The organism is Actinospineispora eucalypti (assembly GCF_039543365.1).
Lineage (GTDB): Bacteria > Actinomycetota > Actinomycetes > Mycobacteriales > Pseudonocardiaceae > Pseudonocardia > Pseudonocardia eucalypti.
This window is the reverse complement of sequence record NZ_BAABJP010000007.1, coordinates 539,008-594,825: the sequence shown is the minus strand read 5'-3', so window position 1 is coordinate 594,825 and position 55,818 is coordinate 539,008. Positions and strand designations below refer to the sequence as shown.

The window sequence follows — 55,818 nt, the reverse complement described above, 5'->3', positions numbered from 1 at the left end:
CCAGTGCTCCACCAGGCTGGCCAGCGAGCCGCCATAGTCGCTGTGCCCGTCGAAGGTCACCAGCTCGGCCTCGCGCAGCACCCTGGTCATCACGCTGGCCAGGTCGTTGCCCGGGGCGAACAGGTGGGTCACCTCGTCGGCGCGCTCCACGAAGGCGAACACCCGCACCTTGGAGAACTGCTCGCGCAGCGCCTGCACCAGCAACAACGTGAAGTGGCTGAACCCGGCCACCGACCCGGAGACGTCGCAGAACACCACCAGCTCGGGGCGGCCGGGCCGGCGGGTGCGGAAGGCCGGGCGCATGGGGACGCCGCCGGTGGACATGGACCGGCGCAGCGTGCGCCGCAGGTCCATCTGCCCGCGCTTGGCGTGCTTGCGGCGCACCGCCAGCCGGGACGCCAGCCGCCGCGCCAGCGGGTGCACGGTCCGGCGCAGCTGGGCCAGCTGGTCGGCGTAGGCGGACAGGAACTCCACCTGTTCGGCCTGCTTGGGCACGGCGGTCTTGGCCACCTGGTCCCGGCCCCGGGTCTCCGCGGTGCGCCGGCGCACCTCCTCGGTGACCATCCGGCGGAACTCGGCGATCCGCTGCCGGATCTCCCGGCGGGTGATCTCCTCGACGAAGGCGTTCTCGTTGTCGCCCATCAGGTCGGCCAGGATGCCGGCCAGCAGCGTCTCCGGGCTGACCTGCCGCAACACCTGGTATGTCGACCAGTTGCGCGGCCCGTTCGGCCCCCCTTGCCCCGGGCCGGAAGCCGCGCCGAGAGCGTCCACCACGGCCCGGGCCAGCTCGCGCAGCGCCGCGTCGTCACCGTCGCGCAGCAGGTCGGCCAGGATGTCCCGCAGAGCGTCCAGGTCCACCTCGCCGTCCGGCGTCCACGGCACCTCGACGTCGCTCTGCCCCCGGCCCTGCGCGGCCGGGAAGTACAGGTCGAACAGCGTGTCGAACACCGCGCGCTGGCCCGACCGGCGCAGCACAGCGGCGGCCAGCCCCTCGCGCAGCTGTTCCCGGTGCAGCAGGTTGACGGCGCCGAGCACCGCGGCCGCGTCCACGGTCTCGCCGGGGCCGACCGGGACCTGGTGGCGGCGCAGCGCGCCGACGAAGTCGACCAGGTGTCCGGGCAGTCCGTGCGGCGGCGGCGTCATGGTTGTCCCTCCCACGCTCCCCCAATCGTGCCTGGTCGCGCGAACTCCGGCCAGCCGAACCCGCGAGGTCAGGAGGGGCGGGCCACCGCGAGGCCGAACTCAGCACATGCCACGGCCATCCGTTCGTCGTAGGTCAGCACCAAGTCGGCGTCAGCGAGCACTGCCGAGGCGAGATGAATGGCGTCGAGTGAGCGTAAACCGTCCGGGCCTACTCGACGAGCCAAGCTGACCACTTCGGGGTCGATCGGGTATTCGTCGATCTCGGACAGTGCGGCCTCCGCCTCGATGGATACCCAGGTCACTCGGCCGGGATGATGCCGGCGCAAGGCACGGGTGGTCTCGATCCACGCCAACGAGGACGAGACCAGTGCATCCCCTGGCTGAAGTGCGTGTCCAGCGCATCAGCGAGCGCCGCCGACTCCGGTTCTCGGACTACCCGCTTGATGAGGGCGCTGCTGTCCAGATAGACCCGGATCACAACCGGTCTTCGCGGTCCAGAAGAGTCAAGCTGGAGACGCCTGGCGGGAGATCGATGCTGGGCTCGACCCTGCGATACGGGATCCGCGCGGGCCGGACTCGTCCGCTGAGAGGTCGCTCACCGGTACCGATTAGTTCAGGCGCAGCTCGGCGGCGGCTTTCTGGGCGTCGGAGTGGTGTTTGAGGACGACGCCGAGGGTCGCGCGGGCGGCGTCGTCGTCCAAGGTGTCCAGGCCCAGCGCGAGCAGTGTGCGCGCCCAGTCGATGGTCTCCGCCACCGACGGCACCTTGCGCAGCTCCAACCCGCGCAGCACGCGGACCGTGCGAACCAGCGAGTCGGCCAGCGCGGCCGGCAACTCGGGCACCCGGGTGAGCACGATCCGCCGTTCCAGGTCGGCGTCCGGGAAGTCCAGGTGCAGGAACAGGCAGCGCCGCTTCAACGCCTCGGAGAGCTCACGGGTGGAGTTGGAGGTGAGCACCACGAACGGCTTGCGGGTCGCGGCGATGGTGCCCATCTCCGGCACGGTGACCTGGAAGTCGGACAGCACCTCCAGGAGCAGGCCCTCGACCTCCACATCCGCCTTGTCCATCTCGTCCACCAGGAGCACGGTGGGCTCCGCCCGGCGGATCGCGGTGAGCAGCGGGCGGGGCAGCAGGAACTCCTCGGAGAACACGTCGTCGCGGGTCTCGTCCCAGGACTCCCGCCCCTGACCCGCGGTGATGCGCAACAGCTGCTTGGCGTGGTTCCACTCGTAGAGCGCGCGGGCCTCGTCGATGCCCTCGTAGCACTGCAGCCGGACCAGACCCGAGTCGGTGGCCGCCGCCACCGCCTTGGCCAACTCGGTCTTGCCCACTCCGGCGGGCCCCTCCACCAACAGCGGCTTGCCCAGCCGATCGGCCAGGTAGACGGTGGTGGCGGCGGCCGTGGACGCCAGGTAACCGACGCCAGCCAGCCGCTCGGTTACGTCCTCCACCGAGCCGAACAGGGGCGTCTGCCGGATTGGGGCCTGCTCAGCACTCACCCGCCCATCCTGCACTGTGATGGGAGGATCGACTACTTGGCAAGCCAAATAGCGGCATCCAGGCGCCGATCGTGTGGCCAGCGTCTCACCCGTCACTCCTTATCCCGCGAGTCGGCGTTCTCAGCACACCGAGTCGGCGTTTTCAGCGCACCGGATGCCCGGGGCTATGCCGCCACCCGCCCAGCGCACCGGCGACGATCGGCAGCGCGGCCGCGACCAGCACCAGGACGCACACCGCGCCGAGCAGCCACACCACCGCCGGCCCGACGGCGAGCGCGCACCCCACCAGCGCCGCGTACGCCGCCGATGCGATGGCGAGCAACCGGGTGAGGCGCCGCTCGGTGAGATCGGAGAAGTGGCCCAGCCAGGCCAAACTGGGCAGCAGCGCGATGCCGTGCATGGCTACCGCGTGCGCCAGCTTGAACGCCCCCGCCGTGTGGTACGCGGCCTGTGGATCGCCGCCCCGGGCCAGCGTGGTGCCGATCCCGATCATCACGCCGCCGATCACCAGCGCGCCGACCAGCGCACCGAACCCCAGCCGGATCGCCGCGCGCATCGACGGGGCCAGCCCCGGCTGCCCGCGCAGCGAGGCGGCGAACAGTGCGCCCAGGGTCAGGAAGAGCGCCCCGCCGCCGGCCGCGAGTACCGTGGTGATCCGGGTGTCGGTGGCGGTCTCGAAGTTGAAGTGGGACGGCACGCCGCGCCACGCCTGCGCGCTGATCAACGTCACCTCCGCGACGCTGGCCAGCAGGAAGCCGCCGAGGGCGGCCGTTCGCAGCCGCTCGCCCATGCGCAGGAACGAGCTCACCCAGGCCACGCTGATCGCGGTCAGCCCGAAGGACAGCCCGAACGTGGTCGGCTTGCGCCAGGACACCGGCCCGAGCCACGGGCCGCCGAGCAGCGCCTGCACCCCGAGATGCACCAACCCGGACAGCAGCAGCGCGGCGCCGACCAGGTAGCTCAGCCGTTCGATCCGCCGGCCTTCGGTCCAGAATCGCCCCAGGTCACGCCCGATTTCCCGCATACGGGGAACGCTAACGACGCGACGCGTGCGCAGCGTCCGCCCCAGGGCGGCTCAACGAGGTCTCCCCACGGCGTACACGGCGGCGAAACGACTGAATCACCGTGCTAGAACGACTGAATCACCGTGCTGAAGTGACTGAACCAGGCGGGGGTTAGGCGGGGGTTAGGCGGGGCGGGTGTGGCCTTGGCCCCAGACGATCCACTTGGTGGTGGTGAGCTCGGGGAGGGCCATGGGGCCGCGCGCGTGTTGTTTCTGGGTGGAGATGCCGATCTCGGCGCCCATGCCGAACTCCTCGCCGTCGGTGAACGCGGTGGACGCGTTGACCATCACGGCGGCCGAGTCCACCCGGGTGGTGAACGCGTTCGCGGCGGCGATGTCCGAGGTGATGATCGCCTCGGTGTGCCCCGAGCCGTGCCGGGCGATGTGCTTGATCGCCTCGTCCAGCGAGTCGACCACGCCGGCGGCGATGTCCATGGACAGGTACTCCACGTCCCAGTCCTCGTCGGTGGCCGGCAGCACCCCGGGGGCGAGCGCGGCGAACCGCTCGTCGGCGTGCACGGTCACCCCGGCCAGTCGCAGTGCGGTGGCCAGCGAGGGGACGAACTTCTCCGCCACCTCGGCGTGCACCAGCACCGTCTCGGCCGAGTTGCACACCGAGGGCCGGCGGGCCTTGGAGTTGATCACCAGCCGCTCGGCCATGTCCAGGTCGGCGGACGCGTCCACGTAGACGTGGCAGTTGCCCACCCCGGTCTCCACGGTCGGCACGGTCGCCTCGTTCACCACGGACTGGATCAGCCCGGCACCGCCGCGCGGGATCACCAGGTCGACCAGGCCGCGCGCGGTGATCAGATGGCGCACGCTGGCCCGGTCCTCGCAGGGCAGCAGCTGCACCGCGTCCGCCGGCAGGCCCACGCCGGTCAGCGCGTCGCGCAGCACCTCGACCAGCGCGGCATTGGTGTGCGCCGCGCTCGAGGAACCGCGCAGCAGCGCGGCGTTGCCCGACTTCAACGCCAGCCCGGCGGCGTCCACCGTGACGTTCGGCCGCGCCTCGTAGACCATGCCGACCACGCCCATCGGCACCCGCACCTGGGTCAGCCGCAGCCCGTTGGCCAGCGTGGACCCGCGCACCGTCTCCCCCACCGGGTCGGGCAGGTTGGCCACCTTGGTCAGCCCGCCGGCGATACCGTCGATGCGCGCCTCGGTGAGGGTCAGCCGGTCCAGCAGGCCGCTGGCCATGCCGGACTCCCGGCCGGCCGCCACGTCGGCCGCGTTGGCCTCGAGCACCGGCTCGGCGTGCGCGCGCAAGGCGTCGGCCATGGCGAGCAGGGCCTTGTCCTTGTCCGCGCGGTGCAGCAGGGCGAGCGCATTGGCGGCCACCCTGGCCCGGCGGGCGGCGGCGTGCACCTGCTCGCGCAGGTCGGTGTCGGCGGTCATTGGTTCAGGATATGTCCGCGCGCCACCGGGTTGTCCGGCCAGTCCAGCACCAACAGGCTCTGCGCCTTGTGCACCACCGAGCCGTTCGCCGCGATCTCCGCGTCCCTCGGGTAGGCGCGCAGCCGCAGCTCGGCGGCCGACGGGCGCCCGGCGTCCACCCAGTCCTCCAACAGCGCGGCCAACCGCTCGGCGGCGGCCGCGCCGTCCGAGCCGTACGGCCGCACCGCGACCGGGAACCTCCGGTCCAGCTCGCTGGGCGCGTCGTCCTTCGGCACCAGCACCGCCATGCCCCGCTCGGCGATCAGCGCCACCGTCCCGCCGTCCATTCCGGCCGGGCGCAGCGACGGGGTGCGCGCCGACGCGTCCGCGCTGACCAGCAGGCGGCACACGTCCGGCTCGCGCACCGCCAGCCACAGGCCCAGCCCGTCCCACAGGTCCAGCGCGGCCAGCCGCACCCGGCTGTCCCGCTGCCGCCCCGGCTCGCCCAGCAACGCGCGGAACCCGGCGGCGTCCAGCTCGCGCCGCTCGGCGGTCTGCACGGTCACCCCGTCCACGCCGAGCGACCGGCTGCTCTCCGGCCCGGCGCCGAGCCCGCGCAGCCGCACGAACGCGCAGCTGCGCACCGAGGCGCTGGACAGGTGCGCCGGCGGGCCGGGCAGCAGGTCCAGCGCGACCGACAGCTGGCTGCCCCGCACGGTCAGCGGCAGCAGCAGCCGGCCCCCCGGGACCAGCTGGTGCCACCAGGCCGGCTGGATGTCCCAGCTGCCCACGGTGAGCACCACCCGGTCGTACGGCGCGCGCTCCGGCAGCCCCAGCGCGCCGTCCGCCGCCACCAGGGTGACCTGCCCGGCCGTGGCCGAGCGTCCGGCGGCGGCGAGGTGCTCGGCGGCGCCCTGCACCAGGTCCTCGTCGATGTCCATGGCCACCACCGAGCCGGAGGGCCCGACCATCTCGGCCATCAGCGCGGCGTTGTAGCCGGTGCCCGCGCCGATCTCCAGCACCCGGTGCCCCGGCCGCAGCGCGAGCTGTTCCAACATGATCGCCATCATGGAGGGCTGGGAGGCCGAGCTGACCGCCACGCCGTTCTCCCACTTGGTGAGCACGGCCTCGTCCTCGTACGCCCGGGCCGCCGGCTCGTCCGGCAGGAACAGGTGCCGGGGCACCGAGCGGAAGGCCCGCTCGACCGGCGCGCTGCTGATCCGGCCGGCGGCCAGCAGCCCGTCGACCATGGCCGCCCGCAGCTGATCGGCCCGCACCCGACCAGTCTCGTCCCCGGCGTGGGGCAGCGTCCAGTTTCCAGCGCGGGACGCGCTGGCCGAGCGCGCGCCCAGTTCGGCGCGCGCGGGGGACTCAAGCGCGGGACGCGCTGGCCGAGCGGGCGCCCAGTCAGGCGCGCGCGGGGACTCAAGCGCGGGCGCGGAAGAACTCCACCGCGCCGAACACCGCACGGAGCCGCCCCACCCGGGAGTGCTCGGTAAACCCCGCCCCGGCGAACAGCTCCGGGTCCGGGCCGTGGATGTCGGCCAGGTGCAGCAGGCCGCCGGGCCGCAGCACCCGACGCACCTCCCGGATCGCGCCGGCCCGGGTGTCGCCGTCCAGGTGGTGCAGCATCAGCGCGGAGAACACCAGGTCGAACGACCCGTCCGGGTAGGGCAGCCGCTGCGCGTAGCCCCGCTCGAACCGGATGCCCAGGCCCTCGGCCTTCCGGGTGGCCCGGGCCAGCGCCAGCGGGTCGGGGTCGCTGCCGGTGAACTCGGCGTCCGGCTGCGCCCGCCGGGCCAGGATGGTCAGGTTGCCGGTGCCGCAGCCGATGTCCAGCACCTGCGCCCCGGCCGGCGTCCGGGCCAGCTCGACCAGCCGGCGGTGCACCCGGCGGGCGCCCATCAACCGGGTCACCGCGTCGTAGTAGGGCAGCAGCCGGTCCGTGCCGAACGCCGGGATGTAGTCATGCTCGTGCCGCACCTTCACCATCCAGGTCCTCCCAAAATAGGATTATCTTGCTTTCCGGACTCCATCCTCGGCACAGTTGAAGTCCTCGAGTTGTCAGATCTTCCGAACTTCTAGGACTTTCCTTGGCCGCCGCCGAACACGCCAGGCTGGCCCGCTACCGGGCCGGCGTACCGGTGTACAGCTACGTCGCCGACCCGACAACGCCCCCGGTTTCGGTCATGCGCTTCGACCCGGCCACCCACCACCCGGACCGGGAGCGCCCGCACATCCACGACTTCCCCGCACTGCTCTACGTGGCCAGGGACGCCGAAACGGGGTGGCTCGCCGAGGCCCGGCCGCGCGCGGGCGATCTCTACCTGGTGTCCCCCGGCCAGGTGGTGCAGGCCGAGACGGCGCCGATGGCCGACTCCGGCGCCGTCGCCGTGTTCTTCACCCCGGAGGCCCTGGGTGGTGGCGACCGGGCCGGCTGGGCCGGCCACCCGCTGCTGTTCCCCTTCCTGCACGGCGCGCGCAACGGCGTGCTCCGGCTGCGGGTACCCGAGGAGGACCGGTCCCGCTGGCTGCGCGGCGTCGCCGCGCTGGAGGACGAGCTGGCCGGGCGGCGAGACGGCTACCGGCAGGCCGCGCTGGCCCACCTCACGCTGCTCCTGGTGGACACCGCCCGGCTGGCCAACGACGTGGTCGGCGGGCTGCGCCGCAACGACGAGCCGCTGCTCGCCGAGGTGTTCGGGGTGATCGAGCGGCGGCACCGGGAACGCCTGTCCCTGCGCGACGTGGCGCGCGCGGTGAACCTCACCCCCGGCCACCTGACCACCGTGGTCCGCCGGCGCACGGGCCGCACCGTGCAGGACTGGATCACCGAGCAGCGGATGACCAGCGCGCGCCGTCTGCTGGCGGAGACCGATCTGCCGGTTGGTGAGGTCGCCGGCCGGGTCGGCTACCCCGACCCGGCGTATTTCGCGCGCGCGTTCCGCCGGGCTCATGGGAGTACGCCCAGGGAGTGGCGGGCGGCGACTGGGTAGGTGGTTGGGTTCTAGAGACCGCTTGGACGGCGCGGCTCGGGTCGGTCTGCCGCGGCTCGGGTGGCGCCCGTTGCGTTTCGGTCTGGTCAGTCTGCCGCGGCTCGGGTGCCGCCCGTTGCGTTTCGGTCTGGTCAGTCTGCCGCGGCTCGGGTGCCGCCCCTTGCGTTTCGGTCTGGTCAGTCTGCCGCGGCTCGAGTGCCGCCCGTTGCGGTCGGTTCGGGCCGCCAGTCACGGAGCGTGACGCTCGCGGGGTGTTAGAACGGGATGGATCTGGGGGCGTTTCGTCGAGAGCAAGACCAGTCCGGTCTCTTCCATGATCGAACCGGACTCACCATGCTCTCGATGAACCGAACCGGTCGCCACCCCCGCTCAGTGGTCACAGAACGTAGTCGCAAGGCCGATCGACCCGTCCGAAACACAACGGGCGCCACCCCGGCCGCGGCAGACCAACCCAGCCGCGCCGTCCAAGCCATCCTTAGAACCCAACCACCCCTTAAACCAAGGTGTCCTCCCCCAGGAAGCCAGCCATACTCCTGGCCGTGTTCCTGACCATCACCACCACCGGCGACGCCACCAGTCCGGCGACCGACCTGGGTTTCCTGCTGCACAAACACCCGGACAAGGCGCAGGCGTTCGAGACGTCGTACGGCACCGCGCACGTGTTCTACCCCGAGGCCACGCCGGAGCGTTGCACGGCGGCAATGCTGCTCGAGGTTGACCCGGTGGCCCTGGTCAGGCGGGCCGGCAAGGGCCGGGGCGGCGCGCCCGACGCAGCGTTGGCGCGGTACGTGAACGACCGGCCGTACGCGGCGTCCTCGCTGCTCGCGGTGGCCCTGCGCGCGGTGTTCAGCACCGCGCTGCGCGGCGAGTGCCGCAGCCACCCGGAGCGCGCGGCCGCACCGCTGCCCCTGTGCCTCCAGGTGCCCGCGTTGCCCGCGCGGGGCGGCGCCGACCTGGTGAAGCGGCTGTTCGAGCCGCTCGGCTGGACGGTCGACGCGAAGAAGATCCCGCTGGACCAGCGGTTCCCGGACTGGGGCGACTCCCCGTACGTGGCGCTCACCCTGACCGGCCGGTCGCGGCTGGCCGACGCGCTGCGCCACCTCTACGTGCTGCTGCCGGTGCTGGACGGCGCCAAGCACTACTGGGTCAACCCGGACGAGGTGGACAAGCTGCTGCGCGCCGGCGAGGGCTGGCTGGCCGATCACCCGGAACACCAGCTGATCACCAACCGCTACCTGGCCCGCAGCACCGTCCTGACCCGGGACGCGCTGCACCGGCTGGAGCTGGCCCGGCTGGCCGAGGCGGACGACACCGAGGCCGAGCAGCTGGACAACGCGGTGGACGAGCAGGCGGACACCGAGGAGCGCCCCGTACCGCTGGCCCGGCAGCGCCGTGCGGCGATCCTGGACGCGCTGCGCGAGACGGGGGCCACCCGGGTGCTGGACCTAGGTTGCGGCCAGGGACAGCTGGTCGGTGAGCTGCTCAAGGACGTCCGGTTCACCGAGGTCGTCGGGGTGGACGTGTCGATGCGCGCGCTGCACGAGGCCGCCCGCCGGCTGCGCCTGGACCGGATGAGCGAGCGCCAGGCGTCCCGGGTGCGGCTGCTGCAGGGCTCGCTGGCCTACTCCGACGCACGCCTGCGCGGGTACGACGCGGCGGTGTTGTGCGAGGTCATCGAGCACGTGGACGAGCCGAGGCTGCCCGAGCTGGAGCACGCGGTGTTCGGCGCGGCGCGGCCGGCGACGGTGCTGGTGACCACGCCGAACGTGGAGCACAACGTGCGCTTCCCCGGGCTCGAGGCCGGGCAGACCCGGCACCCGGACCACCGGTTCGAGTGGTCCCGCGCGCGGTTTCGCGAGTGGGCGGACGGCGTCGGCGCGCGGCACGGCTACCGGGTCGAGTACCGGCCGGTCGGGCCGGACGACCCGGAGGTGGGTCCGCCCACCCAGATGGCGGTCTTCCGCGCCGAGGGGGTGGCTGCGTGAGCGAGCTGGGTATCACCGACCTGTCCCTGGTGGTGCTGATCGGCACCACCGGCTCCGGCAAGTCCACGTTCGCCCGCCGGCACTTCAGGCCGACCGAGGTGATCTCCTCGGACACCTGCCGGGGCCTGGTCAGCGACGACGAGAACGACCAGTCCGCCACCTCGGACGCGTTCGACGTGCTGCACTACATCGCGGGCAAGCGGCTGGCCGCCGGCCGGCTCACCGTGGTCGACGCGACCAGCGTGCAGCGCGAGGCGCGCCAACAGCTGGTCAAGCTGGCCCGGGAACACGACGTGTTCCCCATCGCCGTGGTGCTGGACGTCCCGGAAAAGGTCTGTGCCGAGCGCAATAGGGAACGCCCGGACCGCGCTGACCTGCCCTCACATGTGCTGCACCGGCAACGCGGCGAGCTGCGCCGGTCGCTGCGCGGGCTGACCCGCGAGGGGTTCCGCCGGGTGCACCACCTGCGCGGCGTGGAGGAGATCGACGCGGCGGAGATCGTCCGGGAGCGGCGGTACAACGACCTGCGCCACCTGGCCGGGCCGTTCGACGTCATCGGCGACGTGCACGGCTGCGCCGCCGAGCTGGACGCGCTGCTCACCGAGCTGGGCTACCGGCTCGACGGCGACGGGCCGGCGGCGCACCCGGGCGGCCGCACCGCCGTGTTCGTCGGCGACCTGGTGGACCGGGGCCCGGACAGCCCGGCCGTGCTGCGCCGGGTGATGGACATGGTGGCCGCCGGCACCGCGCTGTGCGTGCCGGGCAACCACGAGAACAAGCTCGGCCGGTACCTCAACGGCCGCAAGGTGCAGCCCGGCCACGGCCTGGCCCAGACCATCGAGCGACTGGACGCCGAACCGGCGGAGTTCCGGGAGCGAGTCAAGGAGTTCATCGACGGGCTGGTCAGCCACTACCTGCTGGACCAGGGAAAGCTGGTGGTCTGCCACGCCGGACTGCCCGAGCGCTACCACGGGCGCACCTCCGGCCGGGTGCGCTCGCACGCGCTGTACGGCGACACCACCGGGGAGACCGACGAGTTCGGGCTGCCGGTGCGCTACCCGTGGGCGGAGGACTACCGGGGGCGGGCCACCGTGGTCTACGGGCACACCCCGGTGCCCAAGGCGGAGTGGGTGAACAACACGCTGTGCCTGGACACCGGGTGCGTGTTCGGCGGCGAGCTGACCGCGCTGCGGTGGCCGGAGCGCGAGCTGGTAGCCGTGCCGGCCGAGCGGGTCTGGTACGAGCCGGTCCGCCCGCTGGCCGCTTCGAGCGCCCCCGAGACCCGCCCGCTGGACCTGGCCGACGTGGCCGGCCGGCGAGTGGTGGAGACCACCCACCACGGGCGGGTGTCCGTCCGCGAGGAGAACGCGGCGGCCGCGCTGGAGGTGATGAGCCGGTTCGCCGTCGATCCCCGGCTGCTGGTGTACCTGCCGCCGACCATGGCGCCGTGCGCGACGTCCAAGCTGGACGGCTACCTGGAGCACCCGGCCGAGGCGTTCGCCGCCTACCGGGAGGCCGGCGTACAGCGGGTGATCTGCGAGGAGAAGCACATGGGCTCGCGCGCGGTCGCCCTGGTGTGCCGGGACGCGTCGGTGGCCGCCGAGCGGTTCGGCGTCCCCGGAGGCCCGACCGGCGCGGTGCACACCCGCACCGGCCGGCCGTTCTTCCCCCACCCGGAGACCACCGAGCGGCTGCTCACCCGGCTGCGCGACGCGGTGACCGCCGCCGGACTGTGGACCGAGCTGGAAACCGACTGGCTGCTGCTGGACGCCGAGCTGCTGCCCTGGTCGGCCAAGGCCACCGGCCTGCTGCGCACCCAGTACGCGGCGGTGGGGGCGGCGGCCGACGCGGTGTTCCCCGGCGCGCTGGCCGCGCTGGAGCGGGCCGCCGCGCGCGGCGTGGACGTGCGCGAGCTGCTGGACCGGCAGCGGCACCGGGCCGAGGACGCGCTCGGCTTCCGGGAGGCCTACCGGCGCTACTGCTGGCCGGTCGGCGAGTCCGGCGAGGACACGGCACTGGACGGACTGCGCCTGGCCCCGTTCCAGATCCTGGCCGCGGCGGGACGCTCGCTGGCCGCGCTGCCGCACGACCGGCAGCTCACCCTGATCGACCGGCTGGTCGCCGCCGACCCCACCGGCCTACTGCACCGCACCGACCGGCTGGTGGTGGACACCACCGACGAAGCCTCGGTGGCCGCCGGCACCGATTGGTGGCTGGCTCTCACCGGCGCCGGAGGCGAGGGCATGGTGGTGAAACCGCTGGACGCGCTCGTGCTGGGCGGCTCAAACCGGCCGGTGCAGCCCGGGATCAAGTGCCGGGGCCGGGAGTACCTGCGGATCATCTACGGCCCGGAGTACGCCCGCCCGGAGAACCTGGCCCGGCTGCGCGAACGGGGGCTCGGCCACAAGCGCTCGCTGGCCCTGCGCGAGTACGCGCTCGGCCTGGAGGCGCTGGACCGGCTGGCCGCCGGTGAGCCGCCGTGGCGGGTGCACGAGGCGGTGTTCGCGGTGCTGGCCTGCGAGTCCGAGCCGGTGGACCCCCGGCTGTGATGCGCGGATCCGGTTGCCGCGGGCGGCGGAGCACCACTCGCGGCGGGCATCGGCGGCGGGGCGACCGCCGGCGGCGAGGCTCTGCACGCAGTCACGAAAATCACGAGCCGCCCGAAAGATCGACCTCCCCGACCGCGCGGAGGTCCTCGTCGGCGAACGACAGCCGCAACTGCGGCCGCACGCGGGCGAGCCGCGCCCGTAGCAACTCGACGGAAGCGACCCGGCCAGCTCCGCGCTAGTCGGGGTCGCGCGGCCGAGGTGGACCGGGAGGCTCGGTGGGAACCAACTCGGCCACGTCGGCATGCAGGCTGGCCAGCCCCCGATCGAACGTGGCCAGCCGGCCCTGGTGTGCGCGGGCGAGATGAGCCAGGTAGGTGTCGGTGACCTGCCGGTGACCGACCACGCCGGCGAACGACACGTCCCGATAGCTCAACGTGTCCGGCCAGAACTCATGCCGCTGCTGGCGCGCGATCCGAGCCAGCAACGCCGTCGCCTCGTCCGCCGGATACCCGGCTCGGATCACCTGCCGCACCAGGCTGCCCTCGGTGATCGGACAACTGGCCACCGGATCCGTACACCGCGCCAACCAGTCCTGCGCGGCGTTGTGGTGCACGTGGTCGGAGAGCGAGAGCGCGATCAGCACGTTCGCGTCGAGCAAGACAGTCACTCGTCGTCGTCCAGCGATCGGACGTCCTCGGTGGTGATGACCCTGCCCACGCTGATCACCGGCCATCCGGTCGCCGGGCTGACGGTGATCTGGCCGGCCGGTCGTTGGTTGAGGCCACGCCGCATCAGGTCCGCAATGGTCTCGCTGAGCGTGCGGGACGTGTCACGGGCGATCGACAGGGCCTGCTGATGCAGATCGTCGGGCAGGTCTACGGTGGTGCGCACCGAACTATTATAGCACTGGGCGCATCACTGCATCACGATGCGGGCTGGTCGATGCTGACTATCCGGGCCAGGGAGTAGCCGTCCTGGTCGCGGTGTGCGGGCGCGGTGAGGCCGTCCCGGACCAGCCGGCGGCCCAGTTGCAGGCAGGCGGCGATCTCCTCGTCGGTCAACGCCATCCGGTCCTCGCGCCGGCCCAGGGAGACCACCCCGTTCCACGCGCCCCAGAGGAACCGGGCGGTGGTGCGGGCGTCGTACCGGTGGTCGGCCTGGCCGGCGGCTACGGCCGCCTCGATGCGGGCCTGGAAACCCCCGATGACCTCCTCCAGCCGCTCCCCCACCCGCTGCTGGATCTCCCGCACCTCGGCCGGCAGCTCGCCCAGCACCGTGTCGAAGGCCAGGAACTGGAACAGCCCCGGGTGCTCCAGGTGGAAGCGCAGATACACGTCACCGGCCGCGATGACCTGTTCCAGCGGCGAGTACTCGGGCCGGTACGCGCGGTCCAGGTACGCGGCCATCTGCTCGAGCGCGCGCTCCACCAGCGCCAGGTACACCCCGTCCTTGCTGCCGAAGTGCACGTAGAGCGTGCCGATCGACACGTCGGCCGCCTCGGCCAGATCCTCCACCCGGACGTTCCGGTAGCCGGCACCGAAGGCCCGCTCGGCGGTATCCAGGATCCGCTCCCTGGTGCGGGCCCGCCGCCGGGCGATCCTCGGGCTGTGCGGAGCCTCGCTCCCCAACTCGGTCACCACACCATCATGCCTTACTCGCAACGAGGTTCATTTTTAGAAGCTTATTGCAAAAACGAGGATACTTACGGTTTACTCGGTGACACAGCACACCCGGGGAGGCACTGTGGCCGAGACCTGTGACGTGGTGATCGTCGGAGCGAGGCTGGCCGGATCGTGCGCGGCCGCCCACCTGGCCAGGGCCGGGCACCGGGTGGTGGTGCTGGACAAGTCCCGGTTCCCTTCCGACCAGCTGTCCACCCACCTGCTGTTCCCCTCCGGGGTGGACGAGCTGCGCCGGATGGGCGCGCTGGACGGCATCCTGGCCGGCGACCCCGCCCGCTCACCGTGGCTGGGCCTGCAGATCGGCGACCGGGTGCGGCTGCTGGAGCGCTGGCGGGCCTGCGGGCCGATCGACTACTGCATCTGCGTGCCGAGGCCCCAGCAGGACCTGGAACTGGTGCGGGCGGCCCGGGCCGCCGGCGCCGACGTGCGGGAACACTGCCGGGTCACGGCGGTGACCTGGCGCGGCGGGCGAGCCGCCGGGGTGCGCTACACCGACGCCGACGGCACCGAGCGCGAGCTGGCCGCCCAACTGGTGGTCGGCGCGGACGGCCGGCGGTCGACCGTCGCCGGCCTGGTCGGCGCGGCCCGGCCCTACCGCGCGTCCCGCAACGGGCGGGGCCTGGTGTTCCGCTACGCCGACGACCCGCGCGCCGGCACCCGTGACGGCGAGACGATCTGGCAGTGGCGGGACGGCGACTCGCTGGGCTTCGTGTTCCCGTCCGCGCCGCGCGGGCGGATCCTGATGCTGTTCATGGGCGCGGCCGGAGAGGTCACCGAGGCGCGCGCCGACCCGGAAGGGCACTGGGCGCGCAAGATCGCGATGCACCCCGGCATGGCCGCCCGCACCTGGGGCGCCGGCAACCTGACCAAGATCCGCACCTGCAACGACACCTCGGCGTACTTCCGGGCGTCCAGCGGGCCGGGTTGGGCGCTGGCCGGGGACGCCGGCCACTTCAAGGACCCGGTGATCGGCCAGGGCCAGCGGGACGCACTGTGGTCGGGGCGCCGGCTGGCCGAGCTCGCCGGCCCGGTCCTGGACGACCCGGCCCGGCTGGACATCTCGCTGCGCGGCTGGGAGCAGGAGCGGGACCTGGAGTGCCTGCACTCCTACCACTTCGGCAACGTGGAGACGGTGGTCCGGCCGGTGATCCCGGTGCTCACCGAGATCCTGCGCCGGATGTCCGGCACCACCGCCCCCTCGGCCGGCGACCTCTTCGGCCGGGCGCGCACCCTGCCGGAGATCATCAGCCTGCCCCGGATCGCGCTCGGCCTCGCCGACGCGCTGCGCCACGACGCCGGGCGCGACCCGGCCGGGCTGACCAGGGACGCCCTGGCCGAGCTCAAGATCCACCTCGAGGTGCGGCGGGAACGCCGCGCCCGCCGTTTCCGGTCCACCCGGCTGGTACCCGGATCCGATCACCCGAACCCTGAACCCCCTGGTCACGCCGGCGAGTCCCGGCGCGACCGGCACAACCTGGAAGTGGTGGTGTCCGCATGACCGAGACGATCCGCATCGCGGCGGTGCAGCCCGCGCTGCGCCTGGGAGCGGTGGAGCCGAACCTGGTCCGGCTGGAGGCGCTGATCAGGGACGCGGTGGCCGAGCACTCCCCCGCCGTGGTCACCGTGCCCGAGGCCGGCTCCTCGCCGAACGTCTACTCCCGGGCGATGCGCGGCGTGGCCCGCCCGGTGGACGGCGCCCCCATGCAGCTCTACCGGCGGCTGGCCAGGGAGCTGGACGTGGTGGTCGGCGGCGGCTTCCTGGCGCGGCGGGGCGGCCACGTCTACGGGACCTACGTGCTGGCCGAACCGGACGGCCGGGCGCACCTGCACGACAAGGACATCCCCACCATGTGGGAGAACAACTACTACACGCGCGGCAGCGACCCCGGCCGCACCGAGCTGGCCGCCCTGGGTGGCGCCCCGGTCGGCGTGGCCTGCGGCTGGGAGTGGGCGCGCATGGGTACCGCCGCGCGGCTGCGCGACCGGGTGCAGCTGCTGCTCGGCGGCATGTGCTGGCCGTCCTACCCGCTGAACTGGCGCGGGCCGTTCGGCCTGTGGGCGACCCGGGAACACGCGCTGCAGCGCATGCACGCGCGCGAGCTGCCCCGGCAGATGGCCCGGCTGCTCGGCGCGCCGGTGGCCATGCCGTCACACGTCGGCCCGATCGACTTCGACACGCCGCTGGCGCCCGGGGTGCCCTGGCGCACCCAGATGGTCGGCGAAACCCAGATCGTGGAACGGGACGGCACCGTGCTGGCCCGGCTCACCGCCGAGGACGGCGAAGGCCACGTCGGCGCCACCGTCCGGCTGGCCCCACCGGAGCCGCTCGACCCGCTCGCGCCGATGTACTGGATCCCGCCGCTGAGCGTCTCCACCCGCGCCGCCTGGACCGCGATGAACAACCACGGCGCCGCGAAGTACCGCCTCATGCGCGCCCTCCGCCGCCACCCCTGGCAGTCCTGGCCCGCCGGAGACGTCCCCAACGAACTAGGCCCGGCCGACCTCCCCGCCGCCACCACCCCCTAGCCGGGCCGCCGCGCGGCTCGTGAGTGGCAATGACCGCCAGGGCATCACTCGCCGCTCACAGGCCGCGCAGCGGCACCAGGTCGTCGGCGTGGACGAGTTCGCGGCGGTATTCGGGGGGTAGGTCGCGGGTGCGGCGGCCGATGAGGTTGGGGAGTTCGGTGGCGTCGAAGGCGACCACGCCCCTCGCCACCACCTGGCCGTGCGGGGCGACCAGGTCGACCACGTCACCGGCGACGAACTCGCCGGCCACCCCGTGCACCCCGGCGGCGAGCAGCGACCGGCGCCGGCGCAGCACCGCGTGCACCGCCCCCTCGTCCAGGTCCAACCGGCCGCGCACGTCGGCCGCGTGCCGCAGCCAGAACCGGCGGGCGGACAGCCGCTGGCCCTCGGCCCGGAACGCGGTCCCGACCTTGGGGCCGGCCGGCGAGGTGTCCAGCGCGGATGCGGCGTCCTCGGCGGCGGCCAGCAGCACGGGAATGCCCGCGCCGGCGGCCATGCTGGCCGCCTCGATCTTGGTCGCCATGCCGCCGGTGCCGAGGCCGGAGACCCCGGGCCGGGCCACGTCCAGGTCCAGGGCGGCCACGTCGTCCACGTCCGGCACCAGCACCGTGCCGGGCTGCCGGGGGTCGCCGTCGTAGAGGCCGTCCACATCGGACAGCAGCACCAATGCCTGCGCCCCGACCAGGTGCGCCACCAGCGCGGCCAGCCGGTCGTTGTCGCCCACCCGGATCTCGTCGGTGGCCACGGTGTCGTTCTCGTTCACCACCGGCAGCACGCCCAGGGAGAGCAGCCGGATCAGCGTGCGCTGCGCGTTGCGGTAGTGCGCGCGGCGGATCACGTCGTCGGCGGTGAGCAGGATCTGCCCGATGGTCAACCCGTGCCGGGCGAACGAGGCCGAGTAGGCGTGCGCCAGCTGCAACTGGCCGACGCTGGCCGCCGCCTGCTGGGTGGCCAGGTCCCGGGTGCGCTTGGCCAGCCCGAGCGGCGCCAGGCCGGCCGCGATCGCGCCGGAGGAGACCAGCACCACCTGCGCCCCGCCCGCCCGGCGCGCGGCCAGCGCGTCGACCAGCGCATCCAGCCGGACCGGGTCCAGGCCGCCGTCCAGGCTGGTCAGCGAGGACGATCCGACCTTCACCACGATCCGGGCAGCGGCCCCGATGGCCGGTCTAGCCGTCACCGCCGTCTTCTCCTTCGTCTTCCGGTTCCGCACCGCCATCCCGCCGGGCGGCCCGCGCCGACTTGCGCGCCGCCGCACCCACCCGGGTGGACCGGTCCAGCCGGGCGTCCGTGCCCCGGTTGCCCATGGCCGTGTACGCGCCGGCCGGCGTGGACGGCTCCCAGTCGAACGTTACGTCGCCGATGGTCACCGGCGCGCCGGGTGTGGCACCCGCCTCGGCCAGCGCGTCCTCCACGCCCAGCTTGGCCAGCCGGTCGGCCAGGAAGCCGACCGCCTCGTCGTTACTGAACTGGGTCTGCCGCACCCACCGCTCCGGCTTCTCCCCGCGCACCAGGAACGCGCCCTCCTCCTCCGGGTCGGGCGACACGGTGAACGGCACCTCGCCGACCGCCTCCGGGTGCAGCACCACCCGGGTCGGCTCCGGCGGCGGCAGCGCGGCGCGGTACTCGGCGACCCGCCGCGCCATCAGAAAGCTCAGCTCGCGCAGGCCGGCGCGGGTCGCGGTGGAGATCGCCAGCACCGGCCATCCGCGTTCGGCCAGTTCCGGGGTGACCAGCTCGGCCAGCTCGGCGGCCTCCGGCACGTCCACCTTGTTCAGCGCGACAATCCGGGGGCGGTTGCCGAGGTCGCCACCGAGGCCCGGGGTGTACCGCGCCAGCTCGGCCTCGAGCGCGTCGATGTCCGAGATCGGGTCGCGGCCGGGTTCCAGGGTGGCGCAGTCGACCACGTGGACCAGCACGGCGCACCGCTCGATGTGCCGGAGGAACTCCAGACCCAGACCCTTCCCGGAGGCGGCCCCCGGGATCAGCCCGGGCACGTCGGCCACGGTGAACGTCTGCTCCCCGGCACTGACCACGCCGAGCTGCGGCACCAGGGTGGTGAAGGGGTAGTCGGCGATCTTCGGCCGCGCCGAGGACAACGCCGCGACCAGCGAGGACTTCCCGGCGCTGGGGAAACCCACCAGGCCCACGTCGGCCAGCGAGCGCAGCTCCAGCACCAGCTCCCGCTCCTGGCCCGGCTCGCCGAGCAGCGCGAAACCGGGGGCCTTGCGCGCGGTGGAGGCCAGCGCGGCGTTGCCCAGCCCGCCCCGGCCGCCCTGCGCGGCCACGAACCGGGTGCCCGCGCCGACCAGGTCGGCCAGCTGCTCGCCGTCCTCGTCCAGCACCACGGTGCCGTCCGGCACCGCCATCACCAGGTCGCCGCCGATCGCGCCGTTGCGCAGGGCGCCCTGCCCCTGCTTGCCGTTGCCCGCCTTGGCCTGCCGCCGGTAGTGGAAGTCGAGCAGGGTGTGCACCCCCGGGTCGACCACGAAGATCACGTCACCGCCCCGGCCGCCGTTGCCCCCGTCGGGCCCGCCCAGCGGCTTGAACTTCTCCCGGTGCACGGAGGCGCAGCCGTTGCCCCCGTTACCGGCGACAACGGTCAACGAGGTCCGGTCCACGAACCTGGACATCTGAAAGCCTCCTGTACACGCAGAAAAGGCGGGCCGGTGGGAACCCGGACCCGCCCTTTCGAGCAGAACTGTCTGTGCGGGCCGTTACTCGGCGGCGGCCGGCACGATGTTCACGGTCTTGCGTCCACGCTTGCTGCCGAACTGGACGGCGCCGGCCACCAGCGCGAACAGCGTGTCGTCGCCACCGCGGCCCACGCCCTCGCCCGGGTGGAACTTGGTGCCGCGCTGCCGGATCAGGATCTCACCGGCGCTCACGTTCTGTCCGCCGAACCGCTTCACGCCCAGCCGCTGCGCGTTCGAGTCGCGGCCGTTGCGGGAGCTGGAGGCGCCCTTCTTGTGTGCCATGTCGTCGCCTCCTTACTTCGAGATTCCGGTGACCTCGACGCGGGTCAGCGGCTGGCGGTGTCCCTGCCGCTTGTGGTACCCGGTCTTGTTCTTGAACTTGTGGATCCGGATCTTCGGACCCTTGGTCTGCTCGACCACCTTGCCGGTGACCGAGAACTTGGCCAGCGCGGCGGCGTCGGTGGTCAGCGTGGCGCCACCCTCCGTCCCGTCCACGACCAGCACGGCCGGCAGGCTCACCTCGGCGCCGAGCTCGGCGTCGATCTTCTCGACGGTGAGCACCTCACCGACCACGGCCTTGTACTGCTTACCGCCGCTCTTGACGATCGCGTACATCGTTGACGCACGACTCCTAGACATTCGTGGGCTCAGGGTGACACGCCTGCGGGGCCGACCCCGGGCGGTCTGCCGCCAGTACCAGGGCACGCCCCGATACGGCTGTCAAGAACCCAGGGTACGGGCCGACATTCGGAAGGGTCAAACCGGGTCCCCGGCGGTTCCTCCGGCGGGCGGACCGGCCGGTCGGGAGGCCGACCGGCGACGCCGCCGAGCCGGCCGGGCCGGCGGCTCGGAACCGGCCGGGGCACCCACCGCGACCGGCTCCGCACCGTTGGTGCCGGAGGAGTGTCCCGGGACGACCGGATCGGTGGCCCCGAGATCGTGGGGCTCGGCGGCGGGCCCGCCCGGGCCGGCCGGTGCCAAGGCGCCCCCGGCGGCATCCTGGCCCGACGGGTGGGAGGCGACCGGAGCCGTGGAGTCCCCGCCGGCCGGCCGGGCCGGCGGTTCCGGAGCGGTGGTGTTGGCCGGCGACGAGGAAGCCGCGGCCGCCGGAGCCGGGGAGTCCACCGGGTGACCCGACACCGGCGAACCAGCGGCCGGCTCGGCGGCAACCGAGGAAGGTGCCGGCTCGGTGTCCGTCCGGGGCCGCGCCGGCGGGGCGGGCACCGGCTTGCCGTTGGCCGGGCCGTGCTCCGGGGTGGGTCCGTCGGCCGGCTCGGCCTTCGGAGTGGGCACGGCGGCCGGCTCGGACTTCGGAGTGGATACGGCGGCCGGCTCGGACTTCGGACTGGGTACGGCGGCCGGCTCGGACTTCGGTCCGCCCTGCCCGCCCGGGGCTCCCCGCCGGCGGCCGTTGCCGCCATCCGAGTCGCCGCCCCGGCGGGCGTTGCCGCCGTCCGGCTCGCCGCCCCGGCCGCGCCGCCGCCCGCCGGAGGAGGACCCGCCGTGCTGACCCTGTTCCGGCCGGTGCTCGACCGGGTCGGAGGAGACCACGACGCCCCGGCCCCGGCAGTGCTCACACGGCGTGGAGAACGCCTCGAGCAGCCCGACGCCGACCCGCTTGCGGGTCATCTGCACCAGGCCCAGCGAGGTGACCTCGGCCACCTGGTGGCGGGTGCGGTCCCGGCCGAGGCACTCGGTCAGCCGGCGCAGCACCAGGTCCCGGTTGGACTCCAGCACCATGTCGATGAAGTCGATCACGATGATGCCGCCGATGTCCCGCAGCCGCAGCTGCCGGACGATCTCCTCGGCGGCCTCCAGGTTGTTCCGGGTGACCGTCTCCTCCAGGTTGCCCCCGGAGCCGGTGAACTTGCCGGTGTTCACGTCGATGACCGTCATCGCCTCGGTGCGGTCGATCACCAGCGTGCCGCCCGACGGCAGCCAGACCTTGCGGTCCAGCGCCTTGGTCAGCTGCTCGTCGATGCGGAAGTCGGAGAACACGTCGGTCCGGCCCACGTGCCGGCTCAGCCGTTCCACCAGCTCGGGCGCCACGTGTCCGATGTAGGCGTGCAGGGTGTCCCAGGCGTCGTCGCCCTCGACCACCAGCTTGCTGAAGTCCTCGTTGAACTGGTCCCGGACGACCTTGATCATCAGGTCCGGTTCCTCGTAGAGCAGCTCGGGCGCCTTGGACCGGCCCTTGCCCGAGCCGGTGGCCGAACCGGCCTTCTCCTTCACCACGTCCCACTGGGCCTGCAGCCGGCGCACGTCCCGCTCCAGCGCCTCCTGGCTGACCCCCTCCGAGGCGGTGCGGATAATCACGCCGGCGTCCTCGGGGAGGATCTCCTTGAGCAGGTCCTTCAGCCGGCGCCGCTCCACGTCGGGGAGCTTGCGGCTGATCCCGTGGGTGCCGCCGGACGGCACGTACACCAGGAACCGGCCAGGCAGGCTGATCTGCGTGGTGAGCCGTGCGCCCTTGTGGCCGATCGGGTCCTTGGTGACCTGCACCAGCACGTTGTCCCCGCTGGACAGCGCCTGCTCGATGCGCCGCGCCTTGCCGGCCAGCCCGGCCGCGTCCCAGTCCACCTCGCCGGCGTAGAGCACCGCGTTGCGGCCCCGGCCGATGTCCACGAACGCCGCCTCCATGCTGGGCAGCACGTTCTGCACCCGGCCCAGGTAGACGTTGCCCACCAGGGAGGTCCCGCCGGAGCTGGTGACGAAGTGCTCGCACAGCACGCCGTCCTCGAGCACGCCGATCTCCGAACGCTCGCCGCGCTGGCGCACCACCATCGTGCGCTCCACCGACTCGCGGCGGGCCAGGAACTCGGCCTCGCTGAGCACCGGCGCGCGCCGGCGACCGGCATCCCGGCCGTCCCGGCGGCGCTGCCGCTTGGCCTCCAGCCGGGTGGACCCCCGGACGCCCTGGATGCCGCTGTTGCCGCCGTCGTCGCCGCTGTCCGGCTTCGCCCGCGACTCGCGGATCTTGGTGACCGTGTTCGGCGGGTCGTCGGAACCGGAGTCGTCCGAGTCGCCGTCCTTGCGCCGGCGCCGGCGCCTGCGCCGCCGCGAGCCGCCGCCCGAGGACCCGGCGTCCTCGGCGTCCTCGGAGTCGCCGTCCTCGTCGTCGTCGCTCTCGGCGGCCTCGGGCGCCTTCTTGCCCGAACCCTTGCCGGAGTCCTTGCCCGCGTCCCGGCCCGAGTCCTTGCCGGCCGGCTTGCCGTCCTCGTCGTCGGTGTCGGCGTCGCCGTTCTCCGCCGTCTCGTCGTCGGTGCCGCGGCCCCGGCCCCGGCCGCGCCGGCCCCGGCGGCGGCGGCGCTTGGTGTCGCCGCCCTCCTCGGTGGCGTCCGCGTCGGTGTCCGGCTCGTCGTCGTCCTCGGCCTCGTCCTCCGCGTCCGGCCGGGCGGGCTTGGCCGGTGCCTGCGGGGCCGGCCGGCTGGGTGCGGCACCCGGGGGCAGGAACATCGGGGCGGCGAACAGCGGCAGCGCGCCGCCGGCCTCCGGCTGGAGCTCGTCGCCGGCTTCCGTCTCAGCCTTCTCAGGCTTCTCCGGCTCGGTGTCGGGCTTCGCCTCGGTCTCGACGGAGAGCGCCTCGATGACCCGCTGAGCGGTGGGCCGATCCACGCTGGACTGCGCTCCCCGGGCCGGGGAGCCGAGCTCGGCGAGGGTGTCCAGCACCCGCCGGCTGGTCGTGGCGACCAGCTTGGCGAGGGCGTGCACCCGGACCTTCTCGGTCAGTTCGGGTGTTTCGGATAGGTTGCTGAGCCCGCCGGATCGACCGGCGGGCACGTCGCTTTCGGACATGCAGCTCCTTCGCCCCCGGGCGCCCTCTCTCGAAGGCGGCCGCTCAGGGGCCTAGCTTTGTCTGCCTCCCCCGACGCCCGGAGGGACAGCAATCCTGTGTCATGCGTCGAACGGGTCGGTCAGGCATCCGCGATCGTCGAGCAGACCCTGAGCCAGCCGGGTTGCCATCACTGGCACCGGCGGCCGCAGATCCGCGACGACCCGAAGTGCGCCCAACACGTCGTCGGGCCGCACAGCAGGTGTGGTCTGCCGCACGACCGTCGTCATTATCGCACAGCCCTTCCGGCTCGCACGTTCTGTCCGTTCATCTGGGTGATCTGGTCCTGTTAACCCTGCGCTGACCACCGCCGCGCGCGCGTCCACCGGCCTCGGCCCGTTCTTGGTGACCCGCTGCACCACCACCTCGCCGGCGGCCAGAAACACGTCCAGCGCGGAAGCCAGGTCCGCCGGCGCCACCTCGGGCAGCTCGATCCGCCACCGGCTGGCGTCGATCAGGTCGGCCAGCGCCGGGGTGCCCGGCTCGGCGGTCACCGAGGCGAGCACGTCCAGGCCGTCCGGCAGGGCCGCGTCCAGCGCGCCGGCCAGCGCCGCCGGGTCCACCGGCGCGGTGAGGCCGATCTCCACGTACTCGGCCTCGCTGGCCGTCCCGGTCGGCGCGGCGCCCACCCAGGACAGCCTGGGGTGCGGGTTGAACCCGTGGGAGTGCGCCACCGGGACCCCGGCCCGGCGCACCGCGCGCTCGAACGCCCTGGCCACGTCCCGGTGCGAGGCGAACCGGAGCCGCCCGCGTTTGGCGAACCGCAGCCGCACCCGGCACACCGTCGGCGGCGCCGGGTTGGCCGCCGCCCCCTTGCGCGTGCTCATCGCGGCGCCCATCAACCCTCGCTCGGCAACATCATCAACATTCCCTCTCCGGCGGGCACGAACCCGTGCCGCAGGTAGAACGGGGCACCCCTGGGCGCCGGCCGCAACACCAGCCGCTGGTAGCGGCGGACCCGCGCGTGCTCCACGGCGGCGTTGAGCAGCGCGGAGGCCACGCCGCGGTCCACGAACGAGGACATCACGAACGCGTTGCCCACATAACCCCACCGACCCGGGCGCGCGCCCGGGCGGGGCATGTTGCCCACCTCGACCACGTTCAGCGAGCCGACCACGGTGTAGCCGACCCGGTCGTCGCCGGCCTCGGCCAGCCAGAAGGTGCGCCGGGGCAGCTCCGTGCGCCACCACGCGGCGAACGCCTCGTCGAAGCCGTCGCCGGCCTCCCCCGGCTCGGGCGCCGGGATGCCGGTGCGCTCGGCGGTCCACTCCCGGCGCAGCCGGGCCAGCGCGGGCAGATCACGGTCGTCCGCGACCCGCACGGTGACCGGCGGACGCGGATCAGCCACCGCGGCTGTCAACCACGGTAAGTGGGATGAGTGTCGTGCCGGAGGGGCCGACCTGGATGTCCGAGCCGGTGGACGGGCAGACGCCACAGTCGAAACACGGCGTCCACCGGCAGTCGTCCTGCTCGCGCGAGTCCAGCGCGTCCTGCCAGTCGTCCCACAGCCAGTCCGGGTCCAGCCCGGAGTCCAGGTGCTCCCAGGGCAGCACCTCGTCCCGGAACCGCTCCCGGGTGGTGTACCAGGCCATGCTCACGCCCAGCGGCTCCAGCTCGGCCGACGCCGCGTCCACCCAGCGCTGGTAGGAGAAGTGCTCCCGCCAGCCGTCGAACCGGCCGCCGTCCCGCCACACCCGCTCGATCACCCGGCCGACCCGCCGGTCGCCCCGGGAGAGCAGGCCTTCCACCAGCGACGGCTCGCCGTCGTGGTAGCGCATGCCCACGTTGCGGCCGATCCGGCGGTCGGCGTTGATCGCCGCGCGCAGCTTGCGCAGCCGGTCGTCGACGGTCTCGGGGTCGCACTGCGCGGCCCACTGGAACGGGGTGTGCGGCTTCGGCACGAAGCCGCCGATGGAGATCGTGCAGCGCACGTCGTTGCGCCCGCTGGCCTCCCGGCCGGCCTTGATCACCCGGTGGGCCATGCCGGCGATCTCCAGCACGTCCTCGTCGGTCTCCGTGGGCAGGCCGCACATGAAGTAGAGCTTCACCTGCCGCCAGCCCTGCGCGAACGCCGCGCTGACCGTGCGGATCAGGTCCTCCTCGGAGACCATCTTGTTGATCACCCGGCGGATCCGCTCGGAGCCGCCCTCCGGGGCGAAGGTGAGCCCGGAGCGGCGGCCGTTGCGGGACAGCTCGTTGGCCAGGTCGATGTTGAACGCGTCCACCCGGGTGGACGGCAGGCTCATCGTGGTGTTGGTGCCCTCGTAGCGGTCGGCGAGGCCCTTGGTGATGTCGGCGATCTCGCTGTGGTCGGCGCTGGACAGCGAGAGCAGCCCGACCTCGGTGAACCCGCTCGCCTTGAGCCCCCGGTCCACCATCTCCCCGATGCCGGCCAGCGACCGCTCGCGCACCGGGCGGGTGATCATCCCGGCCTGGCAGAACCGGCAGCCCCGGGTGCAGCCGCGGAAGATCTCCACGCTCATCCGCTCGTGCACGGTCTCGGCCAGCGGCACCAGCGGCTGCTTCGGGTACGGCCACTCATCCAGGTCGCTGGTGGTCCGCTTGAGCACCCGCTTGGGCGCGCGCGGGTCGTTCGGGGCGACCCGGTCGATGCCGCCGTCCGGGCGGTAGGTGACGTCGTAGAGGCTGGGAACGTAGACGCCGTCCGTCTCGGCCAGCCGGCGCAGCACCTCGGCCCGGCCGATTTGGCTCTGCGTGGAGATACGCAACACGGCGCTGATGTCCAGCACGGCCTCCTCGCCGTCACCCAGCACCACCGCGTCCACGAAGTCGGCGATCGGCTCCGGGTTGAACGCGGCGTGCCCGCCGGCGACCACCAGCGGGTGCTCGTCACCCCGGTCGGCGGCGTGCAGCGGGATGCCGGCCAGGTCCAGCGCGGTGAGCAGGTTGGTGTAGCCCAGCTCGGTGGAGAAGCTCACGCCGATCACGTCGAACGCGCCGAGCGGCCGGTGCGCGTCCACGGTGAAGTGCGGCACGCCGTGTTCGCGCATCAGCGCCTCGAGGTCCGGCCACACCGCGTAGGTCCGCTCGGCCAGCACGTCGGGCTGTTCGTTGAGCAGCTCGTAAAGGATCATGACGCCCTGGTTGGGCAGGCCGACCTCGTAGGCGTCCGGGTACATCAGGGCCCAGCGCACCCGCGCGGCGTCCCAGTCCTTCACCGTGCTGTTCAGCTCACCGCCGATGTACTGCACGGGTTTGGCCACCCTGGGCAGCAGTCGCTCCAGTGCCGGGAAGACCGATTCCACGCTCACGTCTAGCCAGGGTAGTGCCAGGTAGCCGGCCGGCCGGCAGTGCGTCACATCGGTGGGCCAGGATGGCCCACGTGACCCTGGTGATCGACGCCGCGAACGTGGTCGGCTCCCGCCCGGACGGCTGGTGGCGGGACCGCCCCGGCGCGGCCGCCCGGCTGTTGTCCCAGGTCGCTACCGCGCTGCGGGCCGGCGCACTGGACGCCCCGGTCGTCGTGGTGCTCGAGGGCGCGGCCCGCGCGGGCGCCCCGGCGGGCCCGGGCGAGGTCGCCGGCCTGACCGTGACCCATGCCGAACGGGACGGCGACTCGGCGATCCTGAGCGAGGCGGAGGCGCTGGTCCGGGCCGGAACCGGCGCCGAGGTGGTCACCGCCGACCGGGGCCTGCGGGAGCGGGTCACCCTGGCCGGCGCGACCGTGCTGCCCCCTCGCTGGCTCCTGGACCGCCTCTGAGCGACGCCACACATCCACCCAGGCCCACCTCAATGTCGATCTCCAGTGGGCCGGGTGGCGGTTCAAGGGCGGCTGGCCGGCACGGCGGTCGGGCTTCAGGAGAGGCCGAACTCGCGCAGGGCGTCCGGCAGACTTTTCTGGTTGTGCGCCTCCACCAGCGCTCCCGCCAGCTCACGCAGCTTGGTGTTGCGCCGCTGGGAGGCGATGCGCAGCTCGTCGAACGCGGCCTTGGCGTTCAGCGACCGGTGCCGCATGAGCAGGCCCTGGGCCTGGCCGATGGTGGACCGGGTGACCAGTGCGCCGCGCAGGTGCCGGACCATCGACTGGCTGTCGTTGTACAGGCTGACGTTGTCGAACATCACGCCCGCGTGCAGCACGAACACCATGACCAGGTCGTACGAGGTGTCCACGAACTGCCGGGGCTCCCGGGAGAGCAGGGTCAGCGCGGCCGCCGGCTCGGTCGCCGCGGCCAGCGGCAGGGACAGCGCGCTGAGGTAGCCCGCGCGAGTCGCCGCCGCGATGAACTCCGGCCAGCGGTCGTCCACCCGCGTGTCGTCCAGCCGGCGCGGCTCCCGGTACTGCAGCACGTCGTCGATCGGGCTGGGCAGGGACTTCGGCTCCCCCCAGTCCTCGGGGATGTCCGGACCGGTCACGCTGGCCACCGTCTCGATGCCGTCCTCACCGGTCACGGTGATCATCGCGTGGTCACAGCCGGGCACCGTGCGGGCCACCCGCTCCACGTACCGGCGCAGCGCACCCTCCAGGTCGTCACCCTCCACCAGGCGGGTGATCTCGACCAGCTCCTGACTCAGCGTGAGCAGATCCTCGGGCACCGACGCACTCCTCACCAGCGGTGCGTCGGAGGCGCATCGCTATGAAACGAGATGTCTACCAGAGAGTGACGTTATAGCAGCTACCATTCAGTTTGCCCGGTTATGCAGCCAGCTGCGGCAAGCCCACTCGTGATGTCGGGTTCCGGTCCCGCTGGTACTCACAGGGCGGAGCCTGACCCGGCGCCACTTCGGCCTTCGCTGATTCGAGGCGCACGGATGACCACAGGCGTATACCGCAACCCCGACGTCGTCGCTCGCGACCGGCGATATCACGACTCACTCGCGCTGTACCTGGACGCGGTCCGCCGCGAGCTCACCCGTCGGCACGTGCTGGTGCGCGATGCCCATGTGCACGCGCCGGAACCGGGCGAGGCGCTGCGCGCGACCCTCGCCTACGGCCTGCCGGACTGGCCGACCACCGTGCGCGCCGGCTGGCACGAGGAGCTGGGCTGGTGGGCCGAGCAGGGCCACCGTCACGAGCGCCGCTACCTGACCGGCAACCTGGTCCCGCCCACCTCGGCGGTCGCCGACTTCCTCACCCTCGGTGGGCAACCCGGCTCACTGGACCCCAAGGTCCACCGGTACCGGCTGCTCGGCGACGAGCCCGAGCTGATCGCCCGGTTGGACCGGCTGGCCGGTGCCGACCGTGGCTGAACCGGTCGCCGAGGAGACGCCGGCCGCCGGGCCGCTCTGTGTCAGCGTGCGGCATGCGGGCGGCGCGGTCGTGGTCGCCGTGGCCGGCGAGCTGGACATGCTCGGCTCGGGCGACTTCTGGTCGGCCGCCGAGGCGGCGGTGACCACGGCGGCCGGCGGCACCCTGGTGATCGACCTGACCCAGGTGGTGTTCCTCGACTCGCACGGGCTGGGCGCGCTGCACCGGGTGGCCGAGGCGGTCCGCCCGCACGGCGCCGCGCTGCGGGTGGTGGTGGGCCGGGACCGGCCCGCGCGACGCCCCATCGAGCTGACCGGGCTGCACCAGGTGCTGTCGCTGTGCGATTCGCTGGAGGAGGCGCTGGCCAGCCTCAGCGGGCCGTGACCGCGTCCACCGCTTCCGCCACCGGGGTGTCCCCGCCCAGCAGCACCAGCACCAGGCCGGCCGTGGCGGGACCCGGCCGGGCCAGCAGCTCGGCCAGCACCTCGGCGACGTCGTCCCTGGTCACGTCGCCCCGTCCCAGCGGGGGCGGGGCGAGCCGCACACTGCCGGTGCCGGGGTCGTCGGTGAGCGAACCCGGGCGGACCACGGTCAGCTCCAGCGGACGTGTGGCCACCTCCTCCTCGGCGGCCTTCTTCGCCCGCAGGTAGGCGGCGAACACCTCGCCGCGCCCGGGCAGCGGGTCGTCGTCCACCCCGATCGAGGAGACCAACAGGTAGCGCGGCACCTCGGCGGCCACGGCGGCATCGGCCAGCAGCACGGCGGCCGCGCGGTCCACGGTGTCCTTGCGCGCGGCCCCGCTACCTGGCCCCGCACCGGCGGCGAAGACCACCGCGTCGGCCTCGTAGAGCCGCTCGGCGAGCTGCGCCGCCGTCACCACCTCCAGATCCACGACCTCGGCCTCCGCGCCGGTCGCCCGCACGTCATCGACGTGGTCCGGGTTGCGCACCAACCCGACCACCCGGTCCCCGCGCGCGGCGAGCAACCGCTCCAGCCGCAACGCGATCTGCCCGTGCCCACCGGCGATCACCACCCGCATACCCCGGACGGTAGTGGAGATATCGGGCAGGCGCTGGCGGTGTACCGTATGTGTATGGGCCGCACAAACATCGATATCGATGACGAGCTAATCGACGCGGCGATGAAAAAGTACGGGCTGAAGACCAAGAAAGAAGCGGTCGAACTGGCTCTCCGCCAACTGGTCGGCCCTCGCCTGTCCCCCGAGTTCTTCGAGAGCTTGCAGGGCATCGGCTGGGAAGGTGACCTCGACGCGATGCGCAATGCCGACAAGCCGATCGAGTGGTAGATCGGCCGTCGGGATGTTCCTGATCGACAGCTCCGCGTGGATCGAGTTGCTGCGCAACACCGGATCCCGCACCCACCTCGAACTGTTGAGGTTGACGCGGGAGCATCCCAGTGAGCTGGCCATCACCGAGCCGGTCATCTTGGAGTTGCTGGCCGGGCCCACCAACCATGTCAAGCTGGCCAAAGTAGAGAAGTTGGTCGCCGGGCTCCGCCTCCTGCCGGTCGACGCGGAGATCGACTACCGCGCCGGCGCCGCTGCCGCTAGGGCCGCTCGGCAAGTCGGCAAACCGGTGCGTTCGAACCTGGACTGCCTCATCGCGGCGGTCGCGGTGCGCACCGGGGCGTCGTTGGTGCACCAGGACAGAGATTTCACCTTGCTCGCCGAGGTGCTCCCCGATCTTCGGCTGCACTCAGGACGCTAGCGCAGGAGCAGTTTGTCCAGGCGGCGGGCGGCCACCACGACACCGATCGCGGCCATCACCAGGAAGTAGGCTAGGTGGCCGAGGACGCCGGTGGAGACGATGCCCGTGGTCAGCGCCCGCATCAGCTCCACCGCGTGGTATAGCGGCAGGCACTGCACCACCAGCCGCAGCGCGGGCGGGTAGACCGACAGCGGGAAGAACGTGGTGGTGAACAGGAACATCGGCATGATGGCCAGCTGGATCAGGTCGAAGTCCTGCCAGGACCGCATGAACGACGAGGCGGCCATGCCCACCGCCGCGAACGCGAACGCGACCAGCAGCGCGGCGGGCAGGGCGAGCAGCGCCCACGGCGAGGCGAGCAGGCCGAACCCGGCCAGCACGGTGAGGAAGCCCAGCGAGTACAGGCCACCGCGCAGCAGTGCCCAGGCGATCTCGCCGAGCGCCACGTCCACCGGCCCCAGCGGAGTGGCCAGCATCGCGTCGTACAGCTTGGCGTAGCGGAGCTTGAAGAACACGGCGAACGTGGCGTCGAAAACCGCGCCGTTCATCGCCGAGGCGGCCAACAGCCCGGGGGCGATGAACGCGGAGTAGCTGATCGGCGAGCCGTCCGGCGCCGGCAGCGTGCCGACCAGGGAACCCAGACCCTGGCCGAGGGCGAGCAGATAGAAGACCGGCTCGAAGAAGCCGGAGACGAACGTCAGCCAGGCCCGCCGGTAGGCCGTGGCGGAGCGCACCACCAGCATCCGCGCCCGCCCGGCGTAGCCGCCCACCGGCAGGATGCGCAGCAGCGGCGCGGAGCCCACCGCCCGGCTCACCGGTACAACCTCACGGTGAACCGCCAGCGGATCAGCCAGACCCCCAGCGCGAGCAGCGCCAGCAGGTAGCCGAGGTGGCCCAGCATCGGCCACAGCCGCAGGCCGCCGAGGGCGAACCCCCGGGCCAGCTCGGTGCCGTGCCACAGCGGCGTCACCCAGGCCACCGGCCGCAGCCAGGCGGGCAGCTGGGCGACCGGGAAGAACGTGCCGGCGAACAGCGTCATCGGGATGAGGACGAACCGGAAGTAGCTGGCGAACGCGGCGCCCTCGTCCTTCATGCTGGCGGAGAACGCGATGGTCAGCGCGGAGAACGCGGTGCCGCACAGGGTGGCGGCGAGCAGCGAGAGCAGAATGCCGAACCCGGTCACCCCGCCGACCGCCGCGATGAGCAGCAGGTAGGCCGCGCCCGAAGTGATCATGCGCAGCGAAACCCAGGTGAGCTGGCCGATCGCCACCTGTGCCGGAGTGAACGGCGCGGCGACCATCCCCCAGTACAGCTGCTGCCACTTGAACCCGGAGAGCACCGGGTAGGTGGACTCGAACGCGGCCGTCTGCACCGCCGACATGGCCAGCAGCCCCGGCGCCAGGTACACCAGGTACGGCACGCCGCCGACGGCGGCCGAACCACCGGGAGCGGCCCGGTCCACCAGGGTGCCGAAACCGACCCCGAAGGCGAGCAGGAACAGCACCGGCTGGAACACGCTGGACACCACGGTGGCCCGCCAGCCCTTGCGGTACCAGATGACGAAGTGCTCCAGGATCACCAGCACCGCGCGCCAGCCGGGCAGCACCCGGCCGATGGACCTGGGCGTATCCACGCTCATCACTCCACCAACGTCCGCCCGGTGAGCCGGAGGAACACGTCCTCCAGCGAGGACCGGCGGACCAGGCTGGCCTGCGGCCGCACCCCCGCCCGGTGCACCGCGCCCAGCGCGGCCTCGCCGTCCGCCGCGTACAGCAGCAGCCGGTCGGGCAGCTCTTCCACCCGCTCGGCCACCCCGTCCAGCTCCGCCGCGCCGGGCCTCGGGGCGCCGGGCGCGAACCGCAGCTCCACCACCTCGCGGGTGGAGTAGCGGGCGATCAGGTCGGCCGGGGCGCCCTCGGCCACGATCAGCCCGCCGTCCATCACCACCAACCGGTCGCACAGCTGCTCGGCCTCGTCCATGTAGTGCGTGGTGATCAGCTGGGTCACCCCGCGCTGCTTCAGCCGGTACAGCCGGTCCCAGAGCAGGTGCCGGGCCTGCGGGTCCAGCCCGGTGGTCGGCTCGTCCAGCAGCAACAGCTCGGGCTCGTTCACCAGCGAGCGGGCGATGGTCAGCCGGCGCTTCATGCCGCCGGACAGCGGTTCGACCGGCGAGTTCGCCCGGTCGGTGAGCTGGGCGAACTCCAGCAGCTCGGCCGCCTTCTCCCGCGCGCGAACCCGCGGGATGCCGAAGTAGCGCGCGTAGATCTCCAGGTTCTGCCGCACGCTCAGCTCGGCATCCAGGTTGTCCAGCTGCGGGACCACCCCGATGCGCGCGCGGATGGCCGGGCCGTCCACGTCGGGATCCAGGCCGAGCACCTGCAGCGTGCCGGCGCTGCGCGGCGAGACGCAGGCGATCATCCGCATCGCGGAGGACTTGCCGGCCCCGTTCGGGCCGAGGAAACCGAACACCTCGCCCCGGGACACGTCCAGGTCGATCCCCCGCACGGCCTCCACCGCGCCGAAGTGTTTGGTCAGGCCCCGCGCTTGCACCAGTCCATCGGACACCGCGCGACGGTATCCGCGAGGCCCGACAATTCTCCACCTAGTTGCGGCCCGAGCCACTGATAGGTTATATCCGATACCCGACCGTGCTCATCGATGAATGCGGCCAAGGGAGGACCATGACGCGTTGGCTGGCCCCGGCCGATGCACTGCTCGAGGTCGACCGGGTATACGCCCTGGCCCGCGCCGACCTGCTGGACGGCTCGGCCCGCCCGGGGACCGAGCTGACCATCGCCGGCCTCGGCGAGCGCCACCGGGCCGCCCGGGAGATCGCCGACGCGGTACTGCGCCCGCACCCATCGCCGAGACCGTGGAACGGGCCCAGCTCATCCTGTCCGGGGCCAACGTCTCGACCGACTGGCCGGCCCGGGCGGTCCGGATGGCCTGGCGCCCGATGCGCCGCTACGTGCACATCGCCACGCGGGCGCTGATGGACACAGAGGAGCTGCCGAAGGCCCGGCACGCCTCGGTGCGCCTGCTCTCCGAGTACCGCACCCGGTCCCCGCGCCGGGTGCGGGCGGCCCAGCTGCGCGAGCTGCACGACGTGGAACGCGTGCTCGACCTGGGCCTGGGCGACCTGCTCTCCTCCCCGCTGAACAGCGCCTGAGCCGGGCGGCTCTATGCTCGCCGGATGGCTCCCCGTTCCCCGTGGCGCCGGGCGCTCGCCGTGGCCGCCCTCGTCCTGCTCGGTGTGACCGGCTGCGCGTCCGGACCGACCGGACCGGCCCCGGAACCGCTGCCGGCCGCGCCCGACCTGCTCTCCCGCTCGGCCCAGACCATGGCCACCGTGCGCAGCGCCGCCGTCGACGTGCGGGTGGACCCGGCGCTGACCAGCGTGTTGGTCCGGTCGGCGGACGGCAAGCTCACCTCGACCGGCGAGGCCACCGGCACCGCCGTGCTCAGCTTCGGCGGCTCCCCCGTGGAGTACAACTTCGCGGTGACCAGGGGCAGCCTCTACCTCAAGGGGCCGACCGGACCGGCGCAGCGGCTGCCGATGGCACTGGCCGCCGGCATCTACGACCCCACCGCCGTGCTGGACCCGCGGCGGGGCATCGCCGCGCTGCTGCGCGCCGCCGGGACTCCGCCGCCGGGCGCCCCCGCCCCGACCACCGAGGCCCGCGAGGACGTCAACGGGGCCCCGGCCTACCGCGTGCGCACCACCGTCGACCCGAGCGCGGTGTCCGCCGTGGTGCCCGGGGTGCACGCGACCAACCTGCTGGTGTGGGTGGACAAGGCCACCTCCCGGCTGGTCAAGGCCCAGCTGGACGTGCCGGTGGACGCCACCCGGCAGGGCGGGCCGACCGCCCCGGCCACCGTGACGTTCGCCGACTTCGACGCGCCGGTGACCGTCACCCCGCCGTCCTGAACACGGTGACGCCCCCGGCCCGCACCGCCCGGGTCGGCGCCGCGCTCGGGGTCGGCGGGGCGGCGGTGCTGCTCGCCGCGCTGGACGGCTACGTGGTCGTCACGGTGCTCATCGACATCGTGCGCGAGCTGGCCATCCCGTTGAACCGGCTGGAGCGGGCCACCCCGCTGATCACCGGGTACCTGCTCGGCTACGTGGCGGCCATGCCGCTGCTCGGCCAGCTGTCCGACCGGTTCGGCCGGCGCGTGGTGATCCAGCTCTGCCTGCTCGGCTTCGCCGTGGGTTCGGCGGTCACCGCCGCCGGGGCGACCCTCGAGGTGATCGTGGCCGGCCGGGCGGTGCAGGGCATCTGCGGCGGCGCGCTACTGCCGGTCACCATGGCGCTGGCCGGAGACCTGGTCGCCGAGCGCCGCCGGGCCGGCGCGCTGGGCCTGGTCAGCGCGGCCGAGCAGCTGGGCAGCGTGCTCGGCCCGCTGTACGGGGCCGGGCTGGCCGCGCTGCTCGGCAGCTGGCGCGGGCTGTTCTGGGTGAACCTGCCGCTGGCCGCCGCCGCACTGCTCGCCGTCCACTTCGCGGTGCCCGCGCGTGACCCCGGAGCGACCGAACGACCCCGGGTGGACCTGGTTGGCGGCGCGCTGCTGGCGCTGGCGCTGGCGCTTGGGGTGGTCGGCCTGTACAACCCGGACCCCCGCCACTCGGTGCTGCCGCCGTGGGGACCGGGCACGCTGGCCGCCTCGGCGGTGGCGCTGCTCGCCTTCGCCGGCTGGGAGGCCCGCGCCCGCACCCGGCTGCTGGACCCGCGCGGGGTGCACGCCCGGCCGGTGCTGGCCGGGCTGGTGACCAGTGCGGTGGTCGGCGCCGCGCTGATGGTGACCCTGGTCGACGTCCAGCTCTTCGCCGAGACGGTGCTGCGGCTGGACGCGGTGGGCGGCGCGTTGGTGCTGGTGCGGTTCCTGGTGGCGCTGCCGGTCGGCGCGCTGCTCGGCGGGTTCCTGGCCCCCCGGGTGGGCGGCCCCGGCGTCGCCGCGGCCGGGTTGTTGCTGGCGGCGGGCGGGTTCGCCCTGATGTCCCGTTGGCCGGCCGGGCTGCTCACCGCCCGGCATCCGTTCGGACTGCCGATGGCGGACACCGACCTGGCGTTGACCGGGCTCGGCCTGGGGCTGGTAGTCGCCCCGGTGGCGGCCGCGGTCCTGCGCGCGGTCCCGGCCGACCGGCACGGGGTGGCCTCGGCGGCCACCGTGGTGGCCCGCACCGCCGGGATGCTGATCGGGGTGGCCGCGCTGTCCGCGTGGGGCCTGCACCGGTTCACCGAGCTCACCGCCTCGCTGGCCACCCCCCTGCCGTTCGGCGTGGACCCGGTCCGGTACGCGGCCCAGCTGGCCGCCTATCGCCGCGCCGTGGATGCCGCACTGCTGACCCAGTACCAGGAGATCTTCGGGCTGGCCGCCGTGGTGTGTGTCTGCGGGGCGGCGGCGGCTTTGTTCCTGGGTGGGCGTCGGGTCTCGGTGCCGGTTTGAAGAGAGCTTGGACGGCGAGAGTGGGGCGGTCTGCCGCGGCTCGGCGCGGCCCGTTGCGTTCGGGCACGGTTGGCCCGCTTCACTACGGTGAGTGACCGCTTTCGGCGGGGTTCTGCCGCCTCGTTCGTCGAGATCTACCTGAGCAGGCTTTGATCATGGTCGGAAGACCTCCCAGGTAGATCTCGACGAATCACGCCCCGCCGCCCACTCACCACGACTACAGCGCGTAACCCGAGGCCGAACCGGCACCGAGCAGCTACGCAACGGGCCGCGCCGAGCCGCACCACCCACCCGACTCTCGCCGTCCAAGCCTCTTTAAAACCCGCACCGCACTAAAGTCGCGGCCATGTGTGACGCCTCAACCGCCGCCCCCGGAGACGTCCTGGCCGCCGCCCCGAGAACAGCCCCGGGCGAGGCCGTCGACCCGATCGCGCTGGAACCGGTGGACGAGGTCCGCATCACCACCCTCGTGGACAACGTCTTCGACGCCCTGCTGACCGGCGATGACCACGTCAAACGGGTCAGCTTCGGCGCCGGCGCGGGCGTAAGAGCTCCGCAGTTCGAGGGCGGCACGACGAATGTCGGGCTGGTGGCGGAGCACGGGTTCGCCGCGCTGGTCACGGTGCGCCGGGGCGACCGGGAGACCAGCCTGCTGTTCGACACCGGGCTCTCCCCGGATGCCATGGTGAACAACGCCGACCGGCTGGGCGCCGATCTTTCCGGCATCCAGGCGGTGGTGCTCAGCCACGGCCACTTCGACCACGCGGGCGGGCTGGCCGGGCTGGCCGGCCGCCGCACCGGGCTGGCGGCGATGCCGATGGTGGTGCACCCGTACCTGTGGACCCGCCGCCGGCTGGCCGTCCCGGGCGGCGACCCGGCCGAGCTGCCCACCCTGAGCAAGCGGGCACTGGAGACCGAGGGCTTCCAGGTGATCGAACGCCGGCAGCCGTCGCTGCTGCTCGACAACGCGGTACTGATCACCGGCGAGGTGGACCGCACCACCGACTTCGAGCACGGCATGCCCCCGCCGCACCAGGCCTGGGACGGCGCGCAGTGGCGGCACGACCCGCTGGTGATCGACGACCAGGCGCTGGTGGTGCACGTGCGGGACCGGGGCCTGGTGGTGCTCACCGGCTGCGGCCACGCCGGCGCGGTGAACATCGTCCGCCACGCCCAGCGGCTGACCGGGGTGCCCACGCTGCACGCGCTGCTCGGCGGGCTGCACCTGGGCGGCCCCGCGTTCGAACCGATCATCGGCCCCACCGTCACCGCGCTCACCGAGATGGCCCCGGCACTGGTCGTGCCGGGGCACTGCACGGGCTGGCGGGCCCAGCACGCGCTGGCCGCCACGCTGCCCGACGCCTGGGTGCAGGGCAGCAGCGGTACGACCTACCTCCTCACTACTTGAGGTGATCGACCAGCCGGCCCTCGTTGCCGAACAGCTCGGCCTTCCACCGCTCCAGCAGCTCACTGGCGTCGAAGTCGTCCGGGTGGAAGCCGCGCCGGTTGTACGCGTTCAGGTGCCGCACCACGTCCCTGGTGATGAACGGTGAGGTGCGCAGGAGGCCGAACGCCTGCACCAGCCGCAGCGGGTTGTAGATGGCCCGGTCGCGCAGCAGGGACATGATCGAGAGCAGCGCGACGAACGGCACGAACAGCACGTTCACCACGCGCATGGTGTTGATCCGCATCGACTCGCGGCCCCCGGTCGCCCGGTAGACGTCGAACGCGACCGCCTTGTGCTCGGACTCCTCCAGCGCGTGCCACAGCAGCATGGAGCGGATCTCGTTGTCACCCAGCCGCCGCTGCGCCTCCTCGTTCTCCAGCAGCAGCTCGGCGATGGACGCGGTGTAGTGCTCCAGCGCGGAGGTGATGGCCAGTTGGATCCGCCAGGGCAGCAGCTTGGCGGCGCGGATCATCAGCAGGTGGGTGAGCCGGTCCACGAAGTGGGTGGGGTAGCCCAGCTCGTTCAGGCGGTCGTTCAGTGCCCGGTGCTCCCGGCCGTGCGTGACCTCCTGCCCGATGAAGCCGGCGACCTGCGACTTCAGCTCCGGGTCGGTGATCCGGTCGGCGTAGTGCCGCACCGAGCGGATGAAGAAGTCCTCCCCCTCCGGGAACAGCGCGGAGAGCACGGCCACGGTGTGGCTGAGGATCAGGTCACCGTTGGCGTAGTGCCGGTCCAGCGCCCCGGGCGGGTACTCGAACCTGATCCGTCGGGTGCGCACGGGGTACTTGGCGTTCATGCGGAGCTCCTGGCGGTTGCGGGGGCGGTCACGGTGCTGAACCGGTAGTCGTCGAGCGGGAAGTCACGGCTGGCCGCGAAGGCGTGCGCCGAACTGGTCGGGCGCAGGTACGGGGTGTCGCCGTGGTGGTCGAAGTAGTAGCTGTTGGCGGTGGCGCAGTTGTTGGTGTTGAACAGCGAGCCGGCCAGCTTGCGGCGCATCCGCTCGGTCCACCGGCGGCTGGCCTCCGGCCGCACCTCCACGCTGGTCGCGCCGCGCCGGTCCGCCTCACCGATCACCCGCACGATGTGCGCCGACGTGCTCTCCACCAACTGGTGCCAGGTGGCGCCGACCCAGCCGTACGGGCCGAACATCATGAAGTGGTTGGGCAGCCCGGGCATGCTCACGCCCTCGTAGGAGGTCAGCCGCTGCTCGGTGTACGCGGTGGCCAGGTCGAAGCCGTCCCTGCCCCGCACGGGGGTGCGGCGGAAGTTCTCCGGGTCGCTGGCCAGCCGGAACCCGGTGGCCAGGACCAGCACGTCGACGGGCCGTTCCCGGCCGTCGGCGGTACGCAGACCGTCCGGGGTGACCCGCTCGATGGGGTCGGTGACCAGCTCGACGTGCGGCCGGGTGAACGTCCTCAGGTAGTCGGAGGACACGGCGGGGCGCTTGCAGCCGAAGCCGTAGCGCGGGGTGAGCTTGTCACGCAGCTCGGCGTCCGGCACCTGCGAGCGGTACCAGAGCTCGCGCAGCGCACCGGCGATCGCCCGGGTCCAGATCGGCCGGTGCCGGACCACCACGTCGATCAGCACGAACTCCACCGCACGGGTGGCCAGCTCGCGCACCGCCCGCTGGCTGCCCGGCAGCCGGCGGAACAGCCCGCTGACCAGTGCCGGCGTGCCCGGGTCGATCTTGGGCGCGACCCAGATCGGGGTGCGCTGGTATACGTCCAGGTGCGCCACCCGGCCGGCGATCTCCGGGATGATCTGCACCGCGCTGGCCCCGGTGCCCACGATCGCGGCGCGCTTGCCGGCCAGGTCGTAGCCGTGGTCCCAGCGGGAGGAGTAGATGACCTTGCCGGCGAAGTCCGCGAGGCCGGGCAGCTCGGCCGGCTTGGGATCCACGAACGCGCCGATCGCGCTGACCACGAACCGGGCGGTGACCTCGCCGCCGGCCGTGCGCAGCCGCCACAGCTGTTCGTCCCCGTCCCACACCCGCTCGAGCACCTCGGTGTCGAACCGGATCGACCGGCGCAGGTCGTACCGGTCGGCGATGTGGTCGATGTAGGCCTTGACCTCGGCACCGGGAGCGAAGATCCGGCTCCAGTCCGGGTTCAGCTCGAAACTGAACTGGTACACCTGCGCCGGCACGTCCACGGCGATGCCCGGATAAGTGTTGTCCCGCCAGGTGCCGCCGATGTCCGAGGCACGCTCCAGCAGGACGATGTCCTCGATGCCCGCGCGGCGCAGCGCGATCGCCATGCCCAGGCCACTCAGCCCGGCACCGATGATCGCCACGTGGTGGTCGACCGCCATTGACCGACACCTCCCCGCTGTAACTAAGAGCGTCCACCTCAGCTAAACTCATGTAACAAACTAAGTCAAGTCGTAACATCTGTTAAGCTGCGGTCGTGCTCCAGAACGAGGATCTGATCGGCCGGGCACTGGCCGCCGAGCTGCCGGACGACCAGACCGCGAACCGAATTCTGGGCGCCGCTTTCCAGCAGGCGGAGGACTTCGGGCTGCGCCGGTTCACCATGGACGACGTGGCCCGCCGGGTCGGGCTGTCCCGGGTGACGATCTACCGCTACTTCCCCAAGAAGGACGAGCTGATCAACGCGCTGCTCATGATCGAGCTGCGCCGGTTCCTCAACAAGGTGGAGGCGGTCGTCGCCGAGCAGCCCACCCCGTTGTCCAAGCTGGTCGAGGGGCTGCTGTTCTGCCTGAACTTCCTGCGCGCGCACCGGTTGCTGAACCGTCTGCTGCGCACCGAGCCGGAGCTGATCCTGCCGCACCTGACCACCAAGGCCGGGGGCACCGTGCTCGCCGCCGCGCGCGGCTGGGTGGCCATGCAGATACGGGCCGAGGTGGCCGCCGGCCGGGTGGCGATGCCCGACCCGGACGTCGACGTGCTGGCCGAGCTCCTGGTCCGGATCGTGATCTCCTTGACGATCACGCCCGACTCGGTGCTGCCGATGGACTCGCCGGACGACCAGCGCCGGCTGGTCGAGCTCTATCTCGCCCCGGTCGTGGCCGCGTTCCGCCCGCGCGAGGAGAACTAGCGCGGAACGCGCTTGCCGAGCGGGCGCCCAGTTCGGCGCCCGCGGGGAACCCTAGGAAGGGTGGCGGCCCGCGACGGCGCCGCCACCCGGTCGATCACAGGTCAGGGAACCAGAGCTTGATCTCGCGGGACGCCGACTCCGGCGAGTCCGAACCGTGCACCAGGTTGAACTGGGTCTCCAGGCCGAAGTCGCCCCGGATGGTGCCCGGGGTGGCCTTCTCCACCGGGTCGGTGCCGCCGGCCAGCTGGCGGAACGCGGCGATCGCGCGCGGCCCCTCCACCACCGCGGAGACCACCGGGCCGGACGTGATGAAGTCCAGCAGGTCGTTGAAGAAGGGCTTGCCGTCGTGCTCCGCGTAGTGCTGGGAGGCCAGCTCACGGTCCACCGTGCGCAGCCGCAGCGCGACCAGATCGAGGCCCTTCCGCTCGATCCGGGAGATCACTTCACCTACCAGCCGACGGGACACGCCGTCGGGCTTGACCAGAACCAAAGTCCGCTCGCTCACGGTCGCGAAGCCTATCCTGGAGACGGCCGCCCAGGTGCAACACCCGGTGTACACTCTGAACTATGCCCACATCCCGCCCACGTCACATGATCACTCAGACGGACGACGTGGCCGCCGCGCTGGCGGAGGCCAAGCGGCGGTGGCCCGATCTGAGCGACACCGAACTGCTCTACCGATTGATCGCCGAGGGATACCAGGCCATGCGCCGTGACCCGGAGGCACGCCGGGCTCGGATTCTCGCCGGCGCGGGTGCCCTTGCCGGCACCTACGAGCCCGGTTACCTAGAGAAACTCCGCGAGGACTGGCCAGAGTGATCATTCTCGATGCCGCCGTGGTGATCGCCTATCTGGAAGGCAGCGACGACGCACACCACGCGGCGGCGGTCGCCGTAGTCGACGCGCACATCGGCGACGAGACTCTCGGGGTCAGTGCGCTGAACCTCGCCGAGTTGCTGGTTCGGCCGGTGCGCCGCGGCAACTCGGAGCACGCGCTGAACCTGGTCCTGGGCAACCTGGATGTCACGATTGTGCCCATCCTGGGCAGCGATGCACTCCGCTTGGCCGAGATTCGCGCTTCGACCGGGCTCAAGCTGCCGGACTGCTGCGTGCTGCTGGCGGCGGAACGCACCGGCGCCGGCGCCATCGTCACCTTCGACGACCGGCTCCGCGACGCGGCCCGCGGGCACGGCCTGATTGTGCTGCCGCAAAAGACCTAGCGCTGGCTGGGGAGGTCGCCCCGGGCCATCCGGGCGGCCACCTCCCGGCGCATCATCAACAGCGCGTACCAGACCAGGGCGAAGATCACGCCGATCACGCCGATCGGCAGGGACAGCAGCCCGCAGGCGATCAGCGCGCCCTGCAGCACCAGCACGGTCGGCAACGCCCACGACCGGCTCAGGAACCCGCACAGCAGCACCAGGGCGAGAGCCAGCCCGAGCACGGCCACCACGCCGAACCCCCCGCCGCTGTTGCCGAACTTGGCCAGCACCAGCAGCGTCAGCAGCACCACGATCGACTCGAGGATCAGGGTCGCCGCCATCACGCCCCGGAACCCCTTCATCGGGTCGGGCGCCGGCCGCTCGGGAGCGCTCACCCCGGGGCCTTGCCGAGCAGGGTTCGGGCCTCGCCAGCGGTCACCACCGAGCCGGTGATCACCACCGCGCCGCCGCCGAGCACGCCCGCCGGGGTACCGGCGTTGTCCTCGGCCTCGGCGTCCACCTCCTCGGCCAAGCGGACGGCTTCCTCCACCGCGTCGTCCAGCCGCGGTTCCACGGTGACCCGGTCGGCGCCGAACACGGCCACCGCGTCGGCGGCCAGCTCGTCCACGTCCCGCGCCCGCTTCGACGTGCTCTGGGTGACCACGACCTGGTCGAACACCGGCTCCAGCTCGGTGAGCAGGCCGCGCGAGTCCTTCCCCCGGAGCACGCCGACCACCCCGATCACCCGCCGGGAGCCGAACTCGTCGGCCAGCGCGGCGGCCAGCGCGGCGGCACCGTGCGGGTTGTGCGCCGCGTCCACCAGCACCGGCGGCGCGGTGCGCAGCCGCTCCAGCCGGCCGGGCGCGCTCACCCCGGCGAACGCGTTGCGTACCGCGTCCAGGTCCAGCGTGCGCCCGGCACCGGCGCCGAGCAGCGCCTCGGCGGCGGCCAGCGCCACCGCCGCGTTGGCCGCCTGGTGCTCGCCGTACAGCGGCAGGAACACCTCGTCGTAGGCGCCGCCGAGGCCCTGCAGCTTGAGCATCTGGCCGCCGACCGCCTTGTCCCGGCGCAGCACCCCGAACTCCATGCCCTGCCGGGCCACCGTGGCGCCCACCTTCGAGCAGTGCTCCAGCAGGACCTCGGCCACCTCGGGCTGCTGCACGGCCAGCACGGCGATCGAGCCGGGCTTGATGATGCCGGCCTTCTCCGCCGCGATGCCGGTGATCTCCGAACCCAGGTACTCCATGTGGTCGAGGCCGATCGGGGTGATCACCGAGACCGTCCCGTCGGCCACGTTGGTGGCGTCCCAGGAACCGCCCAGCCCGGTCTCGATCACCGCCGCGTCCACCGGCGCGTCCGCGAAGGCCGCGAAGGCCATCCCGGTGAGCACCTCGAACTTGCTCATCGCCGGCTGGTCGTCGGCCCGGCCGGTGTCCACCATCTGGACGTACGGCTCGACCTCCCAGAACAGCTCCACGTACCGGGCCAGCCCGACCGGCTCGCCGTCCAGGCAGATCCGCTCGTCGGCGCGCTGCAGGTGCGGGCTGGTGTACCGGCCGGTACGCAGCCCCACCTCGCGCAGCAGCGCGTCCACCATGCGCGCGGTGGAGGTCTTGCCGTTGGTGCCGGCCAGGTGGACCACCGGGTAGGCCCGCTGCGGGTCCCCCAGCAGATCCGCCAGCGCGCGGATCCGGCCGAGCGACGGCTCGATCTTGCTCTCCGGCCAGCGCCGGTTCAGCGCCGCCTCCACCGCCCGGAACTCGGCCTCCATGTTTTCCTTCGTAACCTCGCGGTTGACGGCGCGCCGATCCTCCGCCGCGACCTCGCGGCGTTGCTGCTCGCCCTGCGAGGTGGCCTGCTTTCCGGCCACCGCCTACGCCTCCGGAAGTGCGGCCAGGCCGGCCCGGATGCGCTCGATGTCGGCCACCGCGGCGTCCCGGCGAGCGCGGATGCCGGCCACTACGTCGGCCGGCGCCCGCTCGGTGAACTTGGCGTTGCCCAGCTTGGCCTCGGTGCCGGCCAGCTCCTTCTCGGCCGCCACCAGGTCCTTGCCCAGCCGGGCCCGCTCGGCGGCCACATCGATGGTGCCCGAGGTGTCCAGCTCGACCCGGACCGGGCCGCCGCCCAGACCCACCTCCAGGGAGGCGGTGGCGGTGAACCCGCCCTCCGGCTCACCCAGCCGGGCCAGCGCGCGGGCCGCCGCCAGCTGCTCGGCGCCCAGCCCACCGGTCACCCGGGCCGGCACCCACTGACCGGGCCGCAGGCCCTGGTCGGCGCGGAACCGGCGGACCTCGGTGACCAGCTTGATCACCGCCGCGACCCGCTCAGCCGCTCCACCATCGGGCCGGCCGGCCTGTGCCGTGATCTTCGGCCACGAGGCGATGACCAGCGACTCGCCGCCGGTGAGCGTGGTCCACAGCTCCTCGGTGATGAACGGCATGATCGGGTGCAGCACCCGGAGCAGCACGTCGAGCACGTTGCCCAGCACGGCCTTGGTGTTTTCCGCGCCCTCGCCCGCGAGCTGGACCTTGGCCAGCTCGAGGTACCAGTCGCAGAACTCGTCCCAGGTGAAGTGGTAGAGCAGCTCGGTGGCCTTGGCGAACTGGTAGTCCTCCAGCAGCGCGTCCACCTCGGTGACCACGGTCGCCAGCCGGTCCAGGATCCACCGGTCCGCGTCGGTCAGCCGGGACGGGTCGATCTCGCCGTCCGGGTCCGCCCCGTTGGCCAGCGCGAACCGGGTGGCGTTCCACAGCTTGGTGCCGAAGTTGCGGGACCCGGCCACCCACTCCTCGGACAGCGCCATGTCGGCGCCCGGGTTGGCCCCTCGGGTGATGGTGAAACGCAGCGCGTCGGCGCCGTAGTTGTCGATCAGCGCCAGCGGGTCGATGGTGTTGCCGCGCGACTTGGACATCTTCTTGCCGTACTGGTCGCGGACCAGCCCGTGCAGGAAAACGTGCTCGAACGGCGGCACGCCGTCCATCGCGTACAGCCCGAGCATCATCATCCGGGCCACCCAGAAGAACAGGATGTCGTACCCGGTGACCAGCACCGACGTCGGGTAGTAACGACGCAGGTCGGCGGTGTCCGCCGGCCAGCCCAGGGTGGAGAACGGCCACAGCCCGGAGGAGAACCAGGTGTCCAGCACGTCGGAGTCCTGGGTCCAGCCCTCGCCGGGCAGCTCCTCGTCCGGACCCACGCAGCGGACCTCACCGTTCGGCCCGTACCAGACCGGGATCCGGTGCCCCCACCACAGCTGGCGGGAGATGGTCCAGTCGTGCATGTTGTCGACCCAGTCGAAGTAGCGCTGCTCCAGCTCCTTCGGGTGGACGGTGACCCGGCCGTCGCGCACCGCGTCACCGGCCGCCCGGGCCAGCGGGGCGACCCGGACGAACCACTGCAGCGACAGCCGGGGCTCGACCACCGTGTCGCACCGGCTGCAGTGGCCGACGCTGTGCAGGTAGGGCCGCTTCTCCGCGACGATCCGGCCCTGGGCGCGGAGCTCCTCGCGCACCGCCTCGCGGGCCACGAACCGGTCCATCCCGTCGAACCGGGTTCCGGAGTTGGCGATGACCGCGCCCTCGTCCATGATCACCGGCATCGCCAGGTCGTGCCGGCGGCCGATCTCGAAGTCGTTCGGGTCGTGCGCCGGGGTCACCTTGACCGCCCCGGTGCCGAACTCCTGGTCGACGTGCTCGTCGGCCACCACCGGGATGCGCCGGCCCACGATGGGCAGCTCGATGTCCCGGCCGACCAGGTGCGCGTAGCGCGGGTCGTCCGGGTGCACCGCGATGCCGGTGTCACCCAGCATCGTCTCCACCCGGGTGGTGGCCACGACGACGCTGTCGTCCCCGTCGCCGTACCGGATGGAGACCAGCTCGCCCTCGTCCTCGGAGTGCTCCACCTCGATGTCCGACAGCGCGGTGCGGCAGCGCGGGCACCAGTTGATGATCCGCTCGGCCCGGTAGATCAGGTCGTCGTCGAACAGCTTCTTGAAGATGGTCTGGACCGCCTTCGACAGGCCCTCGTCCAGGGTGAACCGCTCACGGCTCCAGTCCACCCCGTCGCCGAGGCGGCGCATCTGGCCGAGGATCGCGCCCCCGGACTCGCGCTTCCAGTCCCAGACCTTCTCCACGAACAGCTCGCGGCCGAAGTCGTGCCGGGACTTGCCGTCCACGGCGAGCTGGCGCTCCACCACGTTCTGGGTGGCGATGCCGGCGTGGTCCATGCCGGGCAGCCACAGCGCGTCGTAGCCCTGCATCCGGCGGCGCCGGGTCAGCGTGTCGATCAGCGTGTGGTCCATGGCGTGGCCCAGGTGCAGGCTGCCGGTCACGTTGGGCGGCGGGATGACGATGCAGAACGGCGGCTTGCCGCTGTTCGGATCGGCGCTGAAGTAACCGCGGTCCACCCACCCCTGGTACAGCCGCGCCTCTACCGATACCGGCTCCCAGCGGGACGGTAGATCGGTTCGCGGCTGGGGTGGCAGTGTCTCGGTCACCCCCCAAGTCTACGAGCCGCCCCCCGACCGCCCCGATCGCGTTACCCCCGCCCCCGCTCACACATACCGTGCGTACCCGGCCCACGCGCAATTGCCCGTGTGCCGGCGCCAAGCGGTGTGCACGGGCGACCGCTAACCCTCGCCGGACCACCCGCTGGCGCGGGCGGCGAGGCGGGTGCAGAGGTCGGCGACCGCCGCGTCCGGGTCGTCCGTGCGGGCGGCGGCCAGGCCGACCAGGAAGGCGGTGACCGGGGCGGCGGGGCGGGCCACGCCGTGCGCCACGTCCTTGGTCAGGTCGAGCACCTGGGCGGTGGTGGCCTTCTGGTCGGCCAGGTCGATGCCCAGCTCGGCACAGACCTCCGCGATCCACGTCTCCATGGTGTTCATGCCGGCGAACCTACCCGCTGAACAGCTGCACCACCTTGATCAGCAGCTGCCACACGCCGTACCCGAATGGCACGGCCACCCAGATCCAGGCCAGTGCGGTCAGTGCCGCCCGGCCACCGCTGGGCGTCGTCTCCGGTGCGCTCATGCCGCCCTCCCCGCCTGCACGGCCGTCTCACCGGCGGCCGGCTCGTGGAACCTCGGGTGCACCGGTTTGATCAGCTCATTGCAGATGAACCCGACCACCAGCAGCCCGATCATGATCTGGAACGAGAGGCTGTACAGGTCCGGCCCCTTGAAGCCGGCCTCGGTCCGCCGGTCCGCGATGTAGTTGACGATCACCGGCCCGAGCACTCCGGCCACCGACCACGCGGTGAGCAGCCGGCCGTGGATGGCGCCCACCTCGAACGTGCCGAACAGGTCGCGCAGGTAGGCCGGCACGGTGGCGAAGCCGGCGCCGTAGAAGGACAGGATCAGCATCGCGCAGATCAGGAACACCGGCTTGCTGGCGTTCTCCACCAGATCCAGCGTGAGGTAGAGCAGCGCGCCGACTCCCAGGTACATCCGGTAGGCGTTCTTCCGCCCGATCACGTCCGAGGTGGACGACCAGACGAACCGCCCCAGCATGTTGGCCAGGGACAGGATGGCCACGAAGCCGGCGGCGGCCGCCGCGATCGCCGTGGCGCTGGAGGACCCCCGGAAGAAGTCCTGGTAGATCGGCGCCGCCTTCTCCAGGATGCCGATGCCGGCGGTCACGTTGAAGCAGAGCACCACCCAGAGCAGCCAGAACTGCGGGGTCTTGATCGCGTTGCGCGCGGACACGTTGCCCTTGCTCTCCAGCGGCCGCCGGTGCGCGGTGGCCGGGTCCCAGCCGTCCGGGTGCCAGCCCTCCCGGGGCACCCGGACCAGCAGCCAGCCCATGGCCATGAACACCGCGTACACGACGCCGTGGATGAGGAAGGCCTTGGCGATGCCGCTGGCCTGCGGGTTCGCCCCGGTGGCGCCGAACGCGGCGAGCATCGAGGCGGACCACGGGGAGGCGATCAACGCCCCGCCGCCGAAGCCCATGATGGCGATGCCGGTGGCCATGCCGGGGCGGTCCGGGAACCACTTGATCAGGGTGGACACCGGCGAGATGTAGCCGATGCCCCAGCCGATGCCGCCGACGACGCCGTAGCCGAAGATCACCAGCCAGTACCAGCCGACGTACACGCCCAGTGCCGAGATGAACCAGCCGCTGACGAAACAGCTGGACGAGACCAGCATCGCCCAGCGCGGACCGCGGTGGTCCACGGCGGTGCCGAACAGCGCGGCGGCCAGGCCGAGCATCACGATGCCCAGGACGAACGGCATCGCGCTCAGCGTGCCCTTCAGCGTGCTGTCCGCGAGCATAGTGGACTCGAGGGGTTTCTTGAACACGCTCCAGGCGTAGGCCTGGCCGATGGACAGGTGGATGGAAAGGGCGGCTGGGGGTACCAGCCATCGACTCCAGCCCTCGGGCGCAACGATGCGCTCACGGTCCAGGAATCCAGCTGCGGTCATTGGAGCTGCTCCCTCCGGGCGGATGATGGAATGGTCCCGGCTCCCGCCACGTTACGCATGACGAAATACAGTATGCATACGAGGAGGTGCAAATGGGTCGTCTGATTGCGCGTACCTCGGTGCTGCGGCTGGGGCCGGACGGCGAACGCCGTTCGCCCGATCGCCTGGCCGTCGAGGAACCGCTGGAGCTGCGGGTTAACGGCAAGGCCCTGGCCGTGACGATGCGCACCCCCGGCCACGATGTGGAGCTGGCGCACGGCTTCCTGCTGACTGAGGGCGTTATCAGTGCTGTACCGGATGTAGCCAGCGCGCGCTACTGCGACTCGGTGGACGACCAGGGCCGCAACACCTACAACGTCCTGGACGTGGCCCTCGGGGCGGACGTGCCCCCGCCCGACCCGGGGGTGGAGCGAAACTTCTACACCACCTCGTCCTGCGGGGTGTGCGGCAAGGCCTCGCTGGACGCGGTACGGCTGCGCACCCGCTTCTCCCCCGCCGGGGACGCCATGCTGGTAACCCCCGCCACGCTGTCCACCATGCCGGACAAGCTCCGCGAGGCCCAGAAGGTCTTCGAGAGCACCGGCGGCCTGCACGCCGCCGGCCTGTTCACCGCCGACGGCGAACTCCTCGCCGTCCGCGAGGATGTGGGACGCCACAACGCCGTCGACAAGGTCCTCGGCTGGGCACTCCTGAACAACCGGATCCCCGCCACCGGCACCGTGCTCATGGTCTCCGGCCGGGCGTCCTTCGAACTAACCCAAAAGGCGGTAATGGCCGGCGTCCCCGCCCTGGCAGCGGTCTCGGCACCGTCCTCGCTGGCCGTCGACCTGGCCGAGGAATCCGGCGTGACCCTGATCGGCTTCCTACGCGGCCGATCCATGAACGTCTACACCGGCGCCGCCCGCATCAAACGCTGATCAGGCCCGCCAGGCACGCCCTCGGGGCAACCAACCCGGTACCGCCCGCCGGTACCGCTCGTACTCCTCGCCGAACGTCGCGGCCAACTTCGGCTCCTCGTACCATTTCGCGAACGCCCACATCACCCCGCCCGCGACCAACGCGTAACCCAGCAACACCGGCCGCGCGAGCAACAACGCCTGCCCGAAGATCGCCGCGACCACCGCGAGATACATCGGATTGCGCACATACCGGTAAAGCCCGCCCACCACCAGATGCTCGGTCGGCGCGACCGGCGCCGGCGTCCCCAGCCCTTCGGTGACAAACCGCGCGAACGCGTGAACCAACACGACCACCCCGCCCACCAGCGGCAGGACGCCCAAAAGCCGGGGCGCCGGCCCCCAGCCCCCCGCCTGCCACCCGGTCAGCCACCACGGCACCACCCCGGCCACCGTCCCCGGCGCCAACGCCATGAACACTGAGCTACCACCGGCAGCGCTGAACTTCCTCATGGACGGCCCCAGTGGTCCGCGGCAGCCCCGGGAGGGGCCGGGGCCGGTTCTAAAGATCGACTTGGGCGGGGCCGAGGCGGCTGGTCCGCCACGACCTCGGCGCCGCCCGTTACGTTTCGATGATCATCATGACCTCACGGCCGCCTGGCGGCCCGAAAACGGACCACCAGGTCATGGTGATCATGGACCGACCGCCACCGCCACACCATCCGTCACTCTGGTTGCGTGTCGCCGAACGGACGCGCAGCGTCGAAACAGGTCCTGAATGCCCCGCCTGCCGACCCCGGAGGGGCCGCAGGCGGGGCCTGAGGCTCAGGCGTCCGCTGGCAAGGCCGCACCGAGCGCGGTGTGCTGGAAGCACATAAGCGAGGGAGAACGCCGCCAGCGGGCGCCTGAGCCTCAGGCGCTCCGGTCGCGGCGTTCGCGGCGGGCGGGTTGCCGCGGCACGATGGTGGGGTTCACGTTGTCCCGCACCGTCTTGCCGGTGACCAGCACCTTGGCCACGTCGTCCCGGCTGGGGATGTCGTACATCACCGGCAGCAGGACCTCTTCCATGATGGCGCGCAGGCCACGGGCACCGGTGCCGCGCAGGATGGCCTGGTCGGCCACCGCCTCCAGCGCGTCGTCGGTGAACTCCAGCTCCACGCCGTCCATCTCGAACAGCTTGCGGTACTGCTTGACCAGGGCGTTGCGCGGCTCGGTGAGGATCTGCACCAGCGCGTCCTTGTCCAGGCTGGTCACCGAGGCGACCATGGGCAGCCGGCCGATGAACTCGGGGATCAGCCCGAACTTGATCAGATCCTCGGGCATCACGTCGCCGAAGCTCTCGCTGGCGTCGAGGTCCTTCTTGGAGCGGATCTCCGAGCCGAAGCCGATGCCGCGCTTGCCGGCCCGGTCCGAGATGATCTTCTCCAGGCCGGCGAACGCGCCGGCCACGATGAACAGCACGTTCGTCGTGTCGATCTGGATGAACTCCTGGTGCGGATGCTTGCGGCCACCCTGCGGCGGCACGCTCGCCGTGGTGCCTTCCAAGATCTTCAGCAGCGCCTGCTGCACGCCCTCGCCGGACACGTCCCGGGTGATCGACGGGTTCTCCGACTTGCGGGCGATCTTGTCGACCTCGTCGATGTAGATGATCCCGGTCTCGGCCCGCTTGACGTCGTAGTCCGCCGCCTGGATCAGCTTGAGCAGGATGTTCTCCACATCCTCGCCCACGTAGCCGGCCTCGGTCAGCGCGGTGGCGTCCGCGATGGCGAACGGCACGTTGAGCAGCTTGGCCAGCGTCTGCGCCAGGTAGGTCTTGCCGCAGCCGGTCGGGCCGAGCATCAGGATGTTGGACTTGGACAGCTCCACGCCGTCGCCGCCGTCGCCCCGGCCCTTGTCGCCGGCCTGGATGCGCTTGTAGTGGTTGTAGACCGCCACCGACAGGGTGCGCTTGGTGCTGTGCTGCCCGATCACGTACTGATCGAGGAAGTCGTGGATCTCGGTCGGCTTCGGCAGCTCGTCGAGCTTTACCTCGCCGGCCTCGGCCAGCTCCTCCTCGATGATCTCGTTGCAGAGGTCGATGCACTCATCACAGATGTATACGCCGGGGCCGGCGATGAGTTTCTTGACCTGCTTCTGGCTCTTCCCGCAAAAGGAGCACTTAAGCAGGTCACCGCCGTCACCGATGCGCGCCATGAGTGCGTACCCGTAGTCCCATCCGGCGCACCCGTGCGGCGCGCCTGTCCCGACCGTACTCGTCCAACCCGCTCTTGGGGGAGCACAAAGACTGCCCCAATCGACGAGGGACCTCGGTGAGGCTCCCACGAACGGTATGTCGTGGTTACCGAACCGAGATCCCCCGGCCGCTCAGCCGCCCACTACCGACAGCTTCCGACTCTGGATGATCTCGTCAACTATGCCGTACTCCTTGGCCTCTTCGGCGGTCAAAATCTTGTCCCGCTCGATGTCGGCCCGGATCAACTCGACATCCCGTCCAGTGTGCGTTGCCAGCGTAGTCTCCAACAACCGCCGCATGCGGGAAATCTCCGCCGCCTGGATCTCCAGGTCGGAAACCTGCCCGTAGACGCCCTCGAAGGCCGGCTGGTGGATCAGGATCCGGGCGTTGGTCACGGCCAACCGCCTACCCGGGGTGCCCGCCGCGAGCAGCACGGCGGCAGCCGACGCGGCCTGCCCGAGGCAGACCGTCTGGATGTCGGGCCGGATGTACTGCATCGTGTCGTAGATTGCCATCAACGACGTGAATGATCCACCCGGAGAGTTGATGTACATCGTGATCTCGCGGTCCGGGTCGGTGGACTCCAGCACGAGCAGCTGAGCCATCACGTCGTTCGCCGAGGCGTCGTCGATCTGCACCCCGAGGAAGATGATGCGCTCCTCGAAGAGCTTGTTGTAGGGGTTGGACTCTTTGACCCCGTAGCTGGTGCGCTCGATGAACGAGGGCAGCACGTAGCGACTCTGGGGGGGTTGGAATCCGGTCACTTGCCGCTCCCGTTCCTCTTGTTCCTCGGAAGTCCGTTGGCCCGGCTGATCACCTGGTCCACGAAGCCGTACTCCAGGGCCTCCTGCGCGGTGAACCAGCGGTCCCGGTCGAAGTCCGTCATGATCCGCTCGACCGTCTGCCCGGTGTGCCCGGCGATCAGCTCCGCCATCTCCCGCTTGTTCTGCCGGAACAGCTCGGCCTGGATGCGGATGTCCGACTCGGTGCCGCCGACGCCGGCCGACGGCTGGTGCATCAGGATCCGCACGTGCGGCAGCGCGTAGCGCTTGCCCCGGGCGCCGGCGGACAGCAGGAACTGCCCCATCGACGCGGCCAGGCCCATCGCGTAGGTGGCCACGTCACACGGGATGAGCTCCATCGTGTCGAAGATGGCCATCCCGGCGTTCACCGAGCCACCCGGCGAGTTGATGTAGAGCGAGATGTCCGACTCGGGGTCCTCGGCGGACAGGAGCAACAGCTGGGCGGCGATCCGGTTGGCGATCTCGTCGTCCACCTGCTGTCCCAGCACGATGATGCGCTGCTGCAGCAACCGCTCGTAGACCGAGTCGCCCAGCGTCATCGAGGACGGAGCCGCGGTCCGCAGCTGCGGGACCCTCGGATTGGATGGGTACTGCGTCACGTCTGCCTGCTTTCCTGTTCGGTGTCCGCTCAATGCCTTGGAACGACGGTTCCGACCCTAACCAGCTTGCTGCCGGCCCACCCGGATTGGCTCGTCCGTTCGCTCAGAGCACACGGACGAGCCACCGCCCGGGGGTGGATCAGGCCTTCGCCCCGGCGGGTTCCTCGGCCTTCTCGCCGGTCTGCTCGGCATCGTCCTGGGACTCGGCGGTCTCGTCGCCGCGCTCCGCGCCGCTGAGGAACTCGGAGAGGTCCACCTCGGCACCACTCGAATCGGTCACCTTGACCTGGCGCACCACGCTGTCCAGCGCCTTGCCGCGCCGGACGTCGGCCTCGACCGCGCCCAACTGGCCGGCCTGCTGCGCGCGCTGCACGAACTCTTCGGGGCTCATCCCGAACCGCTGCGACTGCGCCACGATCTGCTCGATCAGCTCGCTCTCGGTCACCTGCACCTCGGCGGCCTCGGCGATCGCGTCCAGCAGCAGCTGCGTCTTCACCGAACGCTCGGCGTTCTCCCGGGCGTCCGACTCGAACTTCTCCTTGGTCAGCCCCTGCTTCTCCAGGAACTCGGCCAGCCGCGCCTCGTCGTGGTCGAAGGCGTGCACCACCTCGTGCGTGCGCGACTCGGTCTCCGCCGCCACGATGCCCTCCGGCAGCGGCACCTCGGCCGCCTCCAGCAGCGCCTCCAGCACCTTCTCCCGGGCCTGCTGGGTCTGCCGCACCCGCTTGCTCTCGGTGAGCTGGCGGCGCAGGTCGGCGGTCAGCTCGTCCAGCGTGTCGAACTCGCTGGCCAGCTGGGCGAAGTCGTCGTCGGCCTCGGGCAGTTCGCGCACCTTCACGGAGGTGACCTTGACGGTGACCTCGGCGTCCTTCTCGGCGTGCTCGCCGGCGACCAGCTTGGTGGTGAAGGTCTTGGACTCGCCCCCGGACAGCCCGGTGATCGCCTCGTCCAGGCCCTCGATCATGCCGCCCGAGCCGACCTGGTAGGACATTCCGCTGGTCTGGGCCTCCTCCAGCGCCTCGCCGTCCACCTCGGCGGCCAGGTCGATGGAGACGAAGTCGTCCTCGGCGGCCGGCCGCTCCACCCCGGTGAGCGTGCCGAACCGGCCACGCAGCTGGTCGAGCTGCTCGGTGACCTCCTCGTCGGCCACCTCGGGCGCGTCCACCTCGACGGTGATCGCGGCGGCGTCCGGCAGGTCGAACTCGGGCCGGATGTCCACCTCGGCGGTGAACGCCACCTGCTCGCCGTCCTTCAGCTCGGTGACCTCGATCTCCGGCTGGCCGAGCACCCGCACCGAGCCGGCGATGACCGCCTCGCTGTACTTCGCCGGGATGGCCTCGTTCACCACCTCGTCGAGCACCACGCCCCGGCCCAGCCGCGCCTCCAGGATGCGCGCCGGGGCCTTCCCCTTGCGGAAGCCGGGGATGTTCACCTGCTGGGCGAGCTTGCGGTATGCGCGGTCGAAGTTCGGCTTGAGCTCGTCGAAGGGCACCTCGACGTTGAGCTTGACGCGCGTCGGGCTGAGCTGCTCGACGGTGCTCTTCACTTGATCTCCTCGTGCGGATGACATGCTGGCGGAGCCGGAACCCGGTCCTACCGGGCGGCCGGGCGCTCGCCGAGGGCCGCCGGAGGGGTGCCGTTGCTCGGACCCACGCGGGGTCTTTGTTCGAGTCTAGGCGACAACGCTCCCCGATCCACCGCTGGCCACGCCGGAACGACACCAGGACATGCCTCAGCTCCGTTGTCCGGCGCCGAGGACGCAGTCGCCGCAGACGCCGCCGCCGGGCACCTTGTAGTACAGACAGCAGGAGCGACGGCGGAACGCCCAGCTCGGCGCGAGCGCGCCGGCACCGGCCAGCGGCCCGGCCCGCAGCAGCTCCGCGACCTCGCCCAGGGCGGCCGCGGCCGCTTCCGGCCGGGCGCGCGCGACCAGCCTCCCGGCGGCGGCCAGCGCGGAGGCGGCATTGCCGCGCAGGGTGCGGGGCGACGCGCCGGACACCTCACGGGTGATCGCGGCCAGCGGCTCGAGGTGACCCGTCACCAGCGCTTCGAGGCCTGCGTCGGCGTCCGAGAACCGCTCGGCGGACTCCCACATCGGCAGCACGCCGCTCACCGCCGGCCGCCAGTGCAGCGTGTCCGGCGACCACTCCGGCACCCTCCGGTGCACCGAGGCGACCGCGAGCACCGGGGAAACCAGGCGCGCGGCCAAGCCCTGCTGGGCGATCGAGCCGGCGATCCGCAGGTCGGCGGCCCGGGACGCTTCGATGCCCAGCGCGCCGGCGACCAGCCGGACCCGTTCGGCCATCGGCTCCGGCCGCTCGTAGAAGTCCCGCCACGGGCGCCAGGAGTCGTCCACCACCTCCGCCGGGTTGGCGCTGACCGCGAAGAACGGCCCGATGTCGGCGACCTCCTCGAGCGCCGCCCGCACTTCCGGTTGCTCCGTCATGCTCCCGTTCCCCGTATCGCCGCCGCCGGCGCCTCGGCCAGCGCGGCCGCGACGGCGAACACGCCGGCCATCCAGACCAGCTCCAGCGCCACCCGGCCGGTGAGCCGGGGGTTGCCCTCGGCCAGCCGCCGCCTCGTCCACCAGCCCAGCCCGAGCACCACGGCGAAGCCGGCCGCCTTGGCCAGCACCAGGCGGCCGTACTCGCTGTCCAGCAGGGCCGAGGGTGCCGGCAGCTGGAAGGCCGCGCTGAGCACGCCGGTCAGCAGCACGCACCCGGCACAGTAGCCGGCCAGCCGGGAGAACCGGGGCAGCGCGAGGTCGGTCAGGAGACCCGGCCGGCCCCGGCACACCAGCGCCAGCGCGGCCAGCCCGCCCGCCCACAGGCAGGCCGCCGCGACGTGCACCGCGAGCACCGGCACGGCGGTGCCGTGGCCCAGGTGGCCGCCGGCGTGCCCGGTGACCGGCCCGGCGACCACGCCGAGCAGCGCGAACCCGATCACCGGTTCCGGCTGGCCGAGCACCCCCGGTTCGGCGCGCCCGCCCGCGCTCGCCCGGAACGAGACCAGCCGGGTCACCGCGACCAGCAGCGCGCAGCCGAGGGTGAGCAGCAACGCCCGGCCGGCGGCCACCTCGGTGGCGAAGTCGGCCAGCACACCCGGCCGCAACCGGAACGCGTCCACGCCGCCGGCCTCCGCCGCCCCCAGCCACAGCGCGAGCAGCGCCGCGCCCGCCCAGGCGGCACCGGTCAACCCGCCGAGCGCGGCGGTGCGGCGGGCCACCGCCCGACCGGCCGCCCGATCCGCCGGGCCGGCCCTCCGATCCGCCCGACCGGCCGCCCGATCCGGCGGCGCGGACCGCCCCTGGCCGGTGAGGAACGGCGCGACGGCCAGTCCGACCTGCAGCGCGCCGATCCCGTCGACGGCCAACCTGGCGAACAGCACCTCGCGCGCTCCTTTCGATCCCACCCCCCCCCCCCCCCCCCCCCCCCCCCCCCCCCC

General features: G+C 72.3%; 57 protein-coding genes (1 of these 57 only partly in view). 18 read left to right on the top strand and 39 right to left on the bottom strand.

The annotated features are described in order from the left end of the window. The 7 genes from ABEB12_RS10410 to ABEB12_RS10380 form a co-directional block, all read right to left on the bottom strand. A protein-coding gene (locus ABEB12_RS10410; RefSeq protein ID WP_185066480.1) for a VWA domain-containing protein crosses the window boundary here: on the bottom strand, window positions 1-1,143 show its 5' portion. Its footprint begins 255 nt before the window's first position; 1,143 of the gene's 1,398 nt are visible here — the first part of the coding sequence; it begins with the start codon at window positions 1,141-1,143; its stop codon lies off the left edge, out of view. A gap of 68 nt (window positions 1,144-1,211) precedes the next feature. Then, window positions 1,212-1,469, bottom strand: a complete 258-nt coding sequence (locus ABEB12_RS10405; protein WP_345702736.1) for a PIN domain-containing protein — start codon at window positions 1,467-1,469, stop codon at window positions 1,212-1,214. A gap of 282 nt (window positions 1,470-1,751) precedes the next feature. After that, on the bottom strand, window positions 1,752-2,642 hold the full coding sequence (locus ABEB12_RS10400) for an AAA family ATPase (protein WP_345702713.1): 891 nt from the start codon (window positions 2,640-2,642) through the stop codon (window positions 1,752-1,754). A 142-nt stretch (window positions 2,643-2,784) separates the two neighbouring features. After that, window positions 2,785-3,666 carry a hypothetical protein gene (locus tag ABEB12_RS10395; RefSeq protein ID WP_185066481.1) on the bottom strand — a complete coding sequence of 294 codons (882 nt, stop codon included), beginning with the start codon at window positions 3,664-3,666 and terminating at the stop codon, window positions 2,785-2,787. Between the two features lie 162 nt (window positions 3,667-3,828). Continuing rightward, window positions 3,829-5,100 (bottom strand): glutamate-5-semialdehyde dehydrogenase, encoded by a 1,272-nt coding sequence (locus ABEB12_RS10390; protein ID WP_185066482.1) that lies wholly within the window; start codon window positions 5,098-5,100, stop codon window positions 3,829-3,831. Beyond that, on the bottom strand, window positions 5,097-6,356 hold the full coding sequence (gene fxlM / locus ABEB12_RS10385; RefSeq protein WP_185066483.1) for a methyltransferase, FxLD system: 1,260 nt from the start codon (window positions 6,354-6,356) through the stop codon (window positions 5,097-5,099). The genes ABEB12_RS10390 and fxlM overlap by 4 nt, the downstream gene beginning before the upstream one ends. 148 nt (window positions 6,357-6,504) lie before the next feature. Next, on the bottom strand, window positions 6,505-7,071 hold the full coding sequence (locus ABEB12_RS10380; protein WP_185066484.1) for a methyltransferase domain-containing protein: 567 nt from the start codon (window positions 7,069-7,071) through the stop codon (window positions 6,505-6,507). Window positions 7,072-7,172: 101 nt separating this feature from the next. Between ABEB12_RS10380 and ABEB12_RS10375 the strand changes: the two genes are divergently transcribed. From ABEB12_RS10375 to ABEB12_RS10365, 3 genes are all read left to right on the top strand, one after another. Beyond that, the gene (locus tag ABEB12_RS10375; RefSeq protein WP_345702712.1) at window positions 7,173-8,072 is read left to right on the top strand and encodes a helix-turn-helix transcriptional regulator; all 900 of its coding nucleotides are present in this window, start codon (window positions 7,173-7,175) and stop codon (window positions 8,070-8,072) included. A 539-nt stretch (window positions 8,073-8,611) separates the two neighbouring features. Then, window positions 8,612-10,057: a 3' terminal RNA ribose 2'-O-methyltransferase Hen1 gene (locus ABEB12_RS10370; protein WP_185066485.1), complete on the top strand. Its 1,446-nt coding sequence runs from the start codon at window positions 8,612-8,614 to the stop codon at window positions 10,055-10,057. Then, complete coding sequence (locus ABEB12_RS10365) at window positions 10,054-12,606, top strand: polynucleotide kinase-phosphatase (protein WP_185066486.1); 2,553 nt, start codon at window positions 10,054-10,056, stop codon at window positions 12,604-12,606. Before ABEB12_RS10370 ends, ABEB12_RS10365 begins: the two co-directional genes overlap by 4 nt. Before the next feature lie 235 nt (window positions 12,607-12,841). On the opposite strand, the gene ABEB12_RS10360 is transcribed toward ABEB12_RS10365, so the two are convergent. From ABEB12_RS10360 to ABEB12_RS10350, 3 genes are read right to left on the bottom strand one after another with little or no spacing between them, the layout of a single operon-like run. Further along, window positions 12,842-13,273, bottom strand: coding sequence for a TA system VapC family ribonuclease toxin (locus ABEB12_RS10360; RefSeq protein ID WP_185066487.1), 432 nt, complete (start codon window positions 13,271-13,273; stop codon window positions 12,842-12,844). After that, a complete protein-coding gene (locus ABEB12_RS10355) occupies window positions 13,270-13,497 on the bottom strand; it encodes an antitoxin (protein ID WP_185066488.1) in 228 nt (75 codons plus the stop codon). The genes ABEB12_RS10360 and ABEB12_RS10355 overlap by 4 nt, the downstream gene beginning before the upstream one ends. Window positions 13,498-13,529: 32 nt before the next feature. Further along, entirely contained in the window at window positions 13,530-14,243 is a 714-nt protein-coding gene (locus ABEB12_RS10350; protein WP_221499069.1) for a TetR family transcriptional regulator, read from the bottom strand. A gap of 79 nt (window positions 14,244-14,322) precedes the next feature. On the opposite strand from ABEB12_RS10350, the gene ABEB12_RS10345 reads away from it, so the two are divergent. Both ABEB12_RS10345 and ABEB12_RS10340 read left to right on the top strand, forming a co-directional pair. After that, the gene (locus tag ABEB12_RS10345; RefSeq protein ID WP_185066490.1) at window positions 14,323-15,786 is read left to right on the top strand and encodes an FAD-dependent oxidoreductase; all 1,464 of its coding nucleotides are present in this window, start codon (window positions 14,323-14,325) and stop codon (window positions 15,784-15,786) included. Further along, window positions 15,783-16,814 (top strand): nitrilase-related carbon-nitrogen hydrolase, encoded by a 1,032-nt coding sequence (locus ABEB12_RS10340; RefSeq protein WP_185066491.1) that lies wholly within the window; start codon window positions 15,783-15,785, stop codon window positions 16,812-16,814. The genes ABEB12_RS10345 and ABEB12_RS10340 overlap by 4 nt, the downstream gene beginning before the upstream one ends. Window positions 16,815-16,869: 55 nt before the next feature. Here the strand turns inward: ABEB12_RS10340 and proB are convergent, their stop codons facing one another. The 8 genes from proB to ABEB12_RS10300 all read right to left on the bottom strand — a co-directional run bounded on the left by proB (window position 16,870) and on the right by ABEB12_RS10300 (window position 26,611). Continuing rightward, window positions 16,870-17,991, bottom strand: coding sequence for a glutamate 5-kinase (gene proB, locus ABEB12_RS10335; protein ID WP_345702711.1), 1,122 nt, complete (start codon window positions 17,989-17,991; stop codon window positions 16,870-16,872). Next, window positions 17,981-19,444 carry a GTPase ObgE gene (gene obgE / locus ABEB12_RS10330; protein ID WP_185066493.1) on the bottom strand — a complete coding sequence of 488 codons (1,464 nt, stop codon included), beginning with the start codon at window positions 19,442-19,444 and terminating at the stop codon, window positions 17,981-17,983. The genes proB and obgE overlap by 11 nt, the downstream gene beginning before the upstream one ends. 84 nt (window positions 19,445-19,528) lie before the next feature. After that, window positions 19,529-19,789: a 50S ribosomal protein L27 gene (rpmA, locus tag ABEB12_RS10325; protein WP_185066494.1), complete on the bottom strand. Its 261-nt coding sequence runs from the start codon at window positions 19,787-19,789 to the stop codon at window positions 19,529-19,531. A 12-nt stretch (window positions 19,790-19,801) separates the two neighbouring features. Then, window positions 19,802-20,122, bottom strand: a complete 321-nt coding sequence (rplU, locus tag ABEB12_RS10320) for a 50S ribosomal protein L21 (RefSeq protein WP_185066495.1) — start codon at window positions 20,120-20,122, stop codon at window positions 19,802-19,804. 141 nt (window positions 20,123-20,263) lie between these two features. Then, window positions 20,264-23,302 carry a translation initiation factor IF-2 N-terminal domain-containing protein gene (locus ABEB12_RS10315; protein ID WP_185066496.1) on the bottom strand — a complete coding sequence of 1,013 codons (3,039 nt, stop codon included), beginning with the start codon at window positions 23,300-23,302 and terminating at the stop codon, window positions 20,264-20,266. 99 nt (window positions 23,303-23,401) lie between these two features. Continuing rightward, on the bottom strand, window positions 23,402-24,166 hold the full coding sequence (locus ABEB12_RS10310; protein ID WP_185066497.1) for a TIGR03936 family radical SAM-associated protein: 765 nt from the start codon (window positions 24,164-24,166) through the stop codon (window positions 23,402-23,404). 11 nt (window positions 24,167-24,177) lie between these two features. Beyond that, on the bottom strand, window positions 24,178-24,687 hold the full coding sequence (locus ABEB12_RS10305) for a GNAT family N-acetyltransferase (protein ID WP_345702710.1): 510 nt from the start codon (window positions 24,685-24,687) through the stop codon (window positions 24,178-24,180). Next, window positions 24,680-26,611, bottom strand: coding sequence for a TIGR03960 family B12-binding radical SAM protein (locus tag ABEB12_RS10300; RefSeq protein ID WP_185066499.1), 1,932 nt, complete (start codon window positions 26,609-26,611; stop codon window positions 24,680-24,682). Before ABEB12_RS10300 ends, ABEB12_RS10305 begins: the two co-directional genes overlap by 8 nt. 62 nt (window positions 26,612-26,673) lie before the next feature. On the opposite strand from ABEB12_RS10300, the gene ABEB12_RS10295 reads away from it, so the two are divergent. Further along, entirely contained in the window at window positions 26,674-27,060 is a 387-nt protein-coding gene (locus ABEB12_RS10295; protein WP_185066500.1) for a hypothetical protein, read from the top strand. A gap of 95 nt (window positions 27,061-27,155) precedes the next feature. Here the strand turns inward: ABEB12_RS10295 and ABEB12_RS10290 are convergent, their stop codons facing one another. Then, a complete protein-coding gene (locus tag ABEB12_RS10290; protein ID WP_185066501.1) occupies window positions 27,156-27,893 on the bottom strand; it encodes an ANTAR domain-containing protein in 738 nt (245 codons plus the stop codon). A 216-nt stretch (window positions 27,894-28,109) separates the two neighbouring features. Here ABEB12_RS10290 and ABEB12_RS10285 point away from each other — a divergent pair, with 216 nt between their 5' ends. After that, window positions 28,110-28,547, top strand: coding sequence for a hypothetical protein (locus tag ABEB12_RS10285; RefSeq protein ID WP_185066502.1), 438 nt, complete (start codon window positions 28,110-28,112; stop codon window positions 28,545-28,547). Continuing rightward, window positions 28,540-28,929 carry an anti-sigma factor antagonist gene (locus tag ABEB12_RS10280; RefSeq protein ID WP_185066503.1) on the top strand — a complete coding sequence of 130 codons (390 nt, stop codon included), beginning with the start codon at window positions 28,540-28,542 and terminating at the stop codon, window positions 28,927-28,929. The genes ABEB12_RS10285 and ABEB12_RS10280 overlap by 8 nt, the downstream gene beginning before the upstream one ends. On the opposite strand, the gene ABEB12_RS10275 is transcribed toward ABEB12_RS10280, so the two are convergent. Further along, window positions 28,916-29,584 (bottom strand): NAD(P)H-binding protein, encoded by a 669-nt coding sequence (locus ABEB12_RS10275; RefSeq protein ID WP_185066504.1) that lies wholly within the window; start codon window positions 29,582-29,584, stop codon window positions 28,916-28,918. The genes ABEB12_RS10280 and ABEB12_RS10275 overlap by 14 nt on opposite strands. Before the next feature lie 54 nt (window positions 29,585-29,638). Here ABEB12_RS10275 and ABEB12_RS10270 point away from each other — a divergent pair, with 54 nt between their 5' ends. Both ABEB12_RS10270 and vapC read left to right on the top strand, forming a co-directional pair. Beyond that, entirely contained in the window at window positions 29,639-29,851 is a 213-nt protein-coding gene (locus tag ABEB12_RS10270) for a type II toxin-antitoxin system VapB family antitoxin (protein WP_185066505.1), read from the top strand. After that, window positions 29,826-30,272 carry a type II toxin-antitoxin system VapC family toxin gene (vapC, locus tag ABEB12_RS10265; protein WP_345702708.1) on the top strand — a complete coding sequence of 149 codons (447 nt, stop codon included), beginning with the start codon at window positions 29,826-29,828 and terminating at the stop codon, window positions 30,270-30,272. Before ABEB12_RS10270 ends, vapC begins: the two co-directional genes overlap by 26 nt. Here vapC and ABEB12_RS10260 read toward each other — a convergent pair. The 3 genes from ABEB12_RS10260 to ABEB12_RS10250 are packed head-to-tail and all read right to left on the bottom strand — an operon-like array spanning window position 30,269 to window position 32,837. Next, window positions 30,269-31,087 (bottom strand): ABC transporter permease, encoded by an 819-nt coding sequence (locus ABEB12_RS10260; RefSeq protein ID WP_345702707.1) that lies wholly within the window; start codon window positions 31,085-31,087, stop codon window positions 30,269-30,271. The two genes, vapC and ABEB12_RS10260, sit on opposite strands and share 4 nt — an antisense overlap. After that, window positions 31,084-31,911 (bottom strand): ABC transporter permease, encoded by an 828-nt coding sequence (locus ABEB12_RS10255; RefSeq protein WP_185066507.1) that lies wholly within the window; start codon window positions 31,909-31,911, stop codon window positions 31,084-31,086. Before ABEB12_RS10255 ends, ABEB12_RS10260 begins: the two co-directional genes overlap by 4 nt. Beyond that, on the bottom strand, window positions 31,911-32,837 hold the full coding sequence (locus ABEB12_RS10250; protein WP_185066508.1) for an ATP-binding cassette domain-containing protein: 927 nt from the start codon (window positions 32,835-32,837) through the stop codon (window positions 31,911-31,913). The genes ABEB12_RS10255 and ABEB12_RS10250 overlap by 1 nt, the downstream gene beginning before the upstream one ends. 307 nt (window positions 32,838-33,144) lie before the next feature. Here ABEB12_RS10250 and ABEB12_RS10245 point away from each other — a divergent pair, with 307 nt between their 5' ends. The 4 genes from ABEB12_RS10245 (at window position 33,145) to ABEB12_RS10230 (ending at window position 37,125) form a co-directional block, all read left to right on the top strand. Further along, window positions 33,145-33,441, top strand: a complete 297-nt coding sequence (locus ABEB12_RS10245) for a hypothetical protein (protein WP_185066509.1) — start codon at window positions 33,145-33,147, stop codon at window positions 33,439-33,441. Window positions 33,442-33,465: 24 nt separating this feature from the next. Continuing rightward, the gene (locus ABEB12_RS10240) at window positions 33,466-34,200 is read left to right on the top strand and encodes an LppX_LprAFG lipoprotein (RefSeq protein ID WP_185066510.1); all 735 of its coding nucleotides are present in this window, start codon (window positions 33,466-33,468) and stop codon (window positions 34,198-34,200) included. Between the two features lie 5 nt (window positions 34,201-34,205). After that, the gene (locus ABEB12_RS10235; RefSeq protein ID WP_185066511.1) at window positions 34,206-35,717 is read left to right on the top strand and encodes an MFS transporter; all 1,512 of its coding nucleotides are present in this window, start codon (window positions 34,206-34,208) and stop codon (window positions 35,715-35,717) included. 346 nt (window positions 35,718-36,063) lie between these two features. Next, the gene (locus ABEB12_RS10230; protein WP_185066512.1) at window positions 36,064-37,125 is read left to right on the top strand and encodes an MBL fold metallo-hydrolase; all 1,062 of its coding nucleotides are present in this window, start codon (window positions 36,064-36,066) and stop codon (window positions 37,123-37,125) included. Here the strand turns inward: ABEB12_RS10230 and ABEB12_RS10225 are convergent. Together ABEB12_RS10225 and ABEB12_RS10220 are read right to left on the bottom strand one after the other, a co-directional pair. After that, the gene (locus tag ABEB12_RS10225; protein WP_185066513.1) at window positions 37,118-37,960 is read right to left on the bottom strand and encodes a metal-dependent hydrolase; all 843 of its coding nucleotides are present in this window, start codon (window positions 37,958-37,960) and stop codon (window positions 37,118-37,120) included. The genes ABEB12_RS10230 and ABEB12_RS10225 overlap by 8 nt on opposite strands. Beyond that, entirely contained in the window at window positions 37,957-39,474 is a 1,518-nt protein-coding gene (locus ABEB12_RS10220) for an FAD-dependent oxidoreductase (protein ID WP_185066514.1), read from the bottom strand. The genes ABEB12_RS10225 and ABEB12_RS10220 overlap by 4 nt, the downstream gene beginning before the upstream one ends. A gap of 95 nt (window positions 39,475-39,569) precedes the next feature. On the opposite strand from ABEB12_RS10220, the gene ABEB12_RS10215 reads away from it, so the two are divergent. Then, window positions 39,570-40,220: a TetR family transcriptional regulator gene (locus ABEB12_RS10215; protein WP_185066515.1), complete on the top strand. Its 651-nt coding sequence runs from the start codon at window positions 39,570-39,572 to the stop codon at window positions 40,218-40,220. A 94-nt stretch (window positions 40,221-40,314) separates the two neighbouring features. On the opposite strand, the gene ndk is transcribed toward ABEB12_RS10215, so the two are convergent. Then, the gene (gene ndk, locus ABEB12_RS10210) at window positions 40,315-40,725 is read right to left on the bottom strand and encodes a nucleoside-diphosphate kinase (RefSeq protein WP_185066516.1); all 411 of its coding nucleotides are present in this window, start codon (window positions 40,723-40,725) and stop codon (window positions 40,315-40,317) included. Between the two features lie 86 nt (window positions 40,726-40,811). Here ndk and ABEB12_RS10205 point away from each other — a divergent pair, with 86 nt between their 5' ends. Both ABEB12_RS10205 and ABEB12_RS10200 read left to right on the top strand, forming a co-directional pair. Beyond that, window positions 40,812-41,039, top strand: coding sequence for a hypothetical protein (locus tag ABEB12_RS10205; protein WP_221499070.1), 228 nt, complete (start codon window positions 40,812-40,814; stop codon window positions 41,037-41,039). Continuing rightward, window positions 41,036-41,440 carry a PIN domain-containing protein gene (locus ABEB12_RS10200; protein ID WP_221499071.1) on the top strand — a complete coding sequence of 135 codons (405 nt, stop codon included), beginning with the start codon at window positions 41,036-41,038 and terminating at the stop codon, window positions 41,438-41,440. Before ABEB12_RS10205 ends, ABEB12_RS10200 begins: the two co-directional genes overlap by 4 nt. Here ABEB12_RS10200 and ABEB12_RS10195 read toward each other — a convergent pair. The 6 genes from ABEB12_RS10195 to ABEB12_RS10170 all read right to left on the bottom strand — a co-directional run bounded on the left by ABEB12_RS10195 (window position 41,437) and on the right by ABEB12_RS10170 (window position 47,843). Then, window positions 41,437-41,817, bottom strand: a complete 381-nt coding sequence (locus tag ABEB12_RS10195; RefSeq protein ID WP_345702706.1) for a DUF4233 domain-containing protein — start codon at window positions 41,815-41,817, stop codon at window positions 41,437-41,439. The two genes, ABEB12_RS10200 and ABEB12_RS10195, sit on opposite strands and share 4 nt — an antisense overlap. After that, entirely contained in the window at window positions 41,814-43,193 is a 1,380-nt protein-coding gene (locus tag ABEB12_RS10190; RefSeq protein WP_185066728.1) for a glutamate ligase domain-containing protein, read from the bottom strand. The genes ABEB12_RS10195 and ABEB12_RS10190 overlap by 4 nt, the downstream gene beginning before the upstream one ends. A 102-nt stretch (window positions 43,194-43,295) precedes the next feature. Further along, complete coding sequence (locus tag ABEB12_RS10185) at window positions 43,296-45,917, bottom strand: valine--tRNA ligase (RefSeq protein WP_185066518.1); 2,622 nt, start codon at window positions 45,915-45,917, stop codon at window positions 43,296-43,298. Between the two features lie 132 nt (window positions 45,918-46,049). Then, on the bottom strand, window positions 46,050-46,304 hold the full coding sequence (locus ABEB12_RS10180) for a DUF6457 domain-containing protein (protein ID WP_185066519.1): 255 nt from the start codon (window positions 46,302-46,304) through the stop codon (window positions 46,050-46,052). Window positions 46,305-46,314: 10 nt separating this feature from the next. Then, window positions 46,315-46,449: an MFS transporter small subunit gene (locus tag ABEB12_RS10175; protein WP_345702705.1), complete on the bottom strand. Its 135-nt coding sequence runs from the start codon at window positions 46,447-46,449 to the stop codon at window positions 46,315-46,317. Then, entirely contained in the window at window positions 46,446-47,843 is a 1,398-nt protein-coding gene (locus ABEB12_RS10170) for an MFS transporter (protein ID WP_185066520.1), read from the bottom strand. Before ABEB12_RS10170 ends, ABEB12_RS10175 begins: the two co-directional genes overlap by 4 nt. A 92-nt stretch (window positions 47,844-47,935) precedes the next feature. On the opposite strand from ABEB12_RS10170, the gene fdhD reads away from it, so the two are divergent. Next, the gene (gene fdhD, locus ABEB12_RS10165) at window positions 47,936-48,760 is read left to right on the top strand and encodes a formate dehydrogenase accessory sulfurtransferase FdhD (RefSeq protein ID WP_185066521.1); all 825 of its coding nucleotides are present in this window, start codon (window positions 47,936-47,938) and stop codon (window positions 48,758-48,760) included. Here the strand turns inward: fdhD and ABEB12_RS10160 are convergent, their stop codons facing one another. The 7 genes from ABEB12_RS10160 to ABEB12_RS10130 form a co-directional block, all read right to left on the bottom strand. Further along, window positions 48,761-49,213 (bottom strand): methyltransferase, encoded by a 453-nt coding sequence (locus ABEB12_RS10160; RefSeq protein WP_221499072.1) that lies wholly within the window; start codon window positions 49,211-49,213, stop codon window positions 48,761-48,763. Window positions 49,214-49,651: 438 nt separating this feature from the next. Further along, window positions 49,652-50,932: an ATP-dependent Clp protease ATP-binding subunit ClpX gene (gene clpX, locus ABEB12_RS10155; protein WP_185066523.1), complete on the bottom strand. Its 1,281-nt coding sequence runs from the start codon at window positions 50,930-50,932 to the stop codon at window positions 49,652-49,654. Between the two features lie 171 nt (window positions 50,933-51,103). Further along, window positions 51,104-51,736, bottom strand: a complete 633-nt coding sequence (locus ABEB12_RS10150; protein ID WP_185066524.1) for an ATP-dependent Clp protease proteolytic subunit — start codon at window positions 51,734-51,736, stop codon at window positions 51,104-51,106. Beyond that, entirely contained in the window at window positions 51,733-52,374 is a 642-nt protein-coding gene (locus tag ABEB12_RS10145) for an ATP-dependent Clp protease proteolytic subunit (RefSeq protein ID WP_185066525.1), read from the bottom strand. Before ABEB12_RS10145 ends, ABEB12_RS10150 begins: the two co-directional genes overlap by 4 nt. Before the next feature lie 139 nt (window positions 52,375-52,513). Then, on the bottom strand, window positions 52,514-53,920 hold the full coding sequence (gene tig / locus ABEB12_RS10140; protein WP_185066526.1) for a trigger factor: 1,407 nt from the start codon (window positions 53,918-53,920) through the stop codon (window positions 52,514-52,516). A gap of 186 nt (window positions 53,921-54,106) precedes the next feature. Next, window positions 54,107-54,820 (bottom strand): (2Fe-2S)-binding protein, encoded by a 714-nt coding sequence (locus tag ABEB12_RS10135; protein ID WP_185066527.1) that lies wholly within the window; start codon window positions 54,818-54,820, stop codon window positions 54,107-54,109. Continuing rightward, complete coding sequence (locus ABEB12_RS10130) at window positions 54,817-55,785, bottom strand: copper resistance D family protein (protein WP_345702704.1); 969 nt, start codon at window positions 55,783-55,785, stop codon at window positions 54,817-54,819. Before ABEB12_RS10130 ends, ABEB12_RS10135 begins: the two co-directional genes overlap by 4 nt. Between the last annotated feature and the right edge of the window lie 33 nt (window positions 55,786-55,818).

What these genes read in the sequence shown, in the direction of transcription:
- ABEB12_RS10395 (WP_185066481.1), bottom strand. Translation starts at nt 3,666, where the DNA reads ATGCGGGAAATCGGGCGTGACCTGGGGCGATTCTGGACCGAAGGCCGG.
- ABEB12_RS10390 (WP_185066482.1), bottom strand. Translation starts at nt 5,100, where the DNA reads ATGACCGCCGACACCGACCTGCGCGAGCAGGTGCACGCCGCCGCCCGC.
- ABEB12_RS10380 (WP_185066484.1), bottom strand. Translation starts at nt 7,071, where the DNA reads ATGGTGAAGGTGCGGCACGAGCATGACTACATCCCGGCGTTCGGCACG.
- ABEB12_RS10340 (WP_185066491.1), top strand. Translation starts at nt 15,783, where the DNA reads ATGACCGAGACGATCCGCATCGCGGCGGTGCAGCCCGCGCTGCGCCTG.
- obgE (WP_185066493.1), bottom strand. Translation starts at nt 19,444, where the DNA reads ATGTCCAGGTTCGTGGACCGGACCTCGTTGACCGTTGTCGCCGGTAAC.
- rpmA (WP_185066494.1), bottom strand. Translation starts at nt 19,789, where the DNA reads ATGGCACACAAGAAGGGCGCCTCCAGCTCCCGCAACGGCCGCGACTCG.
- rplU (WP_185066495.1), bottom strand. Translation starts at nt 20,122, where the DNA reads ATGTACGCGATCGTCAAGAGCGGCGGTAAGCAGTACAAGGCCGTGGTC.
- ABEB12_RS10315 (WP_185066496.1), bottom strand. Translation starts at nt 23,302, where the DNA reads ATGTCCGAAAGCGACGTGCCCGCCGGTCGATCCGGCGGGCTCAGCAAC.
- ABEB12_RS10310 (WP_185066497.1), bottom strand. Translation starts at nt 24,166, where the DNA reads ATGAGCACGCGCAAGGGGGCGGCGGCCAACCCGGCGCCGCCGACGGTG.
- ABEB12_RS10295 (WP_185066500.1), top strand. Translation starts at nt 26,674, where the DNA reads ATGGCCCACGTGACCCTGGTGATCGACGCCGCGAACGTGGTCGGCTCC.
- ABEB12_RS10285 (WP_185066502.1), top strand. Translation starts at nt 28,110, where the DNA reads ATGACCACAGGCGTATACCGCAACCCCGACGTCGTCGCTCGCGACCGG.
- ABEB12_RS10275 (WP_185066504.1), bottom strand. Translation starts at nt 29,584, where the DNA reads ATGCGGGTGGTGATCGCCGGTGGGCACGGGCAGATCGCGTTGCGGCTG.
- ABEB12_RS10270 (WP_185066505.1), top strand. Translation starts at nt 29,639, where the DNA reads ATGGGCCGCACAAACATCGATATCGATGACGAGCTAATCGACGCGGCG.
- vapC (WP_345702708.1), top strand. Translation starts at nt 29,826, where the DNA reads ATGCCGACAAGCCGATCGAGTGGTAGATCGGCCGTCGGGATGTTCCTG.
- ABEB12_RS10255 (WP_185066507.1), bottom strand. Translation starts at nt 31,911, where the DNA reads ATGAGCGTGGATACGCCCAGGTCCATCGGCCGGGTGCTGCCCGGCTGG.
- ABEB12_RS10240 (WP_185066510.1), top strand. Translation starts at nt 33,466, where the DNA reads ATGGCTCCCCGTTCCCCGTGGCGCCGGGCGCTCGCCGTGGCCGCCCTC.
- ABEB12_RS10230 (WP_185066512.1), top strand. Translation starts at nt 36,064, where the DNA reads ATGTGTGACGCCTCAACCGCCGCCCCCGGAGACGTCCTGGCCGCCGCC.
- ABEB12_RS10225 (WP_185066513.1), bottom strand. Translation starts at nt 37,960, where the DNA reads ATGAACGCCAAGTACCCCGTGCGCACCCGACGGATCAGGTTCGAGTAC.
- ABEB12_RS10220 (WP_185066514.1), bottom strand. Translation starts at nt 39,474, where the DNA reads ATGGCGGTCGACCACCACGTGGCGATCATCGGTGCCGGGCTGAGTGGC.
- ABEB12_RS10205 (WP_221499070.1), top strand. Translation starts at nt 40,812, where the DNA reads ATGATCACTCAGACGGACGACGTGGCCGCCGCGCTGGCGGAGGCCAAG.
- ABEB12_RS10190 (WP_185066728.1), bottom strand. Translation starts at nt 43,193, where the DNA reads ATGGAGGCCGAGTTCCGGGCGGTGGAGGCGGCGCTGAACCGGCGCTGG.
- ABEB12_RS10180 (WP_185066519.1), bottom strand. Translation starts at nt 46,304, where the DNA reads ATGAACACCATGGAGACGTGGATCGCGGAGGTCTGTGCCGAGCTGGGC.
- ABEB12_RS10175 (WP_345702705.1), bottom strand. Translation starts at nt 46,449, where the DNA reads ATGAGCGCACCGGAGACGACGCCCAGCGGTGGCCGGGCGGCACTGACC.
- ABEB12_RS10170 (WP_185066520.1), bottom strand. Translation starts at nt 47,843, where the DNA reads ATGACCGCAGCTGGATTCCTGGACCGTGAGCGCATCGTTGCGCCCGAG.
- fdhD (WP_185066521.1), top strand. Translation starts at nt 47,936, where the DNA reads ATGGGTCGTCTGATTGCGCGTACCTCGGTGCTGCGGCTGGGGCCGGAC.
- ABEB12_RS10160 (WP_221499072.1), bottom strand. Translation starts at nt 49,213, where the DNA reads ATGGCGTTGGCGCCGGGGACGGTGGCCGGGGTGGTGCCGTGGTGGCTG.
- clpX (WP_185066523.1), bottom strand. Translation starts at nt 50,932, where the DNA reads ATGGCGCGCATCGGTGACGGCGGTGACCTGCTTAAGTGCTCCTTTTGC.
- ABEB12_RS10135 (WP_185066527.1), bottom strand. Translation starts at nt 54,820, where the DNA reads ATGACGGAGCAACCGGAAGTGCGGGCGGCGCTCGAGGAGGTCGCCGAC.